A 56,138-nucleotide genomic window follows, 5' to 3' on the forward strand; every position below is an offset into this window, starting at 1 on the left:
CGCTGCACCCTAAAAAGCTCGCCGCCCTTTTTGAGTCAGGCTCTCAGGATGAGGGCGGAGTGTGCGGCAGCTGTTTTCAACGCCCTATGCCAATTAGCCTCATCCTGAGGAGACCGCGGAGCGGTCGTCTCGAAGGACGAGGCGCTTGCTCAGTCCGCTCGATTGCCCTGCCTTGCAAGGCGAGAGGGCACGAAAATGCGCGGCGCACTATTTTGAGCGTGATCGTGCTATGCTCTCCCCTGCATGAACGGGGCTTTCCTTCACACCGTCTTTGACATCGCGGCGTGGCTGGCGGCGGCAGCTGCCGTCTACTGGCTGTCGCGACGGCGCCTGGAATTTCCGGCGCAATCCTTCGCGCTGCCCTACATCGCCGCGCTGGTGTTCGGCGCAGGCATCGGTGCCTATCTGTTCGGGTCGATCAATCTGTGGCTGTCGGGCCAGAGCGGCATTGCGCGCTCGGTCGAGGGCGCACTCGCCGGCGGCATCGTGGCGATCGAGCTCTACAAATGGTCCGCAGGCATCGCTATACGAACCGGGGCCCGTTTTGCCTTGCCGCTGGCGCTCGGGATCGCGATCGGGCGGCTCGGCTGCTACTTCGCAGGCCTCGACGATTTCACTTACGGCACGCCGACGGGGCTGCCCTTCGGGCATGATTTCGGCGATGGCATCCTTCGACATCCGGTGCAGCTCTACGAGAGCGCCGCCATGGGCGTGTTCGCGCTTCTCTATGTGCTGGCGGCCTTGAACCGAAACGGGTTTGTGATCACCAATGGTTTCTACCTCGTCCTCATCTATTATGGAGCGCAGCGCTTCCTGTGGGAATTCCTCAAGCCCTATGGCACGCTGATCGGCCCCTTCACGCTGTTTCACCTGCTGTCGCTGTCCATCCTGCTCTACGCCGCATTCATGCTGGCGACGGCGCCCAAAGCGAGATCCCTGCATGAACGCGCCGTTGCGTAAGTCGCGTCCCTATATCTTCTGGGGTCAGACCCAGTCCCTCTGCGAGACCTGCCTGGATCTCGTGCCGACCAAGATCCAGATTCTCGGCAACGAGGTCTGGTACGAAAAGCGCTGCAAGCAGCACGGCGTCCAGTCGACGCTGGTGTCGACGGACGCGGCCTATTGGCGCCTGTGCAAGGATTTCATCAAGCCCGGCGATCGACCGCTGCAATTCCAGCAGCGCACGGAATTCGGCTGCCCCTATGATTGCGGCCTGTGCGCCGACCACGAACAGCATTCCTGCCTGGCGCTGATCGAGATCACCGAGCACTGCAATCTCACTTGCCCGGTGTGCTTCGCCGACTCCTCGCCCGCGCGCACGAAATTCACCCCGCTCGTAAAGGTCGAGCGGATGCTGGACGCGCTGGTCGCGAGCGAAGGCGAACCCGACCTGGTGCAGATTTCCGGCGGCGAACCGACGCTGCATCCGGATTTCTTCGAGATCCTGGACGCCGTGCGTGCCCGCCCGATCCGCCACGTCATGATCAACACCAACGGCCTGCGCATTGCCCGCGAGAAGGATTTCGTGGCGCGGATCGCCGAGAACAAGCGCGGGCTGGAGGTCTATCTCCAGATCGATTCGCTTCAGCGCGATGCGCTGATCAATCTGCGCGGGGCGGACCTGCGCAAAATCCGCCAGCAGGCGCTGGAGAATCTCGAGCATTACGGCGTCTCGACCACGCTGGTCGCGACCATCAAGCGCGGCGTCAACGATGCCGAGATCGGTGACATCGTTCGTCATGCGCTCACCTGGACATGCGTGCGCGGCGTCACGCTACAGCCGGTGCAGGACGCTGGCCGCAATGAGGATTTCGACAAGAATACCGATCGCATCATGCTGTCGGAGATACGCAAGCGCGTGATTGAGACCGGCGTGTTCGGCGACAAGGACATGATCCCGTTGCCCTGCAACCCTGAGAGCATCTCGATCGGCTATGGCCTCCGCAACGGCGAGAAGGTGCTGCCGCTGACCTCGCTGTTACAAGCAGGAGCAGCTCGTCGCCGTGATGCCCAACACGATCAGCCCGGAGAAATATCCGGTGCTGCGGGAGAAATTCGTCGATCTGTTCTCGCTGTCCTCGGGGCCGCTGAACACCAGCGAGCGGGTCTGCGAACTCTTGTGCTGCCTGCCGAGCTTCGAGGTGCCGCAAGGGCTCTCTTACGAGAACGTCTTCCGCGTCACCATCGTGCAGTTTCTCGATCGCTTCAATTTCTGCGTCGGCAACGTCAAGCGCAGCTGCATCCATTTCGTAACGGAGCAGGGGGCAATCATTCCATTCGACACCTACAATCTGTTCTACCGCAACGGAAGGATCGACGGCATCCGCGCCGGGCTCGAAGGGCAGACTTATCGCGAGGCAAGGCAGGGCGAGGAGGCACCACGATGAGCGATACGCCACCACCGGTTCTGCCGCCCGTCCCGACGCCCGTTGAACCACGCAGCGGCTGCCTCACCGCGTTCATGGTGATTTCAGGGGTGATCCTGCTGCTTCCGGGTCTCTGCGCCCTGCTGTTCGGCGGGGCTTCGGTGATCGACGGGGGCAAGATCGACTCGGACATCGCGCCGCTGGTCTTCCTGGGACTGGTCGTCGGCATCGGAGGCGTCGTCCTGATCTGGGCGGCCATCAGGGGGCGAAAGGCCCCCGCCCATCCCGGAACTCAGCCCTAACCCCCGGAGATCCCGGACAAAATTCAGTCAACCAACGGCCAAAGAACACATTGTTTTTTGGCGTTTTTTGCATATATTGCGCCGCAACGCGTAGGGCGCCCGGTCTGATATGGCCGGGCTTCCTTTTTGGGCGGCGAGCGCCCGTTTCCAGTCTTCCAGCGTTGTTTCGAGAAGAGGTCCCGGTCCGACCGGCGAGATCGCGCTTAACCCATTGTTCGAACGCAAAGAAGCTCACTCATGAACCTCCGCAACGTCGCCATCATCGCCCACGTCGACCACGGCAAGACGACCCTGGTCGACCGTCTCCTGCAGCAGTCCGGCACGTTCCGCGAGAACCAGAAGGTGACCGAGCGCGCCATGGACTCCAACGATCTGGAGCGCGAGCGCGGCATCACCATCCTGGCCAAGGCGGCCTCGGTGCAGTGGAAGGACACCCGCGTCAACATCGTCGATACCCCCGGCCACGCCGATTTCGGCGGCGAGGTCGAGCGCATCCTGAACATGGTGGACGGCGCACTGGTGCTGGTGGACGCCGCCGAAGGCCCGCTGCCGCAGACCAAGTTCGTGGTCTCCAAGGCGCTCAAGGTCGGCCTGAAGCCGATCGTCGTCATCAACAAGGTCGACCGCCCCGACGCGCGCCCGACCGAAGTCATCAACGAGGTGTTCGACCTGTTCGCGGCGCTCGACGCCAGCGAAGAGCAACTCGACTTTCCGATCCTCTACGGCTCGGCCAAGCAGGGCTGGATGGCCGAAAGCCCCGAGGGTCCGAAGGACAAGGGCATGGAGCCGCTGTTCGATCTGATCCTGCGCCACGTTGCGCCGCCGAAGGTCGAGGAAGGTCCGTTCAAGATGATCGGCACCATCCTGGAGGCCAACCCCTATCTCGGCCGCATCATCACCGGCCGCATTTCTTCCGGCGTGCTCAAGCCGAACCAGCAGGTCAAGGTGCTCAACGCCGACGGCAAGCTGGTCGAGTCCGGGCGTATCACCAAGATCCTGGCGTTCCGCGGCCTCGAGCGTACCCCGCTCGATGAAGCCGAAGCCGGCGACATCGTCGCGATTGCGGGCCTGACCAAGGGCACCGTTGCCGACACATTCTGCGATCCGACCGTGGAAGTGCCGCTGCCGGCACAGCCGATCGATCCGCCGACGGTGTCGATGTCCTTCATCGTCAACAACTCTCCGCTCGCCGGCACCGAAGGTGACAAGGTGACGAGCCGCATGATCCGCGACCGTCTCTTGCGCGAAGCCGAGGGCAATGTCGCGCTGCGCGTCGTCGAAGCCGCCGACAAGGACGCCATGGAAGTGTCGGGCCGCGGCGAGTTGCAGCTCGCGATCCTGATCGAGACCATGCGCCGCGAGGGCTTTGAGCTCTCGGTGTCGCGCCCGCGCGTCGTGTTCCAGAAGGATGAAGCGACCGGCGCGACCATGGAGCCGATCGAGGAGGTCGTCATCGATGTCGATGAGGAGCATTCCGGCGTCGTCGTGCAGAAGATGAGCGAGCGCAAGGCCGAGTTGATCGAGATGAAGCCGTCGGGCGGCAACCGCCAGCGCCTGGTGTTCTACGCGCCGACCCGCGGCCTGATCGGCTATCAGGGCGAGCTGCTCACCGACACCCGCGGCACCGCGATCATGAACCGCCTGTTCCACGGCTATGCACCGTACAAGGGCGAGATCCAGGGCCGCCGCAACGGCGTCCTGATCTCCAACGACCAGGGCGACGCCGTGGCCTATGCCATGTTCAAGCTGGAAGACCGCGGCCCGATGATGATCGAGCCGGGCTGGAAGGTCTATCGCGGCATGATTGTCGGCGAGCACACCCGCGACAACGATCTCGAGATCAACGTGCTCAAGGGCAAGCAGCTCACCAACATCCGCACGACATCCAAGGACGAAGCGGTGCGCCTGACCCCGCCGATCCGCATGACCCTGGAAAAGGCGCTCGCCTATATCGAGGACGACGAGCTCGTCGAGGTCACGCCGAAATCGATCCGCCTGCGCAAGAAGCACCTCGACCCGAACGAGCGCAAGCGCGCGGAGAAGGCCAAGGAAGCGGTGGCGTAAGCTGCCGCACGCCGCAGTGCCGTAGGGTGGGCAAAGCGAAGCGTGCCCACCACTTCTACTGCGACTGGCGAGCGATGGTGGGCACGGCGCTATGCGCCTTTGCCCACCCTTGAAACTGTCATTCTCCGCGAAGGCGGGGAATCCAGTACGCCGCGGCTTCTCCGCAAATCACTAGCTTCTCTGGAATACTGGATCGCCCGCCTCCGCGGGCGATGACAGCTCGGTTTGTGATGGCTTCAGCGCGTATCACAGACGTGCTAGAGCCCGCCTATGACTTCCCTCCCCTCCTCCGTCGACGTCGCGATCATCGGCGCCGGTGCCGCCGGCCTCGGTGCCGCGCACGCGCTGGCGGGCTCCGGCCTTTCCGTGGTCGTGCTGGAGGCGCGTAACCGGCTCGGCGGCCGCGCCTGGACGGTGCTGGCCTCGCCCGAGGTGATCTTCGACGTCGGCTGCGGCTGGCTGCACTCGGCCGACAAGAACTCCTTCGCTCCGATCGCGAAGCAGCTCGGATTCGAGCTCAACACGGCCCTGCCTCCCTGGCGCGAGCGCGCCTTCGGCAACGCCTTTCCGCAAACCGAGCGCGACGATTTCATGCGCGCGATGGAGGCGTTCTACGAGCGCCTCTGGCAGGCCGCGCAAAAGAGCAAGGACGAACCCGCGAGCCTGAGCCTCGAGCCGGGCAACCGCTGGAATCCGATGATCGACGCGGTCTCGACCTACGTCAATGGCTGCGAATTGAAGGACATGTCGACGCTGGACTGGGACGCCTATGAGGACAGTGACCTCAACTGGCGCGTCCGTCGCGGCTATGGCACGCTGATTGCCGCCTATGGCGCGCCTGTCATGGTGGCCCTGAGCTGCAACGTCACGTTGGTCGATCATTCCGGTCAGCGCATCCTGCTCGAAACATCGCGGGGCACGCTGACCGCGGACAAGGTGATCGTCACCGTCCCGACCAATCTGATCGCCAATGAGACGATTCGCTTTTCACCACCGTTGCCGGCCAAGGTCGATGCCGCCGCCGGCCTGCCGCTCGGCGTCGACGACAAGGTGACGCTGGCGCTCGATGGCGCCGAAGCCTTCCCGACCGAAGGTAATCTGCGCGGCGCCACCATGCGCACCAAGATGGGCACCTACCACATCCGTCCGTTCGGCCAGCCCTGCATCGAAGGCTTCTTCGGCGGCAGCTTTGCGCGCGAGCTGGAAGACGCGGGCGAAGGCGCCATTGCCGCGCAGAGCATCGACGAGATCGCGGGCCTTCTCGGCAACGACATCAGGCGCAAGCTGAGGCCGCTGTATGAATCGCGCTGGGCGCGCGATCCCTTCGCGAGGGGCTCCTATTCGCATGCGCTGCCGGGGCACGCGGGAGATCGTGCTGTGCTCGCGGAGCCAGTGGACGGACGGTTGTTCTTCGCGGGAGAAGCGACGTCGCCGAATTTCTTCACGACGGCGCATGGAGCGCGGGACAGCGGGGAGCGCGCGACTAACGAAGTGCTGGCGGCGCCGGGGAAGCGCTAACTAGGGGTCGTCCCGGCGAAGGCCGGGACCCATACCGCGTGATCCATCGGTGATCTTCGGTATTTGTACCGCGGGCTGGCACCTTAACTGCCAGTCTTCGCCAAACCTCTTCCTGTGGTTATGGGTCCCGGCCTTCGCCGGGACGACACCGAATGTGCGGTGCCGCCATCCAATTGAACTGACGACTCACTCAATCACCCGCGCCCGCAAATCGGCATCGGGCACGAAGCAGGTGTCATACTTGCCGAAGATGCGATAGCGGTTGCGTGCAACAAGGCTGTAGACGGGGTCTCTTAACAGTCTCGGCACGGCGAACAACGCGCGCACCCAGCCCCAGCCAGGGAGCAGCGACAACACGGTCAGCGCGGCGTCCGACTTCATGAGCACCTCGCCGCCGTGGACCACGGCATTGGTATCTGGATCGTGCGGATCGATGCCGAACGTATGCGCGAGCCGGGCACCATAATCCGATTGGATCGGCGTGAAGCGAAACCGCTTCGCCGTATCGCGAGTCGCCACGAAGCGGACCCAGCGCGAGCAGAAGATGCAGACGCCGTCATAAAGGATCACGTCGTCGTCGGGCCATTTGCTCATCAGCGATTATCCAGCGTCAGGAGAGCCACCAGCATCAGCACGATCGCCGGCCCGGTCTTCACCAAAGCACCTAATGGCTCGATCCAGAGATCGGGCGTGAGGATGGCTGCACCCACCATGTAGCCCAGCGAGGCGATGATGCCGGCAGCGAGTCCGATCGCCGCGGTGCGGCGGAAGGCGATCAGCACGCCGATGCTCATATCCATCAGGCTGGTGCCGATGGTGATGGGATCGACCAGCGCTGGCGGAAAGTTGTGCGCGCTCAGGATGTCGGCGGCGCCGCGATAGGACACGAACAGTGCGATGAAACCCGAGACGAGCCAGAACACGACCAGGCTTGCGAAGATCAGCGCCTTGGCCAGGAACAGCCGCGCGAACCATTTGTCTTGGATACTTGCCGGATGGCGACCGATCGTCTCAGCCAATGTCTTGGGTGCGATGCCCGTGGCTGCGATCCAAGCCGAGGGATCGCCGGTCACGCCACGGCGCAGCTCGGCAATGGCGGTGGAACGCAGCGGCGGCATCCAGCCGAGATGACTGGCTAAATCGCCGATTTTGGCGCCGAGATCTAGCAGGGATGACGGCATCGCGATGAGTCGCCAGGTGGCCGTGCCGAACGCGTGGCGAAACTGCTTGATGACGCCGGCGATCGTGACTGGCTCTGCCTGCATCAGGTCCCAGCTCACCGCTTTCACGGAGGCGTCGTCGATATCACGCGCGGCGAGCCAGGCGATGGTGGCGGCGATGTCCTCGACCGCGACGGGCTGGAAGAGCGTCGCCATTTCCCTGTCCGGCAGGTCGAGCGGGAAAGCGGCAAGCGCACGCAGCATGGCGCTGCCGCCATAGGCTGACGGCGCAATCACGAAGCCCGGCCGCAGGATGGCATGGGGAATGCCGGAGGCCGCGATCAGACGTTCGGCTTCGCGTTTGGTCGTTGCGAAGGCGGTGCGATCCGCCTCCACCACGCCAGGGATCGAGATGTGCACCAGACGGATCGCACGGCCGCTCGCGCCAATCGCCTGAAGCAGGCGCGCGACGAAATCACGATGCACGATATTTGTGTCGCTGCCGGGCCCGTCCTGGAGCACGCCGAGGCAGTTCACGACGACATCGACGGCATGCTCGCTGAGCACTCGCGCCAGCGCAGCCACATCCAGGATGAGGATCGGCAGCTCGATGTCCAGTGCACCCATCTGCTGCGCCGGCGACAGCTTACGTGCCACGCCGACAACGCGAAAGCCACGCGCGCGCAAATCGTCGGTGACGAAGCGGCCGATCAGGCCGGAGGCGCCGAACAGTAAGATGGTTCGCTTACTCATTGCGCCTCTCAAAACGGTTTTGCGATCATCAGCCAGAGGATCAGCATCGTCGCGCCGAAGCCGGGGAAACCGAATGCGAACCAGCGGCGGAACAGAACGAAATAGCGCTCCGGAAGCGCGTTGCACTGTTCGGCCGCCTTGCGCGCGAGATCGCGCATCTCGATCTGCATGAAGACGACGGGGACCCAGAACAGGCCTGCGACGGCATACAGCGCCAGCGAAGTCAGCAGCCAGCGCTCGGTGAGCGACGTCGCCGAGAGCATCATCAGCAGGCCGCCCGTGACCGGCTGAAGGATCACGGCCGACAGCGTGAAGATCGCATCCGCGATCACGACCACGGCGGCAGTGCGCGCGATGAATGTCACATCCTGCGTGCGATGCGCCATCAGCATGAAGAAGGCGATGCCGGTTCCGGTGCCGAGGATGACGATGGCGCCGAGCACATGCAGGAATTTGACCAGGAAATACAGCGTCATGGCTTCTTGGTCGCCATTGGCTTGAGCTGGTTCAGCGCAGGCGCGAGATCACCGCTTGCGGCTTTGGCGCCGGCCTCGGATTCGATCATCCAATGCCCCTCGCTGCCGACGGCCGGCAAGGTGTGGAAGTCGACCTTGCCGCCACCGCCGCGAAACGTCTCGACCAGCTTTTGCGAAAACGCCGGCGCGAAGTAACTGTCATTGGCCGCAACGAGCCACGTGACGGGAATGCGCGCGGCCTTGCCGAACTCGGCTGCGGCCGCAAGCAGCGTGTGCGGCGCGCATATCCTGTTCGGCTCATCATTGGCATGGCCGCCGCGCCCCGGTGCGAATGCAATGATGGCGGAGATCGCCTTCGGATCGGCATTGGCGAGCGCCAGCGCGCCCCAGCCGCCGGCGGAATGGCCGAGCACGATCGCGGCGTCTTTGCGGATAAATTCCTGCTTTCGCAAATAGTCCAGCGCGAGCGAGATTTGGTCGGCCGTTGCGCGGGCCGATCGCGCGTAGTCCGCCTCGTCGCAGCCGCCCTGGTCCTCGACATAGCGGCCACCGGTCGCGCCATGGCCGAGCCGTTCCGGCACCAGCACGGCAAAGCCGCGCGCGACGAGATACGCCATGAGCGCGCGATATTCCGGCCGCGGCATTTGCGCGCGACGCAAGCCATTCTGCGTCGAGGCGTGGGCGATGACCGCGAGCCGGAACGGGCCGACACCGAGGGGGCGAAACAGCAGCGCATGCGCGGCCATGCCGGTATCCGGCGATGGCACGCGCCACTCTTGCCGGCGAAACGGTTCGCCCTCCTCTCCCAATGGGCCAAACGTGACCTGCGCGCACAGAGGTGACGCTGCCAGCACGGCCAGCAAAGACAGAAGCGCGGGAGTGACGAGGAGCCGCATGAATTGCCAGAGGAGGCGGACACGAACAGCAATGGCCACACTAATAGGAACGAATCACTCCGGGCAGACTTTCTGCGCTGCCATTGCCATTCATTCGTTGCCGCAACGAGTTTTGCACCGACACATGGCAGGCCACTGCCATTCAAAACGCCGGCGTGTCCTCTTTCGGGACAACGGGGTTGAAATACTGATGCAGAAAGTCCACACGTTAACCGATAATTAACGATAGGTCTTGCCGCCGGCGCGGCGACTTGATTTGATCGCCTCTATGAGCACAACCCTGATCGAGGTCCGGCCGGCCAAAGCCGCAGATGCAACTGCGGTGGCGTCGACCCATGACGAAGCCTGGCGCTCGGCTTATCAGGGCATCATCCCCGGCGCCGAGCTGGAAAAGCTGATCAACCGTCGCGGTCCGCAGTGGTGGGACAGCGCGATTCGCAAGGGCAGCCGCGTCAGCGTGCTGGTGTTCGGCGACAAGATCGCGGGCTATGCCAATTATGGCCGCAACCGCGCCCGCAGCCTGCATTTCGACGGCGAGATCTACGAACTCTATCTGCGGCCGGAATTCCAGGGCCTCGGCTTCGGCCGCCGTCTGTTCGCCGCCGCCCGCCGCGACCTGATGCAGAGCGGCCTGAAGAGCATGGTGGTGTGGGCGCTCTCCGATAACGACCCGGCCACCGAGTTCTACCGTGCCTTGGGCGGCCGCATGGTGGCGCGCTCCTCGGAGCGGTTCGGGCCGAAGTCGCTCGACAAGGTTGCCTTCGCTTGGACCAATTGAGCTGCTGAAACCTGAATCGGCAGCGTTTTCCATCCGTTGATACCGCCCGCCTTCTGCGCCGGTGATCGCCGGATTCATTATTTCACAAAAACGCGATGGATCAGCGGGCCAAGCCCGCGTATGACAGCGCCAAAATCGCTGCCGGGCGCGATTTCACCTCGGCAACAACGGAGCCTTGAATGCGTATCGATGCGGTCTCGATCGGGAAGAACGTACCCCACGACGTCAATGTCATTATCGAAGTCCCCGTGGGCGGCGAACCGATCAAATACGAGATGGACAAGGAGGCCGGCACGCTCGTCGTCGATCGCTTCCTCTACACGCCGATGCGTTACCCCGGGAACTACGGCTTCATCCCGCACACGCTGTCGGATGACGGCGATCCCTGCGACGTGCTGATCATCAACACCCGCGCCATCATTCCCGGTGCCGTCATGAGCGTGCGCCCGGTCGGCGTGCTGTTCATGGAAGACGAAGCCGGCGGCGACGAGAAGATTCTGGCGGTGCCGTCATCGAAGCTGACGCAGCGCTACGACAAGGTGAAGAGCTATTCCGACCTGCCGGACATCACGCTCCAGCAGATCCAGCACTTCTTCGAGCACTACAAGGATCTCGAGAAGGGCAAGTGGGTGAAGATCCTGCGCTGGGGCGGCCCGGAGGACGCGCACAAGCTGATCCTCGAAGGCATGGATCGCGAGAAGAAGAAGGCCTGAGCCTTCGGTATCCCGGACAAAAGGTGTGCTCCCTCGCCCCGTTCTTACGGGGAGAGGGTTGGGGTGAGGGGCTACCTCCACAAAGACGGTCAGAGTTGGACTCGCGGAAAGTCCCCTCACCCGGAGTCCGCGCTTCGCGCGAATTCCGACCTCTCCCCCCAAGCGGGGAGAGGTGAAGAAAAGCTACACCGCCGGCTTCGGCAGCCCTGCGATCGCGCAGGCGGCGCGCAGCGTGTTCACCAGCAGGCAGGCGACCGTCATCTGGCCGACGCCGCCCGGCACCGGCGTGATCGCACCGGCAACCCCAAGCGCTTCCTGATAGGCGACGTCGCCGACGAGGCGCGTCTTGCCGTCTGCTTTGGGGATGCGGTTGATGCCGACGTCGATCACGGTCGCGCCCGGCTTCAGCCAGTCGCCGCGCACCATCTCCGGCTTGCCGACCGCGGCGTAAACGAGGTCCGCGCGCTTCACGAGGCCGGGCAGGTCGCGCGAGCGCGAATGCGCGATCGTCACCGTGGCGTTCTCGTTCAGCAGCAATTGCACCAACGGACGGCCGACCAGGTTTGAGCGGCCGATGACGACGGCGTTCAGCCCTTCGAGCGAAGCGTGCACACTTTTGGTCAGGATGATGCAGCCGAGCGGCGTGCAGGGCGAAAGCGCCTCAAAACCGCCGGCGAGCCGGCCGGCATTGCTCGGATGCAGGCCATCGACATCCTTGGCGGGATCGATGGCGTTGATGACGGCCTCGGTGTTCAGCCCCTTCGGCAGCGGCAGTTGCACCAGAATGCCGTGCACGGCCGGATCGCGGTTGAGCTTTGCGACGAGAGCCAGGAGATCCGCTTGCGAGACGTCGGCGGGCAGCTTGTGCTCGAACGAGGCCATGCCGGCGCCTTGCGTCTGGGTGTGCTTGGAGCGGACATAGACCTCGCTGGCGGGGTCGTTGCCAACCAGCACCACCGCGAGGCCGGGGACCAGATTGTGCTCGCGCTTGACGCGGGCGACCTCCTCGGCGACGCGGCCGCGAAGTTCCGCGGCAATGACTTTTCCATCGATGATTTTGGCGGTCATGTCAGTTCCTTCAGTCTTTCGATTTAGCCGACACGAGCTGGCGCAGGGCTTCTCCGAGCCGCACCGGGTCGCCGTCGACCGCGATCTGCTTCAACCGCGAGGTAGCTCCCGATAGCAATTTTACGCTGGCCTTGGGCACGCCAAGCGATTTCGCCAGCAGGACCAAGACAGCCTTGTTGGCCTCGCCACCATCGGCAATGGCGCGTACCCGCACCTTGAGCACGCTGCGGCCGTCGGAGAGTTGCTCGATCCCGTCGATGTCGTCGCGGCCGCCGCGCGGCGTCACCCGCAGCGCGATGCTGACGCCTGCGGCAGAGATGCGCCAGGGTTCTTTGGCAACCAAGGCGCTCCAGCCCGCTTAGATCACGTTCGGGTAGATGTAATACAGGATCACCCGCTCGATGAACATGATCAGCAGAATCAGGATGATCGGCGAGATGTCGAGACCGCCGAGACTGGGCAGGAAATTGCGAATCGGTGCCAGCAGGGGCTCGGTGATCCGGTACAGGAACTCCGCCACCGCCGAGACGAACTGGTTGCGGGTGTTCACCACGTTGAAGGCGATCAGCCAGGACAGGATCGCGGCCGCGATCAGCAGCCAGACGTAGAGATCGAGCACGATGATGACGATGTCGAGAACGGCACGCATGGCTTTTGAAAACTCTGGCTCCGGTCGGGATTGACGGCGTTCGCTTGATATCGGTTCCCCCCGACCCAAACAAGGGAAGTCGGCGCCCGGATGGCCAAAACCGGGTTATACCCGTCCTTGACTTGACCTTGGCGGGGACTTAAATGGCGCCCGGTTGTCGGCCGCGTTCACCAGAGCGGCCTGCAAAGGGGCCATAGCTCAGCTGGGAGAGCGCGTCGTTCGCAATGACGAGGTCGGCGGTTCGATCCCGCCTGGCTCCACCACGCTTCGCCCTTCGGGCTACGCGTGGCACAGCCGCGCAAGAGCCTGAAGGGGCGAAGCGTGGTGTCCGGCGAAGCCCGCAGGGCGAAGACGGACTATCTCGGAAAATCTACCTCCCCGTGAACCTCGGCGGCCGTTTCTCCATAAAACTCGCCACGCCCTCCCGGAAATCGCTGCCGTTGAGCGCCACCATCATCTCCCGGTTGGCGTCGATCGTCGCTTCCGCCAGGGTCTGGAACGGCACCTCGTAGAGCTGCCGCTTGATCACGGCCATCGCGCTCGGTGAGACGAAATCGGCGAGATCGCGCGCATAGGCATAGGTCTCCTCGCGGAGTTTTTCCGGCGAGTAGAGCCGGTTCACCAGCCCGATCCGCAACGCTTCGTCGCTGCTCACGCGCCTCGCCGAGAGCAACAGATCCAGCGCATGGGCATGGCCGACGATGCGCGGCAACATCCAGCTGATGCCGTGCTCGGCGACCAGGCCGCGCCGCGCGAAGGCGGTCGTGAACACGGTGTTGTCGGCAGCAAAGCGCAGGTCGCAATAGAGCGCGTGGACCAGGCCGATACCGGCGGTCGCGCCGTTGAGCATGGCGATGACGGGCTTTGCGATCGACGGATAGAAGCCGTAGCGCGTCTGCCAGTCCGGGCGGCGGTTCATGTCGAACGGCGGCAGGTTCGATGCGCGCCCGACGTCGTTAGGATCGAGCCCTTTCAGCGCATCCATGTCGGCACCGGCGCAGAAGGCGCGGCCCGCGCCGGTGAGCACGATGACGCGGACATTGTCGTCGGCGCTTGAGGCTTCCATCGCGTGACGCACGTCGCGCTCCATGACCGGCGTCCACGCATTCATGCGGTCCGGGCGATTGAGCGTGATGGTCGCGATCCTGTCGCTCACCTCATAGAGAATGTGTTCATAGGCCATGGCGCTCTCCCTTTGCTTGCCGGCGCAATCTCGCGTGCGCGCGTTGCGAACGAGCCTAGCATATAAAGGGATGAGGCAAGGGCTTGCGCGGAGGCGCGATTCACTCGGCGGCTTGCGCCAGCACCGGCCGGCGCGCCAGCCAGCCATTGATGAAGTGATCGAGCCAGGCGCGCTCCGCGAGGTCGTAGACGGCACGATCCGCGAAATGGTGATGCCGCTGCCGCGCTCCGGGCGCGCTGAAGCCGTCATAGCCGCGCGTGGTCCAGCAATGCATCATCGCGTAGGTCACGTCTGGATGAAACTGCACACCGAAGGCGTTGCCGGCACGGAACGCCTGCACCGGAAAATCATCGCCTTCCGCGAGCTGCTCGGCACCAACCGGCAGCTCAAATCCCTCGCGATGCCAATGATAGACCCGCGCAGGCCAATCCGGGCAGAGCGCGTGGCCCGCAGCGGTCGGCCTGATCGGGTAATAGCCGATCTGGGTCAGCGCATCCGCATGCGGCGCGACGCGGGCCCCCAGCTGCATCGCGAGCATCTGCGCGCCGAGGCAGATGCCAAGGAACGGACGCTGCTCACGAAGCGGAATTTCGATCCAGTCGATCTCGCGGCGGATGTAGTCGTCGGAATCATTGGCGCTCATCGGACCGCCGAAGAACACGGCGCCGGCATGCTGATCGAGCGTCTCGGGCAGGGGATCGCCGAAGCGGGGACGGCGAATGTCGAGGCGATGGCCGAGCGCGCGCAGCGCATTGCCGACCCTGCCGGGCGTCGAGGATTCCTGATGCAGGACGATCAGAACCGGCAACCGGGCTTCGGAAGCGGAGGCGGCCGCGCCCGGCGTCCTTCTGGGAAAGGGCACCAATTCTGCGCCACCAAACCTGTCCGTCCGGAACGACATGGCCTCTGCGAGTGCTATCGGTTCAGACCGCCAGCATAGCTAAGCGATGGTTAACATCGTGTGATGTTCGCGCACACATACCGATTGAAGCAAGCTCCGGGCCACTACGGTGCTTCAAAGTTTTCTCTAGTGCCGGCGCCTCTGAAACCGGCTGGTAGCGGCCAGGATGAAGCCGCGCGGGAAGAAACGCAGCGCCAACGGCACAATCTTGATGCCCAGACCAGGCAGCACTGCCCGTTTGTTGGCCATCAGGCCACGATATGCATCGCGTGCAACTTCGGCGGCGGAGACGTTGAGAACGGCGGTATCATGTTGGGAGCCGACGCCGGCGCGCGCCTGGAATTCGGTGGGCACCGGACCCGGGCAAAGTACGGTGACGCGAACGCCGCGCGGCGCGAGCTCCGCCCGCAAGGCTTCGGTGAACGAAATCACATAGGCCTTGGAGGCGTAGTAGACGGCCATGCCGGGGCCAGGCAGGAAGCCGGCGACCGATCCAACATTGAGAAGACCGCCCTTGTTCCTGATGAGCTGATCGGCAAAGCGCAGCGACAGATCCGTCAGGGCCCGGACGTTGACATCGACGATGCCGAGCTGCTCGACGCGATCGCGCTCGATCGCATCGCCGAACACGCCGAAGCCGGCATTGTTGACGAGATGATCGAGCTCGACGCCTTCGGCGGCAAGTGCTGCCGCAATGGTCTTGCCGGCATCCGCTTGCTCGAGATCGCAGGCGATCACGATCGGCTTCTTGCCGCCGTTGGCGGCGAGCTCGTTCGCGAGCGCCTCCAGCCGATCCGTCCGGCGCGCCGTCAACGCGAGGCGATGCCCGTTGGCAGCAAACACACGCGCCAGCTCCGTGCCGATGCCCGCCGAGGCACCGGTGATCAGCGTCACCCGCTCAGTCACGATCGAAGACTCTTGAATTCAAGTTTTTGGCCCCGCAATGGCGGAACGAGAGCACAGGCCGCGCGCGACATGCAAGCCGCGCCGCCAGCATGGCCGCTTGAGCAGAACAACAGGCCGCGCTGAAAAACCGTTGATTTGCAGGCGGATTCAGCGCAGGCGGCGGATAAATTAAAGTTTCGTCATGTGTCCGGGCAGGCCGCGATCAGTCGTGTCCAGAGCCATCAGCCGCCGACAGCGCTGTCCTTGACTTGGCCGCCGACACGGTCCGCGACCGCGTGCTTCAGGTCGATCCGGTCGCGCTGCGAAATCCCGAGCAGGTCGGAGGCGCGCCAGACGACGTTGTCCTCGAATTCGCTGACCTGACCGTCGGCATAGACCAGCTCCCACATCATCTGCACGATGCGTTTGCGACCCTCTTCGTCGAGCGAGCGCATGATGACGCTGGTGAAATGATAGAGATCGACCGCCTCGCCCTCGACCTGGGTGGCGTCGGCGATCAGCCGATCCGCGGTGCCGCGATCGAGCCCAAAATGGCTTTCGATCAGGCCGTGCAGCTTGCGCTGCTCGGCCGCGCTCGGCTGGCCGTCCAGCGAGACCACGTGAATCAGCAGCGCCGTGGCCGCCAGCCGATAGTCGCTGTCGCCAAATGCGCGGTCCTGGTCATGGGGAGTAACAATGTCGGCGATGAATTGGCGCAGGCCGTCGAGCATAAAGTCCTACCGAGATCGATGAAGCCGCGAGGGGCGGCTGTTATCAGCACTATATGAGCAGCAAACTCAACCGGCGCAATGTACGTCAGTTCCGCGCGCTGCATTACGTTTCGGCAATCTGTTGTCGTGATTTGAAAGCGCCCTCAGGCGTCGTCCCGGCGGAGGCCGGGACCCATAACCACAGGGTGTAGTTCGGTGAAGATTGGTCGTTTTTTACTGTGTCCATTCGCAACCGAGAGGTCACGCGGTATGGGTCCCGGCCTTCGCCGGGACGACGTCGGGTGATGATTACGGTATCTCATACACCACCATCTTGTCGGCGATGCCGCGCAGCGCGGCCTGCTTCTGGATCGGCTTGATCTCGCGCTGCTGAAGGATTTCAGCAACCGCCGGCACATCAAGCACCGGGCCGGTGATGTGAATTTCCTGCGCGGTCGACAGGCTTTGCACGCGCGAGGCGATGTTGACGGTCTGGCCGAAATAATCCTGGCGCTCGTTCAGCATCACCGCAAGACATGGACCTTCATGGATGCCGATCTTGAGAATGAGATCGTTGGCGCCGCGTTCCTTGTTCAATTCATCCATGGCTGCACGCATGCGCAGTCCCGCCGTAATCGCGTGCTCAGGTCTCACGAAGGTCGCCATGACAGCATCGCCGATCGTCTTTACAACCGCCCCCTTCTCGGCGGCAATGATCTCCAGCAGCGCACGGAAATGCGCGCGCACGAGATCGAAGGCGGCGAGATCGCCGACGCGCTCATAAAGCGCGGTCGATCCCTTCAGGTCGGTGAACAGGAACGTCAGCGAGGTGATCTGGAGCCGCTGGTCGAGACTGAGATTGTCTGCCTTGAAGACGTCGCGGAAGGTCTGGTTCGACAGCATCCGCTTGGCAGTGAGGAACGGCTTACGCTTGCCGATGAGGTGATGAAGCGCTTCGGCCGCGATGAACACCGACGGCAGCACGCGCACACCGGCCTGGTTTTCCAGCGATAGCCGCAGCGGACCCGGCCGCATGGTCGTCGTTCCCGTCGGGGCCTGCACCTTGTTGTACATGATGGCGAGCTGCTGACGGTCCTTGGTCGGCTCGCCCTGGACATCGATGAAATGAGCGGCGTGCGTCACCGGCTCGAAGATGATGACGAAATCACTCGGCAATTGCAGCGACATCGTCGCCTTCTCGCCGGCCGGCAGCTCCATCGTATCCAGCGTCACCTCGTTGGCCAGCGTCGCAAACGATTCCTTGTTGAAGTCGACCCCGGAGCTCCAGAACACCTGCTTGAAATATTCCCACACCGGAAGCGTATCGGGATCGTGCGCCGCGATGCGCCGGACGCGCGGATTCACGGTGAAAGAGACCTCGACCTGGTCGTCGACGGACGCCTTGTAGCCGCAGGCGCAGAGCGCGCAGTGATAGTCGTCCGGCTTGAGCGCCTTGAGCGTCGAGTGAGCGCCCAGCACGCCGCCGCAACCCGGACACAGCACGTTCCAGCCGAGATCGAACAGACCGAGCCTGGCCGAATGCAGGAAAGCCGAGATGACGCGCTCTTCGTCGAGGCCGTGATGCCGGGAGAAATCGAGGACATTGACGCGGTTGAGCTCGTGGTCCTCGCCATCCTGGATGAGGCGCGCAATCGCATCGACCACCTTTGCATCGGCTGTCTGCTTCAGAACGGAAAACTGGGCCTGGATGTCGCTCATGGCGGGGCTCTGTTTAAGCTGGATCACGCCATCGGCCAGACGAGGGTCCGTTACCGACGGGTGATGCGGAACATGGGTGAGTGGTCCGGCTGGGTCGTGACGACGCCATGCGGGATCACGGGAACGGTATCGGCAAGCTCGACGCGGAACGCACCGATCAGCCGGGCCAGCGCCAGCACCGATTCGGCTTGCGCGAACGGCGCGCCGATACAGACGCGTGGCCCCGCGCCGAACGGCAGATATGCGAAGCGATCGGGCTCCGCCGACATGAAGCGCTTTGGAATGAATGCGTTCGGCTGATCCCACAGTTTCTCGTGCCGGTGCAAAAGCCACGGCGCAATCATGATGATATCGCCCTTGCCGATCTCGATGCCGGCCGCGTTGTCCCTATCGCGCGCGGCACGCGCGACCAGGAAGGCGGGCGGGTAGAGTCGCATCGTCTCCTCGATCACGGCACGGGTGAACTTCTGCCGATCGATGTCGGCGATGCTGTCGAGATGTTCGCCGCGGGTCTCAGTGGCGACTTCCTCCTGCGTGTCAGGATCGAGCGACAGCAGATAGAGCGCCCAGAACAGCGCCGTCGCCGTGGTCTCGTGACCTGCGAGAATCATGGTCGCGACCTCGTCGACGAGCTGTTCGTCGGAAAAGCCCTTGCCCGTTTCAGGATCGCGGGCCTCGTCCATGAGATCGAACAGGTCTCGCGGCGGCGCGCCGTCCTTCTTGCCCGCCGCACGCCGTTCGGCGATCAGCATGGCAACGAATTCGGTCCAGCGCTTGCGAAACCGCGCCCGTGCAAAATCCATCGGGCTCGGCCAGGACACGGGCAGCACCATGTCGAGGAAATAGGGACGTCCCAGCCGCGCGGCATATTCCATGATGAAGTTGCGCAAGGTCGCGCCATGCCGGTCCATGCCGAACGAGAACATCGTGCGTCCGGCGATCTCGAGCGTCATGCGCTGCATGACCTCGCGCAGATCGACCGGCTCGCCTACTCGCGTATCGAGCTTTGTGATGGTCTCGTCGAGCACCGCCGTCATATGCGGGACGAGATTTGCGGTGGCGCGCGGCGTGAAGGCCGGCGCGAGCGTGCGGCGCTGAAACGTCCAGGAATGACCTTCCGCAATCAGGAGGCCGTCACCGAGCACGGGGCGCAGCATGCGGATGCCTGCCGGCGTGCGCGTATAGTTCTCGTAATTGCTGAGCAGGACGTGCCGGATCGCGTCCGGCTGGTTCAGGATGAAACTGTTGCGGAGAAAGAAGCGGCCCGGGATGACGTCTTCCTCATAGGCACGCTGTCCCCAGGTCGCGATCATGTTCTGCCGGATCACCGCGAGCTTGCCAAAGAACGACATGTCATCCGGCGCGCGCGGCGGCGTCGGAGGGATGATGGGCCGGCGCAGGCTTGCGATATTCATGGCTCGCTCCCGCAGAAGTGATGCAGGTAGATAGCTAGTAAGTCAGTTCGGCGATCGCAATCCTGTTCTCGGCGGCGGGCCAGGCGCGTGCCACAATCCGTTCTTCGCCAAATTGGGCCACGATGTTACGTCCGATCTCGCTGGCCGGAAGCCGCAGGGTTGCTGCCGCATCCGTGGGCACGCCCGGTTTGACGTCGGCCGGCTCCTTGCCGTCGAGCAGCACCACGTCCCGCGGCAGGCCGAAATAGCCGCGCGGCCGCGACATGACCACGACAGCTCCTGCGTCCTTGTCGGCCGGCCCGAGCGGGCGCGCGGGACGCAGGTGCACGACGTCGGACGAGCGTGGGAAGGGCGAGCGGTAGATGTGCGTCGTCGGCGCGTCGGGCGATGCCAGGACGAATTCGAGTGACCAGGCCGGATTGACCTGCGCCGGTCCCCAGCGGCCGTCGGCACCGGTCTTTGAGCTGTGCAGCGCCCCGCCGTTGCGCTCTCCGGTTTCAGGATCGACGCGGAAGACGTCGACGGTTGCGCCCGCCACCGGACGGTTGGTCGACACGCCGCCCGGCGTGCCCGTGACCAAACCGCTCAACTTCACGCTTGCCTCCGGCACAATTGCAATGCGCGTGGGTTCGCGGCCGGCGATGAACTTGTAGATCTCGCGGAAAGCGCGCGGATGGAACGCCACCTCGCGATGATCAAGCGCACCAAGCACGAGGTTGGTGGCGCCCTTCAGCTCCGGCCCTTCGGCGGTGACACCGGTCGGAACGCCGGGCTTTCCGATGAACCGGCCATCGGCTTGGGCATATTTGTCCAGACCGTCACTGCGCAAGGTGAGAAAAGCCGTGCCCGGCGTCACCTCGCTCTCGCCCTCGTTCAGGCCGCGCAGGAATGCGCCGCGGCCGTTGAACTCGTTGTTGGGCGTATCGTCGGTCGCGAACACGCCGTGATTGGGCGTGCCGCACAAGATGGCGTGACTGACATCGCCGGCGCCGCCGTTTTTGATGACGTTGCGGATGGCATAGCCGCCGCGGGAGCTGCCGACCAGCGCCACGCGGGACGCGCCGGTACGGCGCTTCAGGTCAGCGATGGCGGCAGCGAGCTCGCGGCGCTGGTCCTCGGTCGAGGACCGGTTCGCCTGCTCAACCTTGTCGTCGCTCCGCGCCAGCGGATCGGTGAAGTTGATCGCCGCCATGCGATCGCGCGCGACGCCGTTGGATTCCATCCGCCACAAGGTCGTGATCCAGAGCGCGTCGTAGTCGCCATTGCCGTGGACGAACAGGATCGGCGGCACCTCAGTGCTTGGCGTGGCGGCAGATGCGGTTTGCGCCATCGCGCCTGCCCGCAAGCTCGCAACTGCGAAAGGCAGGCTGCTGACCCCTTGCAGGATCGTCCGTCGCGACAGCTTCATTTGTTCCTCCCCCCGGCAAACGCCTCTTTGCACCGCTTATACCGACCTAACCACTGGACAGCGAAGGACTTTCGCAGGCATCACTGAATTGGCCGGAATCGCCACGACCACTTCTGACACCCGATATGGAAGGGGATATGACCGAGCAGACGAACCGCCAGAGAATTGCCGCCGAGGGCATCACCGCCCCTCTGCGGTACACCGTATTCCGGCGCATCTGGCTCGCCAGCCTGCTCTCCAATCTCGGCCTCCTGATCCAGGGCGTCGGTGCCGCCTGGGCAATGACTCAGATGGCGGCCTCGGCCGACAAGGTGGCGCTGGTGCAGACCGCGCTGATGTTGCCGATCATGCTGATCTCGATGCCGGCCGGCGCCATCGCCGACATGTATGACCGCCGCATCGTCACCCTGGTCTCGCTGTCGATCGCGCTGACCGGCGCCACTGCGCTCACGATCCTGGCCGGGCTCAAGCTGATCACGCCGGAAACGCTGCTGGCGTTCTGCTTCGTCGTCGGCAGCGGCAATGCATTGTTTGGACCTGCCTGGCAGTCCTCGGTCAGCGAGCAGGTGCCGCCGGATGCGCTGCCGTCCGCGGTGGCGCTGAACGGCATCAGCTACAACATCGCGCGCAGCTTCGGCCCTGCGGTCGGCGGTGTCATCGTCGCGGCGGCCGGAGCAGTCGCTGCGTTTGCCTGCAACGCGGTCCTCTATCTGCCATTGCTGGTGGTGCTGCTGCTCTGGCGACGCAGCACCGAGCCCTCGCGCCTGCCGCGGGAAAAGCTCAACCGCGCCATGGTCTCCGGCTTCCGCTACATCACCAACTCGCCGCCGATCAAGATCGTGCTGCTGCGCACGCTGGTGATGGGCCTGATCGGCGGCGCCGTGATGGCGCTGATGCCGCTGGTCGCGCGCGATCTCTTGCATGGCGGCGCGCAGACCTACGGCATCATGCTCGGCGCGTTCGGCATGGGCGCGGTGGTCGGCGCGCTCAACATCCATGAATTGCGCAAGCGCATGAGCGGCGAGGCGGCGATCCGCGCCTGCACCATCTCGATGGCGCTCGCGATGGCCGCCCTCGCCTTGAGCACGGAGCCGGTGCTGACCGCGACCGCGCTGGTGCTGGCCGGTGCGGTCTGGATGGCCGCGGTCGCGCTGTTCAATATCGGCGTGCAGCTCTCGGCGCCGCGCTGGGTCGCCGGTCGCTCGCTTGCGGCGTTCCAGGCCTCGATTTCGGGCGGCATTGCGATCGGCGCCTGGGGCTGGGGCCATCTCACCGACTATGCCGGGGTCGAGGTCGCGCTCCTGGTCGCGGCCGGCCTGATGCTGATCTCGCCGCTGCTCGGCATCTGGCTGGCGATGCCGCGCGTCGGCGCGCGCAACGAGGATGCCGAGGTGCTGGCCGATCCCGAGGTGAAGCTGTCGCTGACCGGCCGCAGTGGGCCACTGGTGGTCGAGATCGAATACCGGGTGAGCCAGGAGAATGCCCGCGCCTTCCACAATGTGATGCAGGACGTGCAGCTCTCCAGGCAACGCAATGGTGCCTATGGCTGGTCGATCGCGCGCGACATCGCCGATCCGGAATTATGGACCGAGCGCTATCATTGTCCGACCTGGCTCGACTACTTACGCCAGCGCAACCGCTCGACCCAATCCGAACGCGCGCTGCATCAGCAGGCGATCGATTTCCACATCGGTCCCGAACCAGTGCGGATCAGGCGCATGCTTGAACGTCCGTTCGGCTCAGTGCGCTGGAAAGAGGATACGCCGGACCGCGCCAATAGCGAGGTGCTGCCGGTGGTCGCGACTGCAGCGGGGAGCAGCACGTAAGTCTGTCAACCTGTAGCCCGGATGGAGCGAAGCGCAATCCGGGACGGTCTCACCGCGGAAACAGAACCCCGGATTACGCTCCGCTCCATCCGGGCTACGAAAACCACTACTGCCCGTGATCCGTCAGCACCTTGTCGCAGCCTTTGCTCAGCCGGGTGCGGTTCTGCTTCAGGCAGGCGAGCACGGCGCCATCGCCATTGTTCATCACGGGCCGGCAGAAGCGGCTGACATCACGCGCGCAGGCATCGTGGCCGGGCTGCTGCTGCGCGAACGCGCTCGATGCGCACAGGAGCAAAGGAATAATGAAAAGCAATCTGGTCATCGCGCAATGCCTCTTACCCGGAAGAAATGTGCGGGCGAAGCTAGTGCGGTGATCCCGAGGCCGCAACGGCTTTGTTGATTGGCTGCAACGTGCCGCCGCATGGTCCCGGCTTAACGCCGAGGCACATCGCGGGGGGGAGCTAACCGACGCAACGATCGCCGTGTTGCTTACTGCTTGTCCTGCGCGTCGGCGACCTTACGCGAGGCGCCCTTGGCGAGGTCCTTGTCCATCACCGCGCGGCAGCCGGCGCTTAAGTCAGAACGATGCTTGATCATGCACGCCGTGATCTTCGGGATGTTGGGGATGTCCGCCGAGCAGAGGCGGAATGCATCGCCGGTGCACATCTGCTGCGCCTCGGCCGTGAAGGCGAAGCTCGAGGTCGTCGAGACGATCGACACGATGGTGGCAAAGCCCAGGGCCAGGCTGGTGTCGCGGATCTTGGTGGTCAGGGACTTGGCAGAAAGAGACTTGGCAGAAAGAGACTTCGCAGGACGAGACTTGCCAGAAAAAGACTTGGTCATTTGAAGCTCCCATTGGCGCCGTCGAACGGTGCCCGTTGTTGATGGGAACTACGATGCTCCGGCAAAACGGTTTCCACTGTGATGACAGTCACGGCAGGCGCAGCCTCTGTGACCTCCGTCACTTTGGCGCACCTCGCTGAAATTCCTCCGCAACCGCTGTCGCGTTGGTGTCACGTTAACTGTTCCTTCGCATTAATGGCTCGTCGCGCGGGAAATTCCGCCGGTTTGGTTGCGTAATTGGAAAAAATAGCGATGCGTAATGCGTTGGGCCTGATGCTGGCCAGTGTAGTTGCGGCGGTCGTGATCGCCGCCGGCGGTTGGTTTTATTATTCCGCGCGCGCCGATCAGGGCGCCCCCAAGACAGTTGCCGCCCGTGCCGCCGATCCATTGCCGGCACCAGCGAAGCTCGCCGCCAAGGACGATGTCGAGACCACCGCGGCGATCGCGGCCAAGCCGGCGGCAGCTGCTCCGGCACCTGCGCCCGGCCCCGCCATGCCGGTGCAGCAGAAACAGGCCTGCGCCAATCCGAACGCGCTGGGTGTTGCCCGGGTGGTCGAGATCGACACCACAGGCGGTCCCGGCTTCGGCTTCGAGCACTTCAAGCAGTTCGACTTCCTCACCGAGAAGGAGGTCGTGCTGACCTTCGACGACGGTCCGTGGCCAGTCAACACGCCCGCGGTGCTGAAGGCGCTCGCCGATGAATGCACCAAGGGCCTATTCTTCTCGGTCGGCAAGCACGCAACCTATCATCCGGAGATCCTGCGTCAGGTGCTGGCTCAGGGCCACACGGTCGGCACGCACACCTGGTCGCATGTCAACCTGAACAGCAAGAAGATGACCGAGCAACAGGTCAAGGACGAGGTCGAGAAGGGCTTCAGCGCAGTGCGATTCGCGCTCGGCACCAACCCGGCGCCGTTCTTCCGCTTCCCGCAGCTTCAGCACAATCCGGCGATGGTGACCTATTTCGGCACCCGCAACGTCGCAATGTTCTCGACCGACATCGACTCCTTCGACTTCAGGAAGGGCGCCACGCCGGAGAAGATCGTCGAGACCGTGATGACTAGGCTGGACAAGCTCGGCAAGGGCATCATCCTGATGCACGACTTCCAGAAGCATACCGGCGAAGCCCTGCCGGCCCTGCTCGCGCGGCTCAAGGCCGGCGGTTACAAGGTGGTGCAGATGAAGGCCAAGACGAGCTTCCAGACGCTGCCGGAATATGACGAGGCGTTGCTGAAGGACCTGAAGGTGCCGACTTCGAGCGCGCGCCCGATCGGAAGCGTGGTGCAGACGGTTTCGCAATAACAGTGATCACCGCTTCAATATGCGCATGGCCGGGCCTTCGCCCGGCCATTTGCTTTGGGCGAGCGGCTTACCAGTAGATACCGTGACGGTGCAGCTCACTGATGATGCGACGCTCGGTCCAGCTGCGCTTGTGCTTCGGCTTGTCCGCCGATGCCGTGGTCTTGGTGGCGGGCTTGGTCGTCGCGACCGGCGCGGAGGTCGTCGTGGGTGTCGTCACGGCCGGAGCGGTCGCCGCAACCGGCGCAGGAAGCGACACGGCCGGCGGACGATCGGAATATTTCGGAGCCTCCGTGGCTGGCGCGACCTCGCTCACCTGCGTCGGAGCGGCGGTCGCCGACGTCGTCGTGATTTGCGGAGCGGAGGTCTGCTCGCCCGCCGCGGCCAGCGACAGACTGCGGGACTCGCCTGCCTGGGCAGACGCGGAGGCCAGGAGCATGGCGGCAACCAGAATGATCTTGCGCATGTGAAATCTCCCCGTGTTGGCGTGGCTGGACGTTACGGGAAGCGCGCCTGAGGTTACGTGATCACGATCACTCAGGCTGCCGTGCGGCCTTGAACCGTGTGCTTAGGTAGCTGGATGCGCTGGTCAAAACGCGGACTTGCGGGGATCGGATGAACCGAGGCGCTGGTGCCGCAAGAGGGATTCGAACCCCCGACCCCGTCATTACGAATGACGTGCTCTACCGACTGAGCTATTGCGGCGAACCCTGCCGGAGCCAGGACGATGCCGGCCCGATACGCGCGCCCCTGATATCGGGCATGGCCCGAATTGGCAAGGACAAGCGGCGTTTGAAATGCGTCTCACGCGCCCCAGCGGGACCAGAATCCGCGCCAACCGCCGGCCTGGGCCTTGGGCGTGCCGATTTGTTCCGTAAATTCATCGCTCGGGCCCTCGTCGTCGATCCCGGGATCGTCAGGCGCGCGGACGATCGGGATCACGGCAGGGATGGGGGCCGGTCCCGGTTTGCCGAGGTCGGCGCGACTCCGGAACGCCGGCGTTGCCGCCGGCGACGATGATTCGACCGGCGCGGGCGCCGGATCAGCCGGCTCGGCGGGCGTGACCGTCGGCTCTTCCTTGACAGCTTCCTTGGTAGGTTCCTTGGCCTGAGGGGGCGAATTGTCCTGGGCGGCCGGCGCTGGCGCTGGGGGCGCCGCCGGCGGTTCCATCGGAGCTTCGCTGGCAGCCGCCGTCACCCGCTTCGGCGGTGGGGCCGCCAGCATGGCCTCCTCGAAGGCCGAGGATTCGATCGTGGCGCCCTTGTCCGAGGGAAGGCTCGCGACCGGCGTCTGCCATTGGAAGGCGTCGAGACGGCCGGTGACCGGGGACACCGGACGCCAGCGGTCGCTGACATAGCCGTCCGCAGTCCAGGCCGGATCGTGGCGGGCCCGCACCGCGCGCAAGGTCCAGGCGCGGGCACGGCCGCCGTCGCCATGCTCGGTGCGTTCGATCTCGGCCATCAGCAGCGCGACGCGTTGGGTCGGATCGTTGACGTAAGGCGCGAGCGCCTCGCGCGCGCGGGCGAACTCGGAGGCGTCGATCGCAGCGCGCGCGATCGCGAGCTGGCCCTCGATCTGGCCGGGGTTGTCGGCAGGCGTCTTGGCCGCGAGCGTCTCGACCCGCTGCAAGCGCTGCCGCGCGGAATCGCCGAGCTTCACATGGGCATAGGCATCCGCGAGATCGGGATGCGGATTGGCGAGCCAAGCGGCCTCGACCAGCTTCATGGCGCGGCGCACCTGATGCGCCTCGCTCTCGAATTTCGCGGCGAGCACCGCGGCCGGCACCAGTGTCGGTGCGAGCTTGACCGCCTCCATCACGCTCTCGCGCGCGACGTCGCGGTCCATGGTTTCCAATTCCAGCGCGCGCGCGGTGAGCAGGACGCCGCGCTGCCGGCGATAGCTCTGCTTGTCGATCAGGCCAGCTGACAGATTCGAATCGAGGATCGCGAGCGCGCCGCTCCAGTCGCCGCGCGCGCAGCGGAAGCCGAGCACGGCCTGCGAGGCCCAGGTCGAGGACGGCGACAGCTTGATGGCTTCCTCGGCGATCATCACGGCGCCGACCGCATCGTCGGCGCGCTGCGCCTCGATGAACAGGCCGCGCAGGCCGAGCAGCCGCGTGTCCTCACGCTCGGCCATGGCGCGGAAGACGCGCTGCGCTTCGTCGCGATTGCCTTCGAGCTGCGCCGACTGCGCGTGCAAGAGCAGCGCGAGCGGATCGTTCGGCGCATGCCGTCGCGCCGCTTCCGCATGCCGACGGGCGAGCGCGGTGTCGCCATGACCGATCGCGAGCAAGCCGTGGGTGATGGCGTGGCGGCCACGAGCATGGCGCTTCTCATGACGACGGCGGCGCAAACGCCCCGGCATGCGCCAGATCATGGTCAGGATGCTCCAGACCAGCACGATTGCGGCTGCGAAGATGCCGAGCCCGAGCACGAACCCGGGAAACGTCGTCGTGGCACGGAGACCGCCCCAGGTCAGGACCAAATCGCCGGGCTGATCGGCAACCCAGGCTCCACCGGCCGCCGCCAGTGCGATCAGAATGAGAAAGAGGACGATGCGAAGCATGGTGATCTCTATACGCGCTGATTGTTGCGCGAACCTTATTGAGCAGGCTTGACCGGATCAGATTTGGCGAGATCCGCCATGGCATCGTCGGCGAATTTGCGGGACGCGGCGAGCGCGGCGTCGCGGGCATCGGCCTTGTCGAGCCAGGCTTGCGCCGCGGTGCGATCGGCCTCCGGCAGCGACTTCAGCTCGCGACGTGCCTCCGCGAAATCGTTGCGTAGCGCCGCCGCGGTGACGCGCGTCACGATCGCACCGCGATCATTGCCGACGCCGTCGGTGCGTTCGATGCGGACGAGCTTCGATGCGCCGGCCTGGAGGCGCTCGACGATACCGCTGCCGCCGGTCTGGGTTTCCGCCGGCGGCGACAGTTTCGGCACGATATTGAGAAGCTCGCGGCTCAGCGCGACCGGCGTCGGGATGCCTGACGATGCAAAGTTGTCGAGCGGCTTCAGCGTGTCGGGCTTGGCCGCCAGTGACCGCGCCGCAGCCAATTGCTGTTGATAGGGATCGCCATGGCGAACGGCGACGTCGAGCAGGGCCGCCGCCACGACATGGCGCAGCGGCTTGTCGTCCATCGTCTTAGCGTCGGCGATCTTCTCGCCCTGCTGCGCCAGCTCGGCCCGCTCGGTCCTGCCGGCGCGCTCGAGCTGCGCGATGCGGTCGTTGAGAGCGCTAAGATCGGGCGCGCCTGCGCTTGGAGCGGATTTCACGTCGTTCAGTGCACTCGCGGCCTTGTCGGACTGCGCGCGCAGATTGGCTATGTCGCTGCGCAGGCTGCTGGCGGACTTCTCCAGCGCGTCGATCCGCGCCGCCATCGCCGGGTCGGCGACGGGCTTGCCGGCCTTGGCTTCGACCACAGCAACGCGGCCGCTGAGCGCATCGACCGTCGCACTCGTGACTTGCGGTGCGGCAGGCGGCGCCTGCACGGCGGGCCAACCCAGCATCCAGCCGACCGCGATCACGACTGCCGCTGCGACAGCGCCGGAGAGCGGAGCAACGACCCAGGGCGAAATCGGCGGAGAGACGGGCGCGGATGCAACGGCGGCCGGCGCCTCATCACGCTCCGGCTCAGCATCAGCCGGCTCGGACTTGACCTGCTCGGATTGTGACGACTCGGTCTCGGCGCGCTCCGGCGCCGCCTGAGCCTCGGGCTCGCCCGCCGCCTGCTGCGGCTGGGTCGAGACTTCGGTCGCCTCGAGGTCGATGGTGGGCGGGGTGCGCTTGGCACGACCGCTGTCGGGGGCCAATCCTGCGTCTTCAGGCTTGTCATCGACCATCGTGACGGTTCCTCACATCCATACCTTGCACAGATCCTTCGGATCCGATTGCGTCGGATTCGGCCCGACCTCTTACGCCAAACGAGTGCGCAAAGCACGCTCCAAGGTGTCGAATAAGGCATTTTCGTCCGGCGTCGCCGCCACCAGAACCTGCGACGCGCCGGCCTCGCGCAGCACGCCGGCAACCGTCTCGGACAGGCAGCATTGCGGTATAGCCAGTGCCGAGATTTCGACACCTTCGTCCCGCGCCGCGTCCAGAAACGCTCGCGCGCTGCGCCGCGAATAGTGCAGCACCGCCTCGATCCCATGGGCGGCAAAGCCGTCGCAAACTTCGCGCGGCAGCAACTTGACCGGAGCCATGCGATAGGTGGTCTGCGTGACCACATTGAATCCTTCGGCGCCGAGCTCGTTGCCGAGGTCACGCGACAGATCCGCACCCGCCAGGTAAAGCAGCGTGCTCTTTTTCTTGAGCACCTTGTCGCGCGCGCTCTGCACCACCTTGTCGCGCAAGGCCGCAGCGTCGCCACCGGCGACGATCACGTCGGCAAAGCCGGCGTCGCGCGCCGCAGTAGCCGTGTGCTCGCCGACCGCAAACAGCGGCAGCTCCAACAAGCCAAGGTCCCGCAATTGCGCTGTGACGCCACGGATTGCATTGGCCGATGTAACGATGACGCCGTTATAGTTCGTCTCGCTCTCGTCATGAAAGGCGACCGGCTCGAACTTGAGCACCGGCGCAAGCAGCACCACATGCCCCCGCGCGCGCAAACTCTCCGCCGTCGCCTCATTGTCGGGATGCGGTCGTGTGACAAGAATGGACATCGCTGGTGTTCCCGAACCACGTGGCGGTGGCGCATTTACGAGGACGGCCGTGCGTGACGATTGCGCAAGCCATCCCCGGAATGCTACCGGACGTACCAGAACTCTGCTTTACGGATGAGCGCAAGGGCGCAAATTGGATAACAATTCGCCAATGCTGGTATTGGGCATCGAAACCACCTGCGACGAAACCGCCGCGGCCGTGATCGAGCGCGCGCCTGACGGGAGCGGCAAGATCCTGTCCAACATCGTGCGGTCGCAGGTCGAGGAGCACGCCCGCTTCGGCGGCGTGGTGCCGGAGATCGCCGCCCGCGCCCATGTCGATCTGCTCGACGGCATCATCGACCGCGCCATGAGCGAGGCCGGCGTCGGCTTCGCCCAGCTGGGCGGTGTCGCCGCGGCGGCAGGGCCGGGGCTGATCGGCGGCGTCATCGTCGGGCTCACCACCGCCAAGGCGATCGCGATGGTGCACGACACCCCACTGATCGCGGTGAACCATCTGGAGGCGCATGCGCTGACGCCGCGTCTCACCGACGGGATCGAATTCCCCTATTGCCTGTTCCTCGCCTCGGGCGGACATACCCAGATCGTCGCCGTCACCGGCGTCGGCCAGTATGTGCGGCTCGGCACCACGGTCGACGACGCCATTGGCGAGGCCTTCGACAAGGTCGCGAAGATGCTGGGCCTGCCTTATCCCGGCGGCCCGCAGGTCGAGCGCGCTGCGGCAAGCGGCGATGCGATGCGCTTCGCCTTCCCGCGCCCGATGCAGGGGCGTCCCGATGCCAATTTCTCGCTGTCGGGCTTGAAGACGGCGGTCCGCAACGAAGCAAGCCGCATCGCCGAGCTCACGCCGCAGGACATCAGCGATCTCTGCGCGAGTTTTCAAGCCGCCGTGCTGGATTCGACGGCGGACCGGCTGAGCGTCGGCCTAAGACTTTTCCGCAAGCAGTTCGGCGCGCCACGCGCACTCGTGGCCGCCGGCGGCGTTGCCGCCAATCAGGCGATCCGGGGCGCCCTGCTCGATGTCGCGCAGCAAGCTGGGACCCAGCTGATCATGCCGCCGCCCGCGCTCTGCACGGACAACGGCGCGATGATCGCCTGGGCCGGCGCCGAGCGCCTCGCGCTTGGCATGACAGACACGATGGAAGCGCAGCCCCGCGCACGCTGGTTGCTCGACGCCAACGCGACGGCACCGGCCGGCTACGGCAACACGCGGGCGGGATTCTAGTAATGACCGCGTTCGACTCCGTCACCGTGATCGGGGCAGGCGCCTGGGGCACGGCGCTGGCAACCGTGGCGGCGCGGGCAGGACGGAAGGTGACGCTGTGGGCGCGCAATGCCGAACATGCGACGCGCATCGCTTCGACGCGCGACAATCCGCGGCTGCCCGGCGTGCGGATCGCTCCGGAGATTGTCGTGACGAGCGATCTGGCGCTCGCTGCGCGTGCCGACATGCTGCTGATCGCAACGCCCGCGCAGCACTTGCGCAGCGCGGTCAACCTGCTGTCCTCGCGCATTACGAAGCCGGTCCCTGTCGTCGCCTGCGCCAAGGGCATCGAGCACGGCACCCACAAATTCATGACCGAGGTGATCGCCGAAGCCGCACCGAGCGCGCAGCCGGCAATCCTGTCGGGCCCGAGCTTTGCCGACGATGTCGCGCGCGGCCTGCCGACCGCGGTGACGCTGGCCGCGAAGGAAGAAGCGCTGGCCAGCAGCCTGGTGCAGGCGCTGGGCTCGGCGACATTCCGTCCCTATCATTCCACTGATATCCGAGGCGTCGAGATCGGCGGCGCGGCCAAGAACGTGCTGGCGATCGCGGTCGGCATCGCGGTCGGGCGCAAGCTCGGCGCCTCGGCCCAGGCCGCGCTGACGACCCGCGGCTTCGCCGAGCTCACTCGCCTTGGACGCGCGCTTGGTGCGCGCAGCGAGACGCTCACGGGCCTGTCCGGACTCGGTGATCTCATTCTGACCTGTTCGAGCCCGCAATCACGCAATTTCGCGCTGGGCCTTGCGCTGGGCCGCGGCGAGAACCCGCCCGCGGGCAAGCTTGCCGAGGGCGAGTCCACCGCGCCGGTGCTGATCGAGCTTGCGGCTTCGCAAAACATCGAGATGCCGGTATCAAAAGCGGTCGCTTCGATCCTGAGCGGCCGGAGCACGATTGACGCCGCGATCTCGGGGCTGTTGACGCGCCCCTTCAAGGCAGAGGAATGAACATGGCGTACTGGCTGGTGAAATCCGAACCGTCGGTGTGGTCCTGGGACCAGCAGGTGGCGAAGGGCGCCAAGGGCGAGGCTTGGACCGGCGTGCGCAACTTCACCGCACGCCAGAACCTCGTTGCCATGAAGAAGGGCGACAAGGCGTTCTTCTATCATTCCAACGAGGGCAAGGAGATCGTCGGCATCGCGGAGATCATCAAGGAGGCCTATCCGGACCCGACCGACAAGACGGAGAAATTCGTCTGCGTCGACATCAAGGCCGACAAGCCCTTGAAGACGCCGGTGACGATGGCCGCGATCAAGGCCGAGAAGAAGCTCGAAAGCATGGCGCTGGTGAAATATTCGCGCCTGTCGGTGCAGCCGGTGACAGCTGAGGAGTGGAAGCTCGTCTGCAAGATGGGTGGGGTTTAGGAGCAGGTGCTGTAGCCCGGATGAGCGAAGCGATATCCGGGAGCACTGCAGCCCGCATATCGCTGCGCTGATGCGGCTACGATGTCCGAGCTTGCGTCTCCGGCAGCGCAAAAACCTCGCATGGCGCGGCAATGCCGCGCAGCGAATGCGATCCGAGCGCGATGAGGGGCGTATCCGTCTCTGCGGCGAGCGCGCCCGACACGAGCACGGTCCGCCCCAACGGCTTGCATAGCCCTTCGAGCCGACTGGCGAGATTGACGGCGGGACCGATCGCCGTGAAATCGAGCCGGTTGGCAGCACCGATATTGCCCCAGAGCATCTCGCCGAGATGAAGTGCGGCACCGAACGCGAGCGGCGGCAAGCCCTGGCCGCGGCGCTCCGCGTTGAGATACACCATCCCGGCTTCGGCCGCGCCTGCCGCGCGCAGAGCGGCATCGCAGGCGCGGCGCGGCGACGCCTCGATCACGGGAAAGATCGCGAGCACGCCGTCGCCGATGAATTTCAGCACCTCGCCGCCGAAGGCGTGAACGGCGCCGGCGATCCTGTCGAACCATGCATCGAGCGCCGCGATGACACCAGCCGGCGGACTGGTCTCCGACAAGCTGGTGAAGTTGCGCAAATCGGCATAGAGCAATGCGGCCTGAATGGTCTCGCCGAGATCGCGTCGCAGCGGCGCCGCCAGCACCCGCTCCGCACTGCGCTTGCCGAGATAGGCGTCCAGCGTCGCCCGCAGCGTGGCGCGCGCGGCGAGTACGGCGAGCGGCGTCGCGGCGAAACGCGCGGCTTGGCGCAACTGCTCGATCTCCTCGGCCGTGAACGGACGCGGCCCGATCCAGCCGAGCAGCGGCCCATCGGGCCGTCCGACCACGTCTTCATGCACCTCACCGCCCGCAATGTCGCGCAGCCAGCGGCGGCCGGCATCGTTGGGCGGGTCCGGTGCCAGCCCGCCCGGGGCAAAGCCGAGCGCCTCGATCACCCGGCCGCTGTCGGCGCGCCACAACCAGGTCCGCTTCGCGATCAGCGGATGCGGCACCTCCAGCGTCAGGGCGCCCGCCGCAAGCGGCACGCCATCAGCAACCAGATGGGCGCCGAGTTCCGCAAGCACGCGGTCCGCCCCAGGACTGTCTGAGGCGGCGTCGACAAGCCAGGCGAGCGTCGGAGAGAGCTGCATGGCGCGATCATGACGAAGGCACGCCGCCTTTGTCACGGGCAATCCTTGACGGACCGCTCTGGCGCCGCCATGTCCGAGTGTCAGCCCAGGGATGATCGCCGATGACCGAACCGTTCATAGTGCGACGCGAGACCCAGATCGCCGCCCCACGCGCGACTGTTTTCGCCTATCTGACCGACCCTGAGAAGATTTTGAGCTGGATGGGTTCCGACGCGACCACGGAGCCGCATCCCGGCGGGCTCTATCTGCTGAAGGGCGTCGGCCCGCGCGGCGGCGTCGCCCGAGGCGCCTTTCGCGAGGTCGTACCCGTGCATCGTCTCGCTTACACGTTCGGCTGGGAGGGCGGACAGGAGGTGCCGCCCGGCTCGAGCCTGATCGAGATCGACCTGATTGAGCACGACGGCGGCACTTTGATGCGGATGACCCATAGCGGGCTGCCGACGGAAGAGCAGGCGGCCGCGCATGCAAAGGGCTGGGCGCATTATCTGGTACGGCTCACCACGGCAGCCGCGGGCGGCGATCCCGGTCCCGACAAAGGCGTGTCCGACAAGTCGTAGGGACTGTAGGGTGGGCAAAGGTGCACTTGCGCCGTGCCCACCATCTATCCCAACACCGCAGCAGAAATGGTGGGCACGCTCCGCTTTGCCCACCCTTACGGGAGCGCGACGCTAAACCGCCGCGGTCGCCACCACCTGGGCCAGAAGCTGCTCGCGCCTCGCCTGCGAGCGCTGACCCTTCATGGTCGCGGCGAAGCGTTCGAGGATGCCATCCTCGAAGGCGGTGACGATGGTATCGTGGACGTAGCTCTTGCGGCAAATCGCCGGCGTGTTGGAGAGCTGGTCGGCGGCGGCGCGGATCGCGTCCAGCACCTGCTTCTTGCGGCCGCGCTGACTGGTCGCCGGCGTGATCCGCGATAGCGATTCCACGACGACGGCAGACGCCATCAGCGTGCGAAAATCCTTCAGCGAGATCTTGATGCCGGCGATCTCGCGCAAGAACGCATTCACCTGCGTGGTATTGACTGCGCGCACGATACCGTAAGCATCGCGATACTGGAACATGCGCTTGCCGGGGACGCCCTGCAAAATGCCGATGGCGCGCACCAGCTTGGCGGCGTCGCACTCTTTCCGCACCGCCTTGCCGCCCTTCGCCTTGAAGGTCAGCACGAAGCAATCGTCTTCCAGCGTGACGTTGGACTTGAGCAGCGTGGTGGCGCCGCGGGTGCCGTTGAGACGGGCATAGGATTCGTTGCCGGGGCGGATCGCGGTGCGGGCGATCAGCTCGATGACGGCCGAGAGCGCGAATTCACGCGTCGGCTCGTCGCCCGACAGGAACGCGGAGACCTTGCGCCGGATCTTTGGCAGCGCGCCGACGAGCTTCTCCAGGCGATGCGCCTTGCGGTGCTCGCGGACCTTCTCCCAATCGGCGTGATAGCGATATTGCAGCCGGCCCGCGGCATCGCGTCCCACGGCCTGAAGATGCGAGCTCGGATCGGCGGAGTAGCGCACCTCGCGATAGGCCGGCGGCACCGCCATGGCATGCAGCCGGCGGATGGTGCGGGCGTCGCGAATATGCGCACCATTCGGGCGGACGAAGGAATAGCCCTTGCCGCGCTTGATGCGCCGGATGGTCAGTTCGTTCTGATCGCCGAGGCGCAGGCCCAGTCCCCTGGCGAGCGCCTCGACCGTCGCCGCCGACGTCGTGTCGAAGGTCTTTTTGGGGCTGAGACGCCTGAAACCGGCCGGTTTCGGCCATTGTCCGAGGGCTTTGGCGAGGGCAACGGCCGCAGGATCGGCGGAAGCGGGCCGCATCGCGCCGAGATTCTGCTGATCCATCATAGTCTTACGCCTTAGCCCTGCCTGTTATCGATCAATGCGATTGTTCTGATTTTTGTTCCAGGAGCCACGTTGGGGATCCCGGGTTGGCCATTTAGGGTGTTCCGAACCGTAATGCGAGTCCCGAATCAGTGAGGAAAGGTTTCTAAATACCTCCGTCGGTTGCATGGCGCCCTGCGCGGGCCTGTTCCGGAGAGTTGGGTAAAGGCCCGAAAGCCGGTCGCCGGCCTGTTTCAGATCTGCGACACTCGCCTAAGCGGGCTTGATCCTCCGCATGGCCGGCGGCCCGCCGAAGGTCCAGCTTGTGCTCCTTGTCGGGTCCGGTTAGCCCGACGCATAATCATTCAATGATCAAGTCGGCTCGCCAGTCGCTAGCGTTCGGCCTGCCGTATGTGGAGGGAAAGCATGTCCGAGAAGATCTACGACGTACCGGCAGAGTGGGCAAAGCGCGCCTGGATCGACCAGGCCAAGTACAAGGACATGTACGCGCGCTCGATCTCGGACCCGAACGGTTTCTGGGCGGATCAGGCCAAGCGCATCGACTGGATGAAGGCGCCGACGAAAATCGAGAACGTCTCGTTCACGCCCGGCAACATCTCGATCAAATGGTTCGAGGATGGCGTCCTCAACGTCGCCCATAATTGCATCGACCGGCATCTCCACACGCGTGCCAATCAGACCGCGATCATCTGGGAAGGCGACGATCCCTCGCAGTCAAAGCACATCACCTACAAGGAGCTGCACGACGAGGTCTGCCGGATGGCCAACATCCTGCGCACCCGCAACGTCAAGAAGGGCGACCGCGTCACCATCTACCTGCCGATGATTCCGGAAGCGGCCTATGCGATGCTGGCCTGCGCGCGGATCGGCGCGATCCATTCCGTGGTGTTCGCGGGCTTCTCCCCCGACAGCCTCGCCCAGCGCATCAACGACTGCCAATCCAAGGTGATCATCACTGCGGATGAAGGCCTGCGCGGCGGCAAGAAGGTGCCGCTGAAGGCCAATGTCGACGCGGCGCTCGCCAAAGCGGACGGCGTCGACTGGGTCGTCGTGGTCAAGCGCACCGGCGGCAAGATCGACATGAACCCGACGCGCGACCTCTGGTATCACGACGCCGCCAAGATGGTGACGACGGAGTGCCCGGCCGAGCACATGCACGCCGAGGATCCGCTATTCATCCTCTACACCTCGGGCTCGACCGGCCAGCCCAAGGGCGTGCTGCACACCTCCGCCGGCTATCTCGTCTATGCCGCGATGACGCATCAATACGTCTTCGACTATCACGACGGCGACGTCTACTGGTGCACCGCCGACGTCGGCTGGGTCACCGGCCACAGCTACATTCTCTACGGACCGCTCTGTAACGGCGCGACCACGCTGATGTTCGAAGGCGTGCCGAATTATCCCGATAATTCCAGGTTCTGGAACGTCATCGACAAGCACAAGGTCAACACCTTCTACACCGCGCCGACCGCGATCCGCGCACTCATGCAAGGTGGCGACGAGCCCGTGAAGAAGACCTCGCGCGCCTCGCTGCGCCTGCTCGGCTCGGTCGGCGAGCCCATCAATCCGGAAGCCTGGGAGTGGTATCACCGCGTCGTCGGCGACGACCGCTGCCCGATCGTCGACACCTGGTGGCAGACCGAGACTGGCGGCATCTTGATCACGCCGCTGCCGGGCGCGATCAAGCTCAAGCCGGGTTCGGCGACGCTGCCGTTCTTCGGCGTGGTGCCGGAGATCGTCGATGCCGACGGCAAGACGCTCGAAGGCGAGACGACGGGCAACCTCTGTCTCACGCGGTCATGGCCGGGCATGATGCGTACGGTCTATGGCGACCACGCCCGGTTCGAGCAGACCTACTTCTCGACCTACAAGGGCAAATACTTCACCGGCGATGGCTGCCGGCGCGACGCCGACGGCTATTACTGGATCACCGGCCGCGTCGACGACGTCATCAACGTTTCAGGCCATCGCATGGGCACCGCTGAAGTCGAGAGCGCGTTGGTCGCGCACGAGAAGGTGTCGGAGGCGGCCGTGGTCGGCTTCCCGCACGACATCAAGGGCCAGGGCATCTACGCCTATGTCACCCTGATGGCGGGCGTCCAGCCGACCGAGGATCTGCGCAAGGAGCTCATCACCTGGGTGCGCAAGGAGATCGGCCCGATCGCCTCGCCGGACCAGATCCAGTTCGCCCCCAGCCTGCCCAAAACCCGCTCCGGCAAAATCATGCGCCGCATCCTGCGCAAGATCGCCGAGGACGAGCCGGGCAGCTTAGGCGACACCTCTACGCTGGCCGATCCCGCCGTGGTCGACGATCTCGTCAAGAACCGGCAGAACCGGAAGTCGGCGTAAGAAGCGGCTCCGTGCCCCGGACGCAGCGCAGCGCGCTCTTCAGCGGTGCGCTGCAGAGCCGGGGCCCATCTATCCGCACTAGAACTGGGTCCCGGCTCAGCGTCGCGGCGCTGCGCGCCGCGTCCGGGACACGAGACCAAGCTGCGCTCCGGGTTCGCCAACGCCTCCTGAAATAACAGGCGTTTACATCCTCACGCATTCGTCAGGGTGCGCCCCGGCACCTGCGCGTCTTTCCCGCCGAGTGTTGTTTTCAGGTCATTTACTTTATTTCGAACATTTCCTTTGTTCCCGTGCCGGCTGGCCCTTGGCGGCCGCGCGTAGAAACCATCCGGTTAACGAGCGCGGTTAAGAATATCTGGGCAAGCCGCGATTGCCGGGTTCTGCGTAAATTTCTGGACGATCCGTTTGGGGCAAGGGGAAGCATCGATGTCGATGAGGATTGCGGTGGCGCTGGCCGCCACCATCGGGGCTGGGGTTTTGATGTCGACCGCGGCCGAGGCGCGGCCGGAAATGGTCGGGACGCACCTGGCCGACTATTCGCCGGGCACCATCGTGGTCAAAACCAGCGAGCGCCGGCTCTATCTCATCCTCGATAACGGCCACGCCGTGCGCTATCCGGTTGGCGTCGGCAAGGCCGGCAAGCAATGGGCCGGCACGACGAAGATCGACGGCAAGTATCTCAATCCAGCCTGGGCACCGCCTGCCGAGGTGAAGCGCGACAAGCCGAGTATTCCCGACGTCATTCCGGGCGGCTCGCCGCGCAACCCGATGGGCGTCGCGGCGATGACCTTGGCCGGCGGCGAATATGCGATCCACGGCACCAACGTGCCGGGCTCGATCGGCGGCTTCGTCTCCTATGGCTGCATCCGCATGCTCAACGACGACATCACCGATCTCTACGGCCGCGTCTCCGTGGGCACGACGGTGGTCGTGACGCGCTGATCGAAGAGATCGGGAGAGGATTGCGAAAGCCGCGTCTAGCGACGCGGCTTTTTTTATTACCAAAAACGCCAGCTGCGCGCACACCAGCCGTCGCGATGGCCGCCATTGTAACTGCGCACGTAGCCGCCCGCGAGCAGCGTGGCCGAGACGTTGGCGGTGCGCCGGGTCGCGACATCAGCGAGAATGCGTCCGTATTTGTCGGGCCCGAGATTGGAGATCGTCACGTCCCCCTGGCCGAGCAGATTGCGCAGCGCGTCGGTGGCGGCTTCAGCCTTGTTCAGCTCATCCTGGCAGGATGCCTTCAGTTCAGGCGCATCGATACCGCGCAGGCGAACCCGCACGACGAGATGACCGCCGTTGCGCTGATGCACGCGCGCCAGAAAAGTGTCGCCGTCGACGGTGCGGATGACTTCGACCGGCTGGCGAGCGCCGGCATCTCCGGCCTGCTGGAGGACGATGTCGGTCGCCTGCGACTGGCCGTCGGCGCCATGCGGGACAGGCCAATTCGTGCCGTGCCGGAAGGCAAGAACGACAGCCGTCACGACGCCGACCACGAACATCCAGGGCAACAGTCCGGAGAATCGGCGATGGAACGGAGAGCCGCTGAAGGATGACCGATACGGATTGAGACGATCGCGAGAACGCATTGTCTCACGCTAGAGCTGAGTCGGCAGAACCGGCAAGCCGCGTTCCAAGCCTTCTAGCGGTTACTGCCTGTAGTTGCACGGAGAGCGATCTTCACATTCCGTTTAGCGCCTGCGTGGTCGCATCGCGCGCGGTCTGCATCCCGAGATACCGCCGCTTCATGGTTCTGCCGGACGGGCCTGCGGCGCATCGGCCGTACTTCTACGGCCATCGGTGAATATTACCCAAATCTCAATCTTTGGTTGCGCATACCTGATGCGGGACGGAATTGAGGAGAGAGCGGTGGGATTATTCAAGCTTCGCATTGGAACAAAGCTCGGCATCATCACGGGCATCAACGTTCTGCTGGTCGGCGGTATCCTGACCAACCAGATGCTCGGCAACCAGTCGATCGCGGAGTCCAACCGGCTGGTCATCATCAACTACCTCAACAAAGGCAATGCGCAGGCGGCGCAGACGGCGATGGCGCGCGCGCAGTTCGCCGCCCTCGAGCTCGGCTCCGCGCCGTCGGTCGGTGAGGTCGACAAGCTCCTCGAAACTCTCCGCAGCCATGCAACCGAGGCCGGTACGGAAATCGACGCCGCAAGGGAGCGGGCGACGCGAAAGGTCACGCAGGATGCCTATCGCGAGGCGAGGAAGTTCGTGGATACTTATCTTGCCAGTGCCGTCGAGCTGGCGGCGGCGCAGAGGGCCGTCATCAATGCCCCCGCCGGCGGCGCCAAGTCCGCAGCGGAAACAGCAAAGGCGGGCATTCTTGCAGAGCATATGCGCCCGGCGGCCAGGGAAGTCGGCAAACGCGTCGATGACCTGGTGGGCGTCGCCAATGAATTCGCGGCGCGCCGCAAAGGCGAATTGCTGGTCGAACTTGATCGTGTCGCCAACTTCGCGGTGATCGTCGGCGTCTTCGTCATGCTGATGCTGATCGGCTCCGCGGTCTTTTCGGTGTCGAGCATCGCCCGCCCGATCCGGCGCATCGGCGATGTGCTCCTGCAACTCGCCGGCGGCAACAAGGCCGTCGAAATTCCCTATACGGCCCGCGGCGACGAAGTGGGCGACAACGCTCGCGCGGCGCAGACCTTCAAGGACAACCTGATCCGCATCGAGCGGATGGAAGCCGAGCAGAAGCAGCAGGAAGCCGCTGCGGCCGCGCAGCGCAAGGAAGAGATGATCCGGCTCGCCGGCGCGTTCGAAGCGGCGGTCGGCGGCATCATCAATTCGGTGTCGGCCGCTTCCCAGCAGCTCGAATCCGCCGCCGGCACGTTGTCGGGCACCGCGGAAGAGACCCAGCAGCTCTCCGGAATGGTGGCAGCGGCCTCCGAGGAGGCATCCACCAATGTCGGCGCCGTGGCGTCGGCCGCCGAAGAAATGAGCACGTCGGTGGTCGAGATCAGCCGTCAGGTTCACGATTCCAGCCGCATCGCCGGCGAAGCGGTGAAGCAGGCCGAGCGCACCGACATCCGCATCAATGAACTGCTCAAGGCCGCGGGCCGGATCGGCGACGTCGTCAAGCTGATCACTGCGATTGCCGAACAGACCAATCTCCTGGCGCTGAACGCCACGATCGAAGCGGCACGCGCCGGTGAATCCGGCCGCGGATTCGCCGTGGTGGCGAGCGAGGTCAAGGCGCTCGCTGCCCAGACCGCGAGAGCGACCGAGGAAATCGGCACGCAGATCGCCGGCATGCAGGCCGCGACGGAAGACTCCGTCGGCGCGATCAAGGAGATCGGCGCGACCATCGCCAGGATCTCGGACATCTCGACCACCATCGCTGCGACCATCGAGGAGCAGGGAGCCGCGACGTCGGAGATCGCACGCAACGTCAGCGAAGCCGCCAAGGGCACGGTCGAGGTCGCCGACAAGATCGCGCAGGTCAGTCACGGTGCAAGCGCCACCGGCGCGGCATCCGGACAGGTGCTCGCAGCGGCGCGCTCGCTGTCCACCGAAAGCGGTCTGTTGAAGGCCGAGGTCGAGAAATTCCTCAATACTGTGCGCGCCGCCTAGATCGGCAACGAAGCGGCGAGCACAGTTTCTGTGCTCGCCGGACATTCATGACACCCCCGGGATTTCCCGGGTTTGACCGGCACCGTGAGCAACGATAGGTTGAATTCGAAGCCGTAAGCAACTCGCTTGCGGAACCTGTTCAGCGAGTCCCCCAACATGAACATCGACGTGACTTCACACGATTCGCTCGAACGAATCGCCGATCTGGTGCGCCAGCAACATAATTCCCTCGACACCACGCGGCTTTCGCCGGTGGATGGATTCCAGACCCGGACCGTCGCGCTCGAAACGCTGATGCGCGAAGTGACGGAATGTCTTGCCGAGAGCTTTCGGCATCGCCCGGCGCAGGATTTTCCCATGCTTTATTTTGCATGCGGCAAGGCGCGGGTCGGATCGACGGCCCTGAGCAATTTGTTCGGCATGACGGGGATGCCCTCGTATTATCAACCGCTGAAGGCCATGCTGCGCGATGCGCTCGTCGGCGAGGCGCTGACACCGTGGATCGTGCCGTCGGCGGCCGATGAGCCGAATATCTTCAGCAAGGAGACGATCGGGCCCTACGTGCTCGCCGAGAGCCTGTTCAATCCGCTCAAGCTGCTGATCGACGCAGGCTACCCGCGGCACCGGCTGCACCTCATCGCGCTCGACCGCGAGCCGGCCAGCGCGCTGGCGTCCTGGCTCGAGAAGCTGATCTCGCGCGCTCCTGAAAGTACGCTGTTGGCGCACTATGTCGTCGCCGCACTCAGCGCAGTCCGGGTCGCTGGCTACGCCAGGCAACAGGGCGTTCCGGTCACGCATTACGTCTACGAGGTGAGCAAGGAGGCGGTATCGTCGGTTCGAGTCCTGTTCGACCGCCTCGGCATTTCGGGCAGCTTTACCGAAAATGCCGTGACCTCATGGCGGGAGCCAGGACAAGAGCAGGCGAACAACGCGCGCGTCATCTTCCCGAGCGAAGCGGCGATCTACAAGGTGCCCAATCTGCACACCTCGGATAGCGCCTATCGCTACCAGCGCCGCGCAACGACCTCGCTGAGCCAGGCCCAGCTGGACGTCTTGGAGCGCTGCGGCGTCAACGATGCTTATCGTGCCTCGGTTGCGGCATGCGTTCGCGATCTCGACCTGAATGCAGCGACGTCGGCGCACCTGTTCGGCGAATGGCTCCCTACGGCCGCGTGATCACCATGCTCGACGTTTCCGCGACCACCGAGCCAGCCGTCCCTGGAGCGGTTGACGATAAGCCGAGCCGCGCGACAGTCAGCCACCTTCGACGCCTGGAGGCAGAAAGCATCCACATCCTGCGGGAGACGGCGGCCGAGTTCCGCAAGCCGGTCATGCTGTATTCGATCGGGAAAGACTCTTCGGTGCTGTTGCATCTGGCGATGAAGGCGTTTCATCCCGGCAGGCCGCCTTTTCCCATGCTGCATGTCGACACGACGTGGAAGTTCCGGGAGATGATCGCATTTCGCGACATGCGCGCGCGCGAGCTTGGCCTCGATCTGATCGTCCACACCAACAATGACGGATTGAGCCAGGGCATTGACCCCTTCACCCACGGCTCGGCCCGTTACACCGACGTCATGAAGACGCAGGCGCTCCGACAGGCGCTGGACCTCCACGGCTTCGACGCCGCGATCGGAGGAGCGCGGCGCGACGAGGAGAAGTCGCGCGCCAAGGAGCGCATCTTCTCGCATCGCAGTGCGGCGCATCGCTGGGACCCGAAGAACCAGCGGCCGGAGCTGTGGAGCCTGTACAACACGATGCTCGCGCCGGGCGAGAGCATGCGGGTGTTTCCGCTGTCGAACTGGACCGAGCTCGACGTCTGGGACTACATCCTGCTCGAGGACATCCCGATCGTTCCACTCTATCTGGCGGCGCCGCGTCCGGTGGTCGAGCGCGACGGTGCGCTGATCATGGTGGATGACGAACGGATGCCGCTGCGTCCGTACGAGGAGCCGCGCTGGCGCTCCGTCAGGTTTCGCACGCTCGGCTGCTATCCTCTCACCGGCGCGACGACCTCGACGGCGGCGACCCTGCCAGAGATCGTTCGGGAGATGATGGTCTCGCGCACCTCCGAGCGGCAGGGGCGCATGATCGACCGGGACAGTCCCGCATCGATGGAGCGCAAGAAAGCGGAAGGCTACTTCTGATGCCCTATCACGAGGCCCCCGCGATCGCCGCCTCCGATGCGCCGCGGCTGGATCAGGACGACCGCCCGACGCTGCGCTTCGTCACCTGCGGCAGCGTCGATGACGGCAAGAGCACGCTGGTCGGCCGCCTGCTCTATGATTCCAAGACGCTGCTCGACGACCAGCTCGACGCCCTCGCCTCCGAGAGCCGGACCGTTGGCACCACAGGCGGCGATCTCGATTTCGCGCTGCTGGTCGACGGCTTGCAGGCCGAGCGCGAGCAGGGCATCACGATCGACGTCGCCTACCGGTTCTTCGCCACGCCGTTGCGACGCTTCATCGTCGCCGACACACCGGGACATGCACAATATACCCGCAACATGGCGACCGGCGCCTCCAACGCCGATCTCGCCGTGGTGTTGATCGACGCGCGCAAGGGCGTGATCACGCAGACGCGGCGTCACAGCCACATCCTGTCGCTGCTCGGCGTCCGCCACGTCGTCCTCGCCGTGAACAAGATGGATCTGATCGGATTCGACGGCGGCCGCTTCGCGGCCATCACCGCCGAATATCTGACGCTGGCCGGGCAGCTCGGCATTTCCCAGGTCCAATGCATCCCGGTGGTGGCGCTCGACGGCGACAACATCGTCGCCGCGAGCACGCGGATGCCGTGGTACACTGGGCCAACCATCACGGCCTATCTGGAATCGGTGGACGTGTCCGGCGACGTCTCGCAGCGGCCGTTCCGGCTGCCGGTGCAATGGGCCAACCGGCCGCATGCAGATTTTCGCGGCTTCTGCGGCCGAATCGCCAGCGGAACGATCCGGGCCGGCGACGCCGTTACCGTGCAGCCCTCGGGCCGCCAGACCCGCGTCGCGCGCATTCTCACGCCCGGCGGCGAGCGCGATCGGGCTGCGGCGGGCGAATCGGTGACGCTCACATTGACGGACGAGATCGACGTCAGTCGCGGTGACGTGCTGACGGCGGGGGCCACACCACAGATCTCGGACCAATTGGCGGCCCATCTCGTCTGGTTTGATGACCAGGCCATGGTCGCGGGCCGGCGCTACGTTCTCAAATGCGGCACGGCTTCGATCGGCGCGGTGATCACGTCGCTCGGGCACCGCATCGCCATCGACACCATGGCGCAGGAAAGCGCCACGACGCTCGATGCCAACCAGATCGGCCACGTCCATCTCCGCCTCGACCGCCCGCTGGTGTTCGAGGCCTATCGCGACGACCGCGACATGGGCAGCTTCATCCTCATCGATCCGATCAGCCATCGCACCGCTGCCGCCGGTATGGTCGACCTCTCGCTGAGCCGCGCAACCAACATTCACCGCCATCGACTCGCAGTCGACAAGTCGGTGCGTGCGCGGCTCAAGCAGCAGCGACCCTGCGTGCTCTGGTTCACGGGCTTCAGTGGAGCCGGCAAATCGACGATCGCAGATCTCGTCGACCGGCGCCTTGCCGAGCTCGGACGCCACGCCGCGCTGCTCGACGGCGACAATCTCCGCCACGGCATCAATCGCGATCTCGGCTTCTCCAGCGCCGAGAGAATGGAAAACGTCCGGCGTGTCGCCGAGATCGCGGCGCTGTTCGTCGATGCCGGCATGATCGCGCTGGTCGCGCTGATTTCGCCGTTCCGCAGCGAGCGCGCACTGGCGCGGCAGCGGGTCGAGACGAGCGAGTTCATCGAGATCCACGTCGCGACCCCGCTTGCCGAATGCGAGCGTCGCGACCCCAAGGGCCTCTATCGCAAGGCGCGCGCCGGCGAGCTGACGGGCTTCACCGGGATCGATGATCCCTACGAGGCACCGCAAGCGCCGGAGATCTCGATCGACACCTCGGAACTGTCCAGCGAGGCGGCCTGCGAACGCATCATCCGCTATCTCAGGGACAATCACTATCTATAGCGGCCGTGCACCCAGCGTGGTCCTTCGCAGGCCTCAGAAGTCGGAGGCGATACCCTTGCTCTCCCAATCGCCATAGCGGGTGGGCTCGGGTCCCTTCGGTCCCTGAAGCTCCCTAGGCCGCGCTTCGGCTTCGGCTGCCGCGGCCTGCCGCCGCGCCTCGGCTTCAGCCAGCGCGCGCTGGGCTGCGGGCGGCAGCGGCTTGCGATCGGGAACGGGAGGCTGGTCACTCATGGTCCGGCTTATTAGCGCAGGACGGCCCGCAGCGCGACGTCCAATAACGCATTCCTGAAATCGGGCCCAAAGGGCTGAAAAAGCCGGAAGCGATTCTTACATTTGGCATATTCGCGTGCCACAGATGAGCTGGTTAAGGCATGCGCCCATCGCGGCGGAACTGCCGCTCGCTCAGAACCTTGCTTCCGCATGCCATCTCAACGTTTCGTTCCTCCGTCCGAAGTGCCCGGTCTTGCGGCGCGGCGGATTGCCGCCGACATCGTCGACGGCGTTCTGCACAAGCACCGCACGCTTGACGACCAACTCGACGGCGGCGGCGCCCATCCCGGACTGAAGACGCTGGCCGACCGCGACCGCGCGCTGATGCGGCGCCTGGTCGCCACCGTGCTGCGCCGGCTCGGCACGCTCGGCCATGTGCTGTCCCGGCTGCTCGACAAGGGCATTCCCTCCGATGCACCGCGTGCGCAGAGCGCGCTGTTGATCGGCGCCGCGCAGATCCTCTGGATGGACGTGCCCGATCACGCCGCCGTCGATCTCTCCGTTCGCCTCGTGCAATCCGACCGGCGCGCCGCGCGTTATGCCGGCCTCGTCAATGCCGTGCTGCGCCGCTGCGCGCGCGAGGGCAAGGCCCTGGTCGAGGAAGTCGCCACGCAATCGCTGGATCTGCCGCCCTGGCTGCTCGCGCGCTGGAGCGCACATTATGGCGAGGCGACCGCGAGAGACATGGCGCTCGCGCTCGGCCACGAACCGTCGCTCGATCTGACCGTGAAGTCGGATGCCGCGCAATGGGCAAGCCGCCTGCATGGCGAGACGCTGCCGACCGGGACGGTGCGGATGCTGCTGCATGGCTCGGTGACCATGCTGCCAGGCTTTGCCGAGGGACAATGGTGGGTGCAGGACGCCGCCGCTGCGCTGCCGGCCCGTCTGTTCGGCGACATCAAGGGCAAGTCCATCGCCGATCTCTGCGCCGCCCCGGGCGGCAAGACCGCGCAGCTGGCACTTGCCGGCGCGCATGTCACGGCCATCGACCGCTCGCCCGCCCGCGTGGCGCGGCTGCGCGAAAACCTCGGGCGGTTGTCGCTCCAGGCCGAGACCGTCGTCGCTGACGCCGTGGAATGGGCCGGCCCAGCCGAGGCCTTCGACGGTGTTTTGATCGATGCGCCCTGCACCTCGACCGGCACGATCCGCCGCCATCCCGATGTCGCGTGGCTCCGGCAGGAATCCGACATCGCCGCCCTGACCGCGCTCCAGCAGCGGCTGCTGCGCAAATCGCTGTCGCTGCTCAAATCCGGCGGGACGCTGATCTACTGCACCTGTTCGCTGGAACCCGAAGAGGGCGAGCAGGCCATCGCCGCGCTGCTGGCCGCAGAGCCCGCGCTTCGCCGTGTCCCGATCGAGGCGTCGGAGGTCGCAGGTCTCGACGAAATCCTCACCGCGGAAGGCGATCTGCGCACCCTGCCGAGCCATCTGCCGAATGCCGATCCCAAGCTCGGCGGGCTCGACGGATTCTTCGCGGCCCGGCTCGTTAAATCCTGATTTTGCACCGGATTTTGCAACCTCGGTGCTGATTCGCGCCGTTCAAGGTGGTGTCAGCCGTCCGATTTTGGGATTAATAAGGATTCGTCGGAATCCTCCTCTCCCCTTCAAGGCAAAGCGTGTCGGTCGCTCAACGCAGACGTATCTCGACGCTGGTGATGAACCGCTTCGCGCGGAACATGCTCGCGCGCGCGAGCGGCGGGCCGGTGGCGGTGTCGCGGGTCTGGCCCAGCCGGACCGACCGGCTCATCATCGCGCCGCATGACCTGCGCACCGCGGATGCGACCCGCGCCGCCGAGATCTATGCTGGCCGCTTCGTCTTCGCCGGCAAGATCGTCAATTGCCACGGCCGCTCGATCTTCGATCTCGAACCGCCGTCGGAGGATTGGGAGGTCGCGCTGCTCGGCTTCGGCTGGCTGCGGCACTTGCGCGCCGCCGACACCGCGCTGACGCGCGCGAATGCGCGCGCGCTGGTCGAGGACTGGATCTCGAACCCCGCCAACAAGCGCCGCCCGGTCGCGCGGCGCGCCGACGTGCTGGCACGGCGTGTGATCTCCCTGCTGTCGCAGGCGCCCTTGGTGCTCAATGATACCGACAACAAGTTCTACCGCCGCTACCTGCGCGCCCTCGCACGCGAGATCCGCTTGCTGCGCTACACCATGCTCGACATTCCCGACGGGGTGCCGAAGCTCCAGGTGCTGATCGCACTATGCTACGCGGCGCTGTGCCTTGCCAACCAGGCGCGCCACATCCGCAGCACCTCGAAAAAGCTCTCCGACGAATTGCAGCGGCAGATCCTGCCCGATGGTGGACACATCTCCCGCAACCCGGGCGCCCTGATCGACCTCCTGATCGACCTGTTGCCGCTGCGGCAGACCTTCGCGGCGCGCAACATCGCGCCGCCGCCGGCGCTGCTCAACGCGATCGACCGTATGATGCCGATGCTGCGCTTCTTCCGTCACGGTGACGGCAATTTTGCGCTGTTCAACGGCATGAGCGCGACGCCATCCGACCTGCTTGCGACGCTGCTCGCCTATGACGACACTCACGGCGCACCGATGGCGAACATGCCGCATACCGGCTTCCAGCGTCTCGATGCCGGCCAGACCACGCTGATCATCGACACCGGCCCGCCGCCGCCGGCCGGCGTCAGCCACGACGCCCATGCCGGTTGCCTGTCGTTCGAACTGTCCTCCGGCATCAGCCGCATCGTCACCAATTGCGGCATGCCGACCACGGGCCGCGACAATTGGCGGCCGTTCGCCCGCGGCACGGTGGCACATTCGACACTGGCCTATCACGACACCTCCTCATGCCAGTTCGTGGAGATGTCGGCGATGAAGCGGCTGTTGCACGGCGCGCCCGTGACCAGCGGCCCGGTGGAGGTCGAGAGCTATCGCGAAATCGTGCCGAACGGCACGCTGCTGACGACCTCGCATGACGGCTATCTCTCTAAATTCGGCGCGATCCACCGCCGTGTGCTGATGATCGCCAATGACGGCGCTCGCATCGACGGCGAGGATACGCTGTCGCCGCCGCAGGGCGGGCGCTTCAAGGGCGCGGATGCCGATTTCGCGCTGCGCTTCCATCTGCATCCGGCGGTGAAGGCGAGCCGGCTGTCGGATGCCCGCGGTGTCATGCTGGTGCTGCCGAACCGCGACGTCTGGACCTTTGAAGCATTGGACGACAAGGTCGATCTCGAAGACAGCGTGTTCCTGGCCGGCAATGACGGGCCGCGCCGCACCGCGCAGATCGTGATCCGGCAGGATGCGCGGCAGGCCCCGTCGATCCGCTGGAGCTTTGTCCGTTCCACCGCCTCACCCGCAGTCACCAATGCCCGAAGAAATGCGCGGCGGGAGCCGGAACTACCGCTCTAGACGCCCGTATTTCCGCCCTGTCTGATCGTTGTGAAGGGCGTCGAAAACTGCTAACCAGCACGCGCTCGCGCGACTGGCGACCTTGGATGGAGCACCATCGGGAAGCGCGAGATATAGCTGCCGCGCGCCTGGGCATAGACACTCCTTAAGACAGAGGATCTTGCTCATGACTGACCATCCCCGCCGCGTCACCCGCGCCCTGCTCTCCGTTTCCGACAAGACCGGCCTGATCGAGTTCGCAAAGGCGCTTGCCGCGCACGATGTCGAGCTAGTCTCGACCGGCGGCACCGCCAAGGCGATCGCCGCCGCCGGCCTCAAGGTGAAGGATGTCTCCGAGCTGACCGGCTTCCCCGAGATGATGGACGGCCGGGTCAAGACGTTGCATCCGAAGGTGCATGGCGGCCTGCTCGCGATCCGCGACAACGCCGAGCACGCGTCGGCGATGAAGACCCACGGCATCGCTCCGATCGATCTCCTCGTCGTCAATCTCTATCCGTTCGAAGCGACGGTCGACAAGGGTGCCGGCTTCGAGGATTGCATCGAGAACATCGACATCGGCGGCCCCGCGATGATCCGCGCCGCCGCCAAGAACCATGACGACGTCGCCGTCGTGGTCGAGGCCGACGACTACAAGGCCGTGCTCGACGAGCTCGCCGCCAACAACGGTGCAACCACGTTGAAGCTGCGTCGGCGCCTTGCGGCAAAGGCCTATGCTCGCACTGCGGCCTATGACGCTGCGATCTCGAACTGGTTCAACCGGCAGCTCGCGATCGGCGCGCCCGACTTCCGCGCCTTCGGCGGCAGGCTGATCCAGTCGCTGCGCTATGGCGAGAACCCGCACCAGACCGCCGCGTTCTACGCAACGCCCGACAAGCGACCGGGCGTCTCGACCGCACGGCAGCTGCAGGGCAAGGAGCTCTCCTACAACAACATCAACGACACCGATGCGGCCTATGAATGCATCGGCGAGTTCGATGCCACGCGCACCGCGGCCTGCGTCATCGTCAAGCACGCCAATCCCTGCGGCGTCGCAGAGGGCGCGAATCTCGTCGACGCCTATCGCAAGGCGCTGGCCTGCGATTCCACCTCCGCCTTCGGCGGCATCATCGCGATGAACCGACCGCTCGATGCCGACACCGCGCGCGAGATCACGAAGATCTTCACCGAGGTGATCATCGCCCCCGACGCCAGCGAAGAGGCGATCTCCATCATCGGCGGCAAGAAGAACCTCCGCCTGCTGCTCGCCGGCAGCCTGCCCGATCCGCGGGCACCGGGCCTGACCGCCAAGACGGTGGCCGGCGGGCTGCTCGTGCAGAGCCGCGACAACGCCGTGGTCGACGACATGACGTTCAAGGTCGTGACCAAACGTGCGCCGACCGAGGCCGAGATGCGCGACCTGAAATTCGCGTTCCGTGTGGCCAAGCACGTCAAGTCCAACACCATCATCTACGCCAAGGATCTCGCCACTGTCGGCATCGGCGCGGGCCAGATGAGCCGGGTGGATTCAGCGCGGATCGCGGCGCGCAAGGCGCAGGATGCCGCCAATGAGCTGAAGCTTGCCGAGCCGCTCACCAAGGGCTCGGTGGTCGCGTCGGACGCCTTCTTCCCGTTCGCCGACGGCATGCTCGCCTGCATCGAGGCCGGCGCCACCGCGGTGGTGCAGCCCGGCGGCTCGATGCGCGACGACGAGGTCATCAAGGCCGCCGACGAGCACGGCATCGCCATGGTGTTCACGGGAACGCGGCACTTCAGGCACTGATCGATCAGTGCACTATTAACCCTCTCAACGGGTCGTCCCGGCCTAGCGCGCAATTGCGCGCGGGGGGCCGGGACCCATACCGCGTGATTTATCGATGGAGCGCGGACTTGGTACCGCGGAACGACCGGCCTTCGCCAAACTACGCTTTGGGGTTATGGGTCCCGGCCCCCCGCGCGCAATTGCGCGCTAGGCCGGGACGACAGCGGAGATTGGCGCGACGACGAGGCTCAAGCCTCCCGCACTCGCATCAACAGCGCCAACCCCGCGACGAAGAACACCACCAGCACGGCCATGCCGGCTTTCTGGCTCGCCGTCGCCGCGGTGATCATGCCGATCAACAGCGGGCCAATGAAGGACGTCACCTTCCCGGTCAATGCGAACAGGCCGAAGTACTGCGCGATGCGATCCTTCGGCGCGAGGCGGATCAGCAGCGTGCGCGAAGCGGCTTGCAGCGGGCCGCCGGCGGCGCCGATGAGACAGCCCAGCACCAGATAGGCGCGCTCCGCGGCGCTCGAGAACAGGGCCGCACCCGGCTCGGGCGGCGCGACCTTGACGAACAACACACTGTCCTTGTCGACCAGCAGGATCGCCGCCACCGACAGCAGCAGGATCAGCAGACTGCCGGCGATCACGCGCTTCGGCCCGAGATGATCGTCGAGCTTGCCGCCAAACCATGCGCCGAACGCACCGGCGATCGCGAGCATGATGCCGAACGTGCCGATCTGAATCGTGTGCCAGCCGAAGGTGCCGGCGGCATAGATGCCGCCGAACGCGAACAGCGACACCAGACCATCGGTATAGATCATGTTGGCGAGCAGGAACGCCGCAAGAGATTTCTGGTGCGGCAGACTCTTGATCGATTGCTTCAGCTCCCAAAGTCCTTCGCGCAGCGCCTCGCGCACCGGAAGCTTCGCGGGATAATCCGGCGTGAACAGGAACATTGGCGTCACGAAGATGATGAACCAAAGCCCGGTCAACGGCCCGGCGGCACGGTCGCCCTGATGAGTGACGGGATCGAGCCCGAATAGCGGCGTGAAACCGAGCAGCGTGCGGCCGGTCTCGGGATTGGCGGCGAGCAGGCCGAGCACGATGATCAGGCTGACGATGCCGCCAATGTAACCTGTTGCCCAGCCGGTGCCGGACAGCCGCCCGATGCGCTCCGGCGGCACCAGGGTCGGCATCATCGCGTTGTTGAAGACGGTGGCGAATTCCGCACCGACGCTGGCGAGCGCGACGGCGGTGAGCAGCGGCGGAATGATAGCGTAATCGCCGGGCTTGCCGATCCACAGCGTGCAGGACGCCACCACCAGCACCGCGCCGAAACCTGCGATCCATGGCTTCCTGCGGCCCGAAGCATCCGCGATCGCCCCGAGCACCGGTGACAACAACGCGATCGCAAGTCCCGCGGCCGCCATCGCAAAGCCCCACAGCGATTGGCCGGTGGCAGGATTTGGCGCGATGCCGGTCGCGAAATAGGGCGCGAACACGAAGGTCGTGATCAGCGTGAAATAAGGCTGCGCAGCCCAATCGAAGAAGATCCAGCTGACGACGGCGGCGCGCGGCGGATAGGTCCGCGGCACGCTGGCCATGCGCACATCCGGGGCAATCGTCGTCATCACGCAGTCCTCATCACGAACAGTTTTGCCTCTCTCGGGGCAAACCGTATAGCATTGCCGTGACGCGTGTGAACTGGCCCGGGGGCACGACGGAAATTTTGATGATGTCGACATATTCGACGCGGCGGGCATTTTTCGCCGTCATAGCCACTTTGGCGCTCGGTCTCGCCCCCGCGACTGCCCAGGATGCGCGGCGGGGCTATGTCCCGCCCGCGCGCGACACCGTGCGTGCCGTCGCTGCCGAGCACGGCATGGTGGTGGCGCAGGAGAGGATCTCCGCGCAGGTCGGCGCCGATATCCTGCGGCGCGGCGGCAATGCCATCGATGCCGCGGTCGCCACCGGCTTTGCGATGGCCGTGACCTATCCGCGCGCCGGCAATATCGGCGGCGGCGGCTTCATGGTGATCCATTCCGCCGATCGCAATGAAGACATCACGATCGACTATCGCGAGACCGCCCCGGCCGCGACCACGCCGCAGATCTTTCTCGGACCGGATGGCAAGCCTGACGCGACCAAGTCACGCGATTCCGCGCTCGGCGTCGGCGTGCCCGGCACCGTCGCAGGTCTCGCGCTCGCATTGGGAAAATACGGCTCCGGTCAGTTCACGCTGGCGCAATTGCTCGAGCCGGCAATCGCGCTCGCCCGCGACGGCTTTGTCGTCAGCGACGATATGGCCGATACGCTGCCGAGCTGGCACCGGCGGCTGGCGCGCTGGCCTTCCTCGGCCAAAGTCTTCTCGCGTGCCGACGGCACGCCGCTTGGCGAAGGCGACAGGCTGGTGCAAGCCGATCTCGCCGCAACGCTGTCGGCCGTCGCCGCACAGGGGCCGCGCGGCTTCTATGAGGGGCCAGTTGCGGAAAAGCTGGCCAAGGCCGTCTCTGAAGCCGGCGGCATCATGACGCCAGCCGACCTGAAGGCCTATCAGGCGGTGATCCGTGCGCCGGTGCGCGGCAGCTATCGCGGCTACGACATCGTCTCGATGCCGCTGCCCTCGTCCGGCGGCGTGGTGCTGGTGGAGACGCTCAACATCCTCGAAGGCTTTCAGCTCGCCGATCTGAAGCAGGGATCGCCGGCATCGCTGCATCTGCTGATCGAGGCCATGAAGCGCGCCTATGCGGACCGGGCGCGCTATCTCGGCGATCCCGCCTTCGTCAACGCACCGATCGAGACGCTGATCGCGAAGGACTACGCCGCCAAGCTGCGCGCGGGGATCTCCGCCGATCGCGCCACGCCTTCGAAAGAGCTCGTTTCCGCTGCTGCCGCGCCGCGCGAAGGCAGCAACACCACGCACTTTTCCGTCGTCGACGGCCGCGGCAACGCGGTCAGCAACACCTATACGCTGAACTTCAGCTATGGCGTCGGTCTCGTTGCCGACGGCACCGGCGTGCTGCTCAACAACGAGCTCGACGACTTCACCGCGGCGGTGGGCGCTTCCAATGCCTACGGCCTCGTCGGCTTCGAGGCCAATCTGCCTGGGCCTGGAAAACGCCCGCTGTCCTCGATGTCGCCGACCATCGTGCTGCGAGGCGGCAAGCCGGTGCTGGTGACGGGTTCGCCTGGTGGCAGCCGCATCATCTCGACCGTGCTCCAGGTGATCGTGAACGTCCTCGACTACAAGATGGACGTGGCTGCTGCCGTTGCTACACCGCGGCTGCATCACCAATGGCTACCGGATGAGGTGCGCGTCGAGAGCGGCTTTCCCAGCGATGTCCTGTCCGAGCTGAAGGCGATGGGCCACCTCGTCGTCGAGCCGATGGGACAGACATCGGCTAATTCGATTCTCGTGACTCCGAACGGGCCGCTCGGCGCGCCAGACCCACGCACGCGAGGCGCAGAAGCAGCGGGCCAGTAACCACGTCGTTTGCATGGCACGGCAGCGCGGGCCGGGCGGCTCGCAGAGCCGAACCCGGGATCTCGCTGAAAGTACCCTACCGCCCGACCTGATACGGCCCGCCCTTTTCGAGCGCGCGCGCATACGCTGGCCGCGCGTGGATGCGCTCGAGGAACGCCATCGCCTTGGGGTGGCCCTGCTCCAGCCCGCCGCGCGCTTGGGCTGCTTCCAGCGGAAAGCTCATCTGGATGTCGGCGGCGGTGAACTCGTTGCCCGCGAACCACTCACTCTTGCCGAGTTCGCCTTCCCAGTAATCCATGTGCTGCTTGAGCTGCGGATTGACCAGCGCGGTCAGCGCCTGGTTGCAGACCTTGCGCACCAGCGGGCGGAGCAGCGCCGGCGCGCGCTTCGGCATCAGCGTGAACAGCAGCTTCAAGAGCAGCGGCTGCATCGCCGACCCTTCCGCATAGTGCAGCCAATAGGTGTATCGCAGACGTTCCGGCGTGTTCAGCGGCGGGATCAGCCGGCCATTGCCGTAGGTGGCGATGAGATACTCGATGATCGCGCCAGACTCGGCGATGGTGTTGCCGTTGTCGGTGATGACCGGCGACTTGCCGAGCGGATGGATGGCGCGCAGCTCCTTCGGCGCGCGCATATCCGGCTGGCGTTGATAGCGCACGATCTCGTAGGGCACGCCCAACTCCTCGAGCAGCCACAGCACGCGCTGCGAGCGGGAATTGTTGAGGTGGTGAACGGTCAGCATCGCGCAGGTCCCCCAGCTTGGCTTGGTCGGTCGCGCCGTTGGTGCCAGCCCGGCAACGCAATGTCGAGCCATCGGTGCGGATATTTTCACCCGGGTATATTGACGCCAGTAATTTACCCGGGTATTAAGCTGCCAACGCGATCAATCTGGCAATGATTCCAATGCAAACGACCTTCACAGCCTTCATCGGCCAGCGCCGGCTGGCCTCGGGAGCGGCGGGCGACGTCGCGCTCGCGGTCAAGCGGGCGGGGCCGCAGCCGGACCAGCCGATCATCATTTTCGACGACGGGACCGGGCGGTCGATCGATTTCGACCTGCGCGGCGAGGATCACGAGGTGCTGGCGCGGCTGGCCAAGTTTGCTCCGCCACCGTCAACCGAAGTGACCGAATCGCCGAGCGAGCCGCGCGGCCGTGGCCGGCCGAAGCTCGGCGTGGTCGCGCGCGAGGTGACTTTGCTGCCACGACACTGGGAGTGGCTCAATGCGCAAGCCGGCGGCGCCTCGGTCGCGCTGCGCAAGCTGGTCGACGAGGCCAGACGCGCCAGCGGCGACAAGGATCGCGAGCGGCAGGCGCGCGATGCAGCCTATCACTTCATGTCGACCATGGCCGGCAACCTGCCGCAGTTCGAGGAAGCCTCGCGCGCGCTGTTCGCGGATGACCGGCGGCGCTTCACCGGGCTGATCGCCGACTGGCCGACCGACATCCGCGATCACATCGTCAAGCTCGCCTACAGCGACCGCGCTTAAGGCGCGCGCAGCATTCACCCCCATCAACGGCCGAGCCGCGCATCGCGCGGCAACGGCTTCGCACGCCCTGATGAAAGGCAAATCCATGTCCGCACCCGCGCCTCTCTGGACGACATTTCTTCGCTTCCTCGCACCCTTGATGCTGAGCAACGCGCTGCAATCGCTGTTCGGCACCGTCAGCAACGTCTATCTCGGCCAGATGATCGGCATCGACGCGCTCGCCGCGGTCGCGGCCTTCTTCCCGGTGATGTTCTTCCTATTCGCCTTCGTCATGGGACTCAGCACCGGCGCCACCGTGCTGATCGGCCAGGCCTTTGGCGCGGGCGAGCACGGCCGGATCAAGCTGGTCGTCGGTACGACGCTTGCGATCGGCCTAATGCTCTCGGCAACGGTTGCACTCGCTGGCGGGATCTTCAGCCGGCCATTGATGGTCATGCTCGCGACGCCCGCAGATATCCTCGACCAAGCCAGCGCCTATGCCCGCATCATGCTGCTGACCATGCCGCTCGGCTTCGTCTTTCTGCTGATGACCGCGATGATCCGCGGCGTCGGTGACACCGTGACGCCGCTGCT

50 protein-coding genes, 2 tRNA genes, 1 pseudogene and 1 riboswitch (1 of these 54 running past the window's edge) are annotated in these 56,138 nt (G+C 65.1%); of the genes and pseudogenes, 26 read left to right on the forward strand and 27 right to left on the reverse strand.

What is annotated here, in order from left to right; translation table 11 throughout:
* Positions 1 to 243: 243 nt before the first annotated feature.
* From AAE027_RS24775 to AAE027_RS24795, 5 genes and pseudogenes are all read left to right on the forward strand, one after another.
* Entirely contained in the window at positions 244 to 960 is a 717-nt protein-coding gene (locus tag AAE027_RS24775; RefSeq protein WP_370989093.1) for a prolipoprotein diacylglyceryl transferase family protein, read from the forward strand.
* Positions 941 to 2,387, forward strand: a pseudogene (locus AAE027_RS24780) (radical SAM protein). Before AAE027_RS24775 ends, AAE027_RS24780 begins: the two are co-directional and overlap by 20 nt.
* Positions 2,384 to 2,668, forward strand: a complete 285-nt coding sequence (locus AAE027_RS24785; protein WP_128930583.1) for a hypothetical protein — start codon at positions 2,384 to 2,386, stop codon at positions 2,666 to 2,668. Before AAE027_RS24780 ends, AAE027_RS24785 begins: the two are co-directional and overlap by 4 nt.
* 237 nt (positions 2,669 to 2,905) lie before the next feature.
* Positions 2,906 to 4,732 carry a translational GTPase TypA gene (gene typA / locus AAE027_RS24790; protein WP_130217145.1) on the forward strand — a complete coding sequence of 609 codons (1,827 nt, stop codon included), beginning with the start codon at positions 2,906 to 2,908 and terminating at the stop codon, positions 4,730 to 4,732.
* A 270-nt stretch (positions 4,733 to 5,002) separates the two neighbouring features.
* Positions 5,003 to 6,250, forward strand: a complete 1,248-nt coding sequence (locus AAE027_RS24795; RefSeq protein WP_370989092.1) for a flavin monoamine oxidase family protein — start codon at positions 5,003 to 5,005, stop codon at positions 6,248 to 6,250.
* 186 nt (positions 6,251 to 6,436) lie between these two features.
* Here AAE027_RS24795 and AAE027_RS24800 read toward each other — a convergent pair whose 3' ends face one another.
* The 4 genes from AAE027_RS24800 to AAE027_RS24815 are packed head-to-tail and all read right to left on the reverse strand — an operon-like array spanning position 6,437 to position 9,535.
* Positions 6,437 to 6,844 carry a thiol-disulfide oxidoreductase DCC family protein gene (locus tag AAE027_RS24800; RefSeq protein ID WP_370989091.1) on the reverse strand — a complete coding sequence of 136 codons (408 nt, stop codon included), beginning with the start codon at positions 6,842 to 6,844 and terminating at the stop codon, positions 6,437 to 6,439.
* Complete coding sequence (locus tag AAE027_RS24805) at positions 6,844 to 8,163, reverse strand: SDR family oxidoreductase (protein WP_370989090.1); 1,320 nt, start codon at positions 8,161 to 8,163, stop codon at positions 6,844 to 6,846. Before AAE027_RS24805 ends, AAE027_RS24800 begins: the two co-directional genes overlap by 1 nt.
* An 8-nt stretch (positions 8,164 to 8,171) precedes the next feature.
* Positions 8,172 to 8,639 carry a DUF2269 family protein gene (locus AAE027_RS24810; protein ID WP_370989089.1) on the reverse strand — a complete coding sequence of 156 codons (468 nt, stop codon included), beginning with the start codon at positions 8,637 to 8,639 and terminating at the stop codon, positions 8,172 to 8,174.
* Complete coding sequence (locus tag AAE027_RS24815) at positions 8,636 to 9,535, reverse strand: dienelactone hydrolase family protein (RefSeq protein WP_370989088.1); 900 nt, start codon at positions 9,533 to 9,535, stop codon at positions 8,636 to 8,638. Before AAE027_RS24815 ends, AAE027_RS24810 begins: the two co-directional genes overlap by 4 nt.
* 268 nt (positions 9,536 to 9,803) lie before the next feature.
* On the opposite strand from AAE027_RS24815, the gene AAE027_RS24820 reads away from it, so the two are divergent.
* Positions 9,804 to 10,313 (forward strand): GNAT family N-acetyltransferase, encoded by a 510-nt coding sequence (locus AAE027_RS24820; protein ID WP_008136728.1) that lies wholly within the window; start codon positions 9,804 to 9,806, stop codon positions 10,311 to 10,313.
* Positions 10,314 to 10,492: 179 nt separating this feature from the next.
* Positions 10,493 to 11,026 (forward strand): inorganic diphosphatase, encoded by a 534-nt coding sequence (gene ppa, locus AAE027_RS24825; protein WP_370989087.1) that lies wholly within the window; start codon positions 10,493 to 10,495, stop codon positions 11,024 to 11,026.
* Between the two features lie 183 nt (positions 11,027 to 11,209).
* Here the strand turns inward: ppa and folD are convergent, their stop codons facing one another.
* The 3 genes from folD to AAE027_RS24840 are packed head-to-tail and all read right to left on the reverse strand — an operon-like array spanning position 11,210 to position 12,743.
* Positions 11,210 to 12,094 carry a bifunctional methylenetetrahydrofolate dehydrogenase/methenyltetrahydrofolate cyclohydrolase FolD gene (folD, locus tag AAE027_RS24830; protein WP_370989086.1) on the reverse strand — a complete coding sequence of 295 codons (885 nt, stop codon included), beginning with the start codon at positions 12,092 to 12,094 and terminating at the stop codon, positions 11,210 to 11,212.
* Between the two features lie 10 nt (positions 12,095 to 12,104).
* On the reverse strand, positions 12,105 to 12,437 hold the full coding sequence (locus AAE027_RS24835; RefSeq protein ID WP_370989085.1) for a DUF167 domain-containing protein: 333 nt from the start codon (positions 12,435 to 12,437) through the stop codon (positions 12,105 to 12,107).
* A 15-nt stretch (positions 12,438 to 12,452) separates the two neighbouring features.
* Complete coding sequence (locus AAE027_RS24840; protein WP_091882830.1) at positions 12,453 to 12,743, reverse strand: YggT family protein; 291 nt, start codon at positions 12,741 to 12,743, stop codon at positions 12,453 to 12,455.
* A gap of 187 nt (positions 12,744 to 12,930) precedes the next feature.
* Here AAE027_RS24840 and AAE027_RS24845 point away from each other — a divergent pair.
* Positions 12,931 to 13,006, forward strand: a tRNA-Ala gene (locus AAE027_RS24845).
* A 107-nt stretch (positions 13,007 to 13,113) separates the two neighbouring features.
* Here AAE027_RS24845 and AAE027_RS24850 read toward each other — a convergent pair.
* From AAE027_RS24850 to AAE027_RS24880, 7 genes are all read right to left on the reverse strand, one after another.
* On the reverse strand, positions 13,114 to 13,926 hold the full coding sequence (locus AAE027_RS24850) for an enoyl-CoA hydratase (protein WP_370989084.1): 813 nt from the start codon (positions 13,924 to 13,926) through the stop codon (positions 13,114 to 13,116).
* A gap of 100 nt (positions 13,927 to 14,026) precedes the next feature.
* On the reverse strand, positions 14,027 to 14,827 hold the full coding sequence (locus tag AAE027_RS24855) for a glutamine amidotransferase (RefSeq protein ID WP_370989083.1): 801 nt from the start codon (positions 14,825 to 14,827) through the stop codon (positions 14,027 to 14,029).
* Between the two features lie 126 nt (positions 14,828 to 14,953).
* Positions 14,954 to 15,733, reverse strand: coding sequence for an SDR family NAD(P)-dependent oxidoreductase (locus AAE027_RS24860; protein WP_370989081.1), 780 nt, complete (start codon positions 15,731 to 15,733; stop codon positions 14,954 to 14,956).
* Positions 15,734 to 15,954: 221 nt separating this feature from the next.
* Entirely contained in the window at positions 15,955 to 16,443 is a 489-nt protein-coding gene (locus AAE027_RS24865) for a tellurite resistance TerB family protein (RefSeq protein WP_370989080.1), read from the reverse strand.
* 288 nt (positions 16,444 to 16,731) lie between these two features.
* Positions 16,732 to 18,141: an adenylate/guanylate cyclase domain-containing protein gene (locus AAE027_RS24870; protein ID WP_370989079.1), complete on the reverse strand. Its 1,410-nt coding sequence runs from the start codon at positions 18,139 to 18,141 to the stop codon at positions 16,732 to 16,734.
* Between the two features lie 50 nt (positions 18,142 to 18,191).
* The gene (locus tag AAE027_RS24875) at positions 18,192 to 19,556 is read right to left on the reverse strand and encodes a cytochrome P450 (RefSeq protein WP_370989078.1); all 1,365 of its coding nucleotides are present in this window, start codon (positions 19,554 to 19,556) and stop codon (positions 18,192 to 18,194) included.
* A gap of 34 nt (positions 19,557 to 19,590) precedes the next feature.
* Positions 19,591 to 20,964: a hydrolase gene (locus AAE027_RS24880; protein ID WP_370989077.1), complete on the reverse strand. Its 1,374-nt coding sequence runs from the start codon at positions 20,962 to 20,964 to the stop codon at positions 19,591 to 19,593.
* Positions 20,965 to 21,101: 137 nt separating this feature from the next.
* On the opposite strand from AAE027_RS24880, the gene AAE027_RS24885 reads away from it, so the two are divergent.
* Entirely contained in the window at positions 21,102 to 22,790 is a 1,689-nt protein-coding gene (locus AAE027_RS24885) for an MFS transporter (protein WP_370989076.1), read from the forward strand.
* A 106-nt stretch (positions 22,791 to 22,896) separates the two neighbouring features.
* Here the strand turns inward: AAE027_RS24885 and AAE027_RS24890 are convergent, their stop codons facing one another.
* Both AAE027_RS24890 and AAE027_RS24895 read right to left on the reverse strand, forming a co-directional pair.
* Entirely contained in the window at positions 22,897 to 23,112 is a 216-nt protein-coding gene (locus tag AAE027_RS24890; RefSeq protein ID WP_091882805.1) for a cysteine rich repeat-containing protein, read from the reverse strand.
* Between the two features lie 167 nt (positions 23,113 to 23,279).
* Positions 23,280 to 23,633, reverse strand: coding sequence for a hypothetical protein (locus AAE027_RS24895; RefSeq protein ID WP_370989075.1), 354 nt, complete (start codon positions 23,631 to 23,633; stop codon positions 23,280 to 23,282).
* Positions 23,634 to 23,885: 252 nt separating this feature from the next.
* Here AAE027_RS24895 and AAE027_RS24900 point away from each other — a divergent pair, with 252 nt between their 5' ends.
* Complete coding sequence (locus AAE027_RS24900; RefSeq protein ID WP_370989074.1) at positions 23,886 to 24,935, forward strand: polysaccharide deacetylase family protein; 1,050 nt, start codon at positions 23,886 to 23,888, stop codon at positions 24,933 to 24,935.
* A gap of 67 nt (positions 24,936 to 25,002) precedes the next feature.
* Here AAE027_RS24900 and AAE027_RS24905 read toward each other — a convergent pair whose 3' ends face one another.
* The 5 genes from AAE027_RS24905 to AAE027_RS24925 form a co-directional block, all read right to left on the reverse strand.
* Entirely contained in the window at positions 25,003 to 25,398 is a 396-nt protein-coding gene (locus tag AAE027_RS24905) for a hypothetical protein (protein WP_370989073.1), read from the reverse strand.
* Between the two features lie 163 nt (positions 25,399 to 25,561).
* A tRNA-Thr gene (locus tag AAE027_RS24910) sits at positions 25,562 to 25,637 on the reverse strand.
* 99 nt (positions 25,638 to 25,736) lie between these two features.
* A complete protein-coding gene (locus tag AAE027_RS24915) occupies positions 25,737 to 27,497 on the reverse strand; it encodes a heme biosynthesis protein HemY (RefSeq protein ID WP_370989072.1) in 1,761 nt (586 codons plus the stop codon).
* Between the two features lie 35 nt (positions 27,498 to 27,532).
* Complete coding sequence (locus AAE027_RS24920) at positions 27,533 to 28,774, reverse strand: COG4223 family protein (protein WP_370989071.1); 1,242 nt, start codon at positions 28,772 to 28,774, stop codon at positions 27,533 to 27,535.
* 72 nt (positions 28,775 to 28,846) lie between these two features.
* Positions 28,847 to 29,593, reverse strand: coding sequence for a uroporphyrinogen-III synthase (locus tag AAE027_RS24925; RefSeq protein WP_128930559.1), 747 nt, complete (start codon positions 29,591 to 29,593; stop codon positions 28,847 to 28,849).
* 151 nt (positions 29,594 to 29,744) lie between these two features.
* Between AAE027_RS24925 and tsaD the strand changes: the two genes are divergently transcribed.
* The 3 genes from tsaD to AAE027_RS24940 are packed head-to-tail and all read left to right on the forward strand — an operon-like array spanning position 29,745 to position 32,217.
* Positions 29,745 to 30,818 (forward strand): tRNA (adenosine(37)-N6)-threonylcarbamoyltransferase complex transferase subunit TsaD, encoded by a 1,074-nt coding sequence (gene tsaD, locus AAE027_RS24930; protein WP_370989070.1) that lies wholly within the window; start codon positions 29,745 to 29,747, stop codon positions 30,816 to 30,818.
* A gap of 2 nt (positions 30,819 to 30,820) precedes the next feature.
* Positions 30,821 to 31,801, forward strand: a complete 981-nt coding sequence (locus AAE027_RS24935) for an NAD(P)H-dependent glycerol-3-phosphate dehydrogenase (protein WP_370989069.1) — start codon at positions 30,821 to 30,823, stop codon at positions 31,799 to 31,801.
* A gap of 2 nt (positions 31,802 to 31,803) precedes the next feature.
* Positions 31,804 to 32,217 carry an EVE domain-containing protein gene (locus tag AAE027_RS24940; RefSeq protein ID WP_370989068.1) on the forward strand — a complete coding sequence of 138 codons (414 nt, stop codon included), beginning with the start codon at positions 31,804 to 31,806 and terminating at the stop codon, positions 32,215 to 32,217.
* A gap of 76 nt (positions 32,218 to 32,293) precedes the next feature.
* Here AAE027_RS24940 and AAE027_RS24945 read toward each other — a convergent pair whose 3' ends face one another.
* A complete protein-coding gene (locus tag AAE027_RS24945) occupies positions 32,294 to 33,388 on the reverse strand; it encodes an adenylate/guanylate cyclase domain-containing protein (RefSeq protein WP_370989067.1) in 1,095 nt (364 codons plus the stop codon).
* A 101-nt stretch (positions 33,389 to 33,489) separates the two neighbouring features.
* On the opposite strand from AAE027_RS24945, the gene AAE027_RS24950 reads away from it, so the two are divergent.
* Positions 33,490 to 33,945 (forward strand): SRPBCC family protein, encoded by a 456-nt coding sequence (locus AAE027_RS24950; protein WP_370989066.1) that lies wholly within the window; start codon positions 33,490 to 33,492, stop codon positions 33,943 to 33,945.
* A gap of 111 nt (positions 33,946 to 34,056) precedes the next feature.
* Here the strand turns inward: AAE027_RS24950 and AAE027_RS24955 are convergent, their stop codons facing one another.
* Positions 34,057 to 35,226 (reverse strand): DNA topoisomerase IB, encoded by a 1,170-nt coding sequence (locus AAE027_RS24955; RefSeq protein WP_370989065.1) that lies wholly within the window; start codon positions 35,224 to 35,226, stop codon positions 34,057 to 34,059.
* 402 nt (positions 35,227 to 35,628) lie between these two features.
* On the opposite strand from AAE027_RS24955, the gene acs reads away from it, so the two are divergent.
* Together acs and AAE027_RS24965 are read left to right on the forward strand one after the other, a co-directional pair.
* Positions 35,629 to 37,575 (forward strand): acetate--CoA ligase, encoded by a 1,947-nt coding sequence (gene acs, locus AAE027_RS24960; protein ID WP_370989064.1) that lies wholly within the window; start codon positions 35,629 to 35,631, stop codon positions 37,573 to 37,575.
* A gap of 426 nt (positions 37,576 to 38,001) precedes the next feature.
* The gene (locus tag AAE027_RS24965) at positions 38,002 to 38,517 is read left to right on the forward strand and encodes a L,D-transpeptidase (RefSeq protein WP_091882763.1); all 516 of its coding nucleotides are present in this window, start codon (positions 38,002 to 38,004) and stop codon (positions 38,515 to 38,517) included.
* A 56-nt stretch (positions 38,518 to 38,573) separates the two neighbouring features.
* On the opposite strand, the gene AAE027_RS24970 is transcribed toward AAE027_RS24965, so the two are convergent.
* Positions 38,574 to 39,164 carry a thermonuclease family protein gene (locus AAE027_RS24970; RefSeq protein ID WP_370989063.1) on the reverse strand — a complete coding sequence of 197 codons (591 nt, stop codon included), beginning with the start codon at positions 39,162 to 39,164 and terminating at the stop codon, positions 38,574 to 38,576.
* 253 nt (positions 39,165 to 39,417) lie between these two features.
* On the opposite strand from AAE027_RS24970, the gene AAE027_RS24975 reads away from it, so the two are divergent.
* The 4 genes from AAE027_RS24975 to cysN all read left to right on the forward strand — a co-directional run bounded on the left by AAE027_RS24975 (position 39,418) and on the right by cysN (position 45,205).
* A complete protein-coding gene (locus tag AAE027_RS24975; RefSeq protein WP_370989062.1) occupies positions 39,418 to 41,163 on the forward strand; it encodes a methyl-accepting chemotaxis protein in 1,746 nt (581 codons plus the stop codon).
* A 156-nt stretch (positions 41,164 to 41,319) separates the two neighbouring features.
* Positions 41,320 to 42,339 (forward strand): sulfotransferase family protein, encoded by a 1,020-nt coding sequence (locus tag AAE027_RS24980; protein ID WP_370989061.1) that lies wholly within the window; start codon positions 41,320 to 41,322, stop codon positions 42,337 to 42,339.
* A gap of 5 nt (positions 42,340 to 42,344) precedes the next feature.
* The gene (gene cysD, locus AAE027_RS24985; protein ID WP_370989099.1) at positions 42,345 to 43,310 is read left to right on the forward strand and encodes a sulfate adenylyltransferase subunit CysD; all 966 of its coding nucleotides are present in this window, start codon (positions 42,345 to 42,347) and stop codon (positions 43,308 to 43,310) included.
* Entirely contained in the window at positions 43,310 to 45,205 is a 1,896-nt protein-coding gene (cysN, locus tag AAE027_RS24990) for a sulfate adenylyltransferase subunit CysN (protein WP_370989060.1), read from the forward strand. The genes cysD and cysN overlap by 1 nt, the downstream gene beginning before the upstream one ends.
* Before the next feature lie 33 nt (positions 45,206 to 45,238).
* Here cysN and AAE027_RS24995 read toward each other — a convergent pair whose 3' ends face one another.
* Positions 45,239 to 45,436, reverse strand: coding sequence for a DUF1674 domain-containing protein (locus tag AAE027_RS24995; protein ID WP_370989059.1), 198 nt, complete (start codon positions 45,434 to 45,436; stop codon positions 45,239 to 45,241).
* Between the two features lie 189 nt (positions 45,437 to 45,625).
* Between AAE027_RS24995 and AAE027_RS25000 the strand changes: the two genes are divergently transcribed.
* From AAE027_RS25000 to purH, 3 genes are all read left to right on the forward strand, one after another.
* A complete protein-coding gene (locus tag AAE027_RS25000) occupies positions 45,626 to 46,972 on the forward strand; it encodes an RsmB/NOP family class I SAM-dependent RNA methyltransferase (protein ID WP_370989058.1) in 1,347 nt (448 codons plus the stop codon).
* Positions 46,973 to 47,130: 158 nt separating this feature from the next.
* The gene (locus AAE027_RS25005; protein WP_176945430.1) at positions 47,131 to 48,849 is read left to right on the forward strand and encodes a heparinase II/III family protein; all 1,719 of its coding nucleotides are present in this window, start codon (positions 47,131 to 47,133) and stop codon (positions 48,847 to 48,849) included.
* A gap of 59 nt (positions 48,850 to 48,908) precedes the next feature.
* Positions 48,909 to 48,990: riboswitch (ZMP/ZTP riboswitch) on the forward strand.
* A 25-nt stretch (positions 48,991 to 49,015) separates the two neighbouring features.
* On the forward strand, positions 49,016 to 50,608 hold the full coding sequence (purH, locus tag AAE027_RS25010) for a bifunctional phosphoribosylaminoimidazolecarboxamide formyltransferase/IMP cyclohydrolase (protein ID WP_370989057.1): 1,593 nt from the start codon (positions 49,016 to 49,018) through the stop codon (positions 50,606 to 50,608).
* Positions 50,609 to 50,835: 227 nt separating this feature from the next.
* Here purH and AAE027_RS25015 read toward each other — a convergent pair whose 3' ends face one another.
* Positions 50,836 to 52,224 (reverse strand): MFS transporter, encoded by a 1,389-nt coding sequence (locus AAE027_RS25015; RefSeq protein WP_370989056.1) that lies wholly within the window; start codon positions 52,222 to 52,224, stop codon positions 50,836 to 50,838.
* 101 nt (positions 52,225 to 52,325) lie between these two features.
* Here AAE027_RS25015 and ggt point away from each other — a divergent pair, with 101 nt between their 5' ends.
* Complete coding sequence (gene ggt / locus AAE027_RS25020; RefSeq protein ID WP_370989055.1) at positions 52,326 to 54,077, forward strand: gamma-glutamyltransferase; 1,752 nt, start codon at positions 52,326 to 52,328, stop codon at positions 54,075 to 54,077.
* 76 nt (positions 54,078 to 54,153) lie between these two features.
* Here ggt and AAE027_RS25025 read toward each other — a convergent pair whose 3' ends face one another.
* The gene (locus AAE027_RS25025; RefSeq protein ID WP_370989054.1) at positions 54,154 to 54,819 is read right to left on the reverse strand and encodes a glutathione S-transferase family protein; all 666 of its coding nucleotides are present in this window, start codon (positions 54,817 to 54,819) and stop codon (positions 54,154 to 54,156) included.
* 161 nt (positions 54,820 to 54,980) lie between these two features.
* Here AAE027_RS25025 and AAE027_RS25030 point away from each other — a divergent pair, with 161 nt between their 5' ends.
* Both AAE027_RS25030 and AAE027_RS25035 read left to right on the forward strand, forming a co-directional pair.
* Complete coding sequence (locus tag AAE027_RS25030) at positions 54,981 to 55,565, forward strand: DUF2239 family protein (RefSeq protein WP_370989053.1); 585 nt, start codon at positions 54,981 to 54,983, stop codon at positions 55,563 to 55,565.
* 85 nt (positions 55,566 to 55,650) lie between these two features.
* Positions 55,651 to 56,138: the 5' portion of an MATE family efflux transporter gene (locus AAE027_RS25035; protein ID WP_370989052.1), read on the forward strand. Its footprint extends 862 nt past the window's final position; 488 of the gene's 1,350 nt are visible here — the first part of the coding sequence; it begins with the start codon at positions 55,651 to 55,653; its stop codon lies off the right edge, out of view.

It is taken from the genome of Bradyrhizobium sp. DN3 (assembly GCF_041357655.1).
GTDB lineage: Bacteria > Pseudomonadota > Alphaproteobacteria > Rhizobiales > Xanthobacteraceae > Bradyrhizobium.

Coding starts and splice junctions, on each gene's coding strand:
- AAE027_RS24940 (WP_370989068.1), top strand. CDS start 31,804: ATGGCGTACTGGCTGGTGAAATCCGAACCGTCGGTGTGGTCCTGGGAC.
- AAE027_RS24880 (WP_370989077.1), bottom strand. CDS start 20,964: ATGAAGCTGTCGCGACGGACGATCCTGCAAGGGGTCAGCAGCCTGCCT.
- cysD (WP_370989099.1), top strand. CDS start 42,345: ATGCTCGACGTTTCCGCGACCACCGAGCCAGCCGTCCCTGGAGCGGTT.
- AAE027_RS24975 (WP_370989062.1), top strand. CDS start 39,418: ATGCGGGACGGAATTGAGGAGAGAGCGGTGGGATTATTCAAGCTTCGC.
- tsaD (WP_370989070.1), top strand. CDS start 29,745: ATGCTGGTATTGGGCATCGAAACCACCTGCGACGAAACCGCCGCGGCC.
- AAE027_RS24970 (WP_370989063.1), bottom strand. CDS start 39,164: ATGCGTTCTCGCGATCGTCTCAATCCGTATCGGTCATCCTTCAGCGGC.
- AAE027_RS24870 (WP_370989079.1), bottom strand. CDS start 18,141: ATGAGCGACATCCAGGCCCAGTTTTCCGTTCTGAAGCAGACAGCCGAT.
- AAE027_RS24820 (WP_008136728.1), top strand. CDS start 9,804: ATGAGCACAACCCTGATCGAGGTCCGGCCGGCCAAAGCCGCAGATGCA.
- AAE027_RS24955 (WP_370989065.1), bottom strand. CDS start 35,226: ATGATGGATCAGCAGAATCTCGGCGCGATGCGGCCCGCTTCCGCCGAT.
- AAE027_RS24840 (WP_091882830.1), bottom strand. CDS start 12,743: ATGCGTGCCGTTCTCGACATCGTCATCATCGTGCTCGATCTCTACGTC.
- AAE027_RS24885 (WP_370989076.1), top strand. CDS start 21,102: ATGACCGAGCAGACGAACCGCCAGAGAATTGCCGCCGAGGGCATCACC.
- AAE027_RS25025 (WP_370989054.1), bottom strand. CDS start 54,819: ATGCTGACCGTTCACCACCTCAACAATTCCCGCTCGCAGCGCGTGCTG.
- AAE027_RS24965 (WP_091882763.1), top strand. CDS start 38,002: ATGTCGATGAGGATTGCGGTGGCGCTGGCCGCCACCATCGGGGCTGGG.
- AAE027_RS24925 (WP_128930559.1), bottom strand. CDS start 29,593: ATGTCCATTCTTGTCACACGACCGCATCCCGACAATGAGGCGACGGCG.
- AAE027_RS24800 (WP_370989091.1), bottom strand. CDS start 6,844: ATGAGCAAATGGCCCGACGACGACGTGATCCTTTATGACGGCGTCTGC.
- AAE027_RS24950 (WP_370989066.1), top strand. CDS start 33,490: ATGACCGAACCGTTCATAGTGCGACGCGAGACCCAGATCGCCGCCCCA.
- AAE027_RS24815 (WP_370989088.1), bottom strand. CDS start 9,535: ATGCGGCTCCTCGTCACTCCCGCGCTTCTGTCTTTGCTGGCCGTGCTG.
- AAE027_RS24875 (WP_370989078.1), bottom strand. CDS start 19,556: ATGAATATCGCAAGCCTGCGCCGGCCCATCATCCCTCCGACGCCGCCG.
- AAE027_RS24865 (WP_370989080.1), bottom strand. CDS start 16,443: ATGCTCGACGGCCTGCGCCAATTCATCGCCGACATTGTTACTCCCCAT.
- AAE027_RS24935 (WP_370989069.1), top strand. CDS start 30,821: ATGACCGCGTTCGACTCCGTCACCGTGATCGGGGCAGGCGCCTGGGGC.
- AAE027_RS24980 (WP_370989061.1), top strand. CDS start 41,320: ATGAACATCGACGTGACTTCACACGATTCGCTCGAACGAATCGCCGAT.
- typA (WP_130217145.1), top strand. CDS start 2,906: ATGAACCTCCGCAACGTCGCCATCATCGCCCACGTCGACCACGGCAAG.
- AAE027_RS25015 (WP_370989056.1), bottom strand. CDS start 52,224: ATGACGACGATTGCCCCGGATGTGCGCATGGCCAGCGTGCCGCGGACC.
- AAE027_RS24855 (WP_370989083.1), bottom strand. CDS start 14,827: ATGTCGTTCCGGACGGACAGGTTTGGTGGCGCAGAATTGGTGCCCTTT.
- AAE027_RS24995 (WP_370989059.1), bottom strand. CDS start 45,436: ATGAGTGACCAGCCTCCCGTTCCCGATCGCAAGCCGCTGCCGCCCGCA.
- AAE027_RS25000 (WP_370989058.1), top strand. CDS start 45,626: ATGCCATCTCAACGTTTCGTTCCTCCGTCCGAAGTGCCCGGTCTTGCG.
- AAE027_RS24775 (WP_370989093.1), top strand. CDS start 244: ATGAACGGGGCTTTCCTTCACACCGTCTTTGACATCGCGGCGTGGCTG.
- AAE027_RS24900 (WP_370989074.1), top strand. CDS start 23,886: ATGCGTAATGCGTTGGGCCTGATGCTGGCCAGTGTAGTTGCGGCGGTC.
- ggt (WP_370989055.1), top strand. CDS start 52,326: ATGATGTCGACATATTCGACGCGGCGGGCATTTTTCGCCGTCATAGCC.
- AAE027_RS24945 (WP_370989067.1), bottom strand. CDS start 33,388: ATGCAGCTCTCTCCGACGCTCGCCTGGCTTGTCGACGCCGCCTCAGAC.
- AAE027_RS25030 (WP_370989053.1), top strand. CDS start 54,981: ATGCAAACGACCTTCACAGCCTTCATCGGCCAGCGCCGGCTGGCCTCG.
- AAE027_RS24850 (WP_370989084.1), bottom strand. CDS start 13,926: ATGGCCTATGAACACATTCTCTATGAGGTGAGCGACAGGATCGCGACC.
- AAE027_RS24915 (WP_370989072.1), bottom strand. CDS start 27,497: ATGCTTCGCATCGTCCTCTTTCTCATTCTGATCGCACTGGCGGCGGCC.
- AAE027_RS25005 (WP_176945430.1), top strand. CDS start 47,131: ATGAACCGCTTCGCGCGGAACATGCTCGCGCGCGCGAGCGGCGGGCCG.
- AAE027_RS24795 (WP_370989092.1), top strand. CDS start 5,003: ATGACTTCCCTCCCCTCCTCCGTCGACGTCGCGATCATCGGCGCCGGT.
- AAE027_RS24805 (WP_370989090.1), bottom strand. CDS start 8,163: ATGAGTAAGCGAACCATCTTACTGTTCGGCGCCTCCGGCCTGATCGGC.
- purH (WP_370989057.1), top strand. CDS start 49,016: ATGACTGACCATCCCCGCCGCGTCACCCGCGCCCTGCTCTCCGTTTCC.
- AAE027_RS24905 (WP_370989073.1), bottom strand. CDS start 25,398: ATGCGCAAGATCATTCTGGTTGCCGCCATGCTCCTGGCCTCCGCGTCT.
- cysN (WP_370989060.1), top strand. CDS start 43,310: ATGCCCTATCACGAGGCCCCCGCGATCGCCGCCTCCGATGCGCCGCGG.
- AAE027_RS24920 (WP_370989071.1), bottom strand. CDS start 28,774: ATGGTCGATGACAAGCCTGAAGACGCAGGATTGGCCCCCGACAGCGGT.
- folD (WP_370989086.1), bottom strand. CDS start 12,094: ATGACCGCCAAAATCATCGATGGAAAAGTCATTGCCGCGGAACTTCGC.
- acs (WP_370989064.1), top strand. CDS start 35,629: ATGTCCGAGAAGATCTACGACGTACCGGCAGAGTGGGCAAAGCGCGCC.
- AAE027_RS24785 (WP_128930583.1), top strand. CDS start 2,384: ATGAGCGATACGCCACCACCGGTTCTGCCGCCCGTCCCGACGCCCGTT.
- ppa (WP_370989087.1), top strand. CDS start 10,493: ATGCGTATCGATGCGGTCTCGATCGGGAAGAACGTACCCCACGACGTC.
- AAE027_RS24890 (WP_091882805.1), bottom strand. CDS start 23,112: ATGACCAGATTGCTTTTCATTATTCCTTTGCTCCTGTGCGCATCGAGC.
- AAE027_RS24895 (WP_370989075.1), bottom strand. CDS start 23,633: ATGACCAAGTCTTTTTCTGGCAAGTCTCGTCCTGCGAAGTCTCTTTCT.
- AAE027_RS24810 (WP_370989089.1), bottom strand. CDS start 8,639: ATGACGCTGTATTTCCTGGTCAAATTCCTGCATGTGCTCGGCGCCATC.